Below are 57671 nucleotides of genomic sequence, written 5' to 3'. Positions count from 1 at the left end.
CATCGGCGCCGAGATTCGCGGCATCGCGCTGTCGGCCGAGCTGGACGCCGCCAGCATCGATGCCATCCAGGCTGCCCTGGTGGAACACAAGGTGATCTTCTTCCGCGCCCAGCATCACCTCGACGATGCTGCCCAGGAAGCCTTTGCCAAGCGCCTCGGCGAACCAGTCGCACACCCGACCGTGCCGGTACTCGACGGCAGCCATTACCTGTTCCAGCTCGACGGCGCCGAAGGCCAGCGGGCCAATGCCTGGCACACCGACGTGACCTTCGTCGATGCCTACCCGAAAGCCTCGATCCTGCGCAGCGTGGTCGCTCCGGCCTCGGGCGGCGATACTGTCTGGGCCAATACCGCAGCCGCCTACCGCGAGCTGCCTGAGCCGCTAAGGGAGCTGGCCGACAAGCTCTGGACCGTGCACAGCAACGAATACGACTACGCCACGGCCAAACCGGATGTCAGCCCGGAGAAGCTCGAGCGCCACCGCAAGGTGTTCACCTCGACCGTTTACGAGACCGAACACCCGGTGGTGCGTGTGCACCCCATCAGTGGCGAGCGCGTGCTGCAACTGGGCCAGTTCGTCAAACGCATCAAAGGTTATTCACAGGCCGATTCGGCGCACCTGTTCGCTGTGTTGCAAGGGCATGTCACTCGCCTGGAAAACACTGTGCGCTGGCGTTGGCAGGTCGGCGATGTGGCGATCTGGGACAACCGCGCCACCCAGCACTACGCGCTGGACGACTACGGCACCCAGCCGCGCATCGTGCGCCGGGTGACCTTGGCCGGCGAAGTGCCGGTGGGGGTTGATGGCCAGTTGAGCCGGACTACTCGCAAGGGCTGATATGGCCGGGGGCCGCTTTGCGGCCCTTCGCGGGTGAACCCGCTCCCACAGGATTCTGCAGCGCCGCCGAAATCTGTGGGAGCGGGTTCACCCGCGAAGGCCGTGAAACGGCCCCAAGATCGACCTGAAACACTCAAGTCTCGCTATCACAGGCAAGCAACTGCCTGACCAACCCCTGCGCCAACGGCGACAAACCATACCCCACTCGGCTAACCACGCCATACCGTGTATAGCACTCATCTTCCTGCTCCTGGCTGAGGTCAACCAGCTCCAGCGCCACCAGCCCACCTTCCCCCTGATACGGCCGCAGATTGGCGCTGCAGGCGATGCCGATGGTGTCCGAGTGCGCGACCACATTGAGCAGCGCGTAACCATGCTCACACTCGACGCTGGGCAAAAAATCTTGCCGGCCACTGAGGTCGCTGAGGATCTTGCGGATGTTCGGCGGGCGGAAGGTGGTCGCCAGCGGATAGTCGAACAGGTCCCGTGCGCGCACCTCGGCTTTAGCCGTGAGCGGATGCCCGGCGCGGCAGCAGAAGTGCCAGCGCTGCGGCGTCAGCTTGTGCACGCGGTAGTCCGGGTCGGCTTCGAACTGACGCGTGTCGGCGACAAAGAACTCGATCTCTTCGGCCATCAACCGGCGGTTCAGCGCCTGCCAGTTATCCACCTGAAAACAGGTGCGCGCCGCCGGGTATTCGGCAACGAACCGCGCCACCGCCCGCGGTACCAACCCGCCGGCCGGCGCCGGCCCCGAGCCGAAGCGCACCAGGCCGGTCGTCGCGCCGTTGAACTGGTTGATCTCGTTGGCCAGGTTATGCGCGCCATGCACCAGCCGACGCGCGTGCTCCAGTACCAGCAAACCCTGCCGGGTCGGTGCCAGCTCCTTGCTGGCGCGGTCGATCAGGCGACAGCCGACGTTGTGCTCGAGGGTCTGAATGCTCCGGCTGAAGGCCGATTGCGACAGGCTTACGGCAACGGCCGCAGCAACGAAGCTGCGGTGCTCGACCAGGGCGATGAAGTGGCGCAGTTGGCGCAGATCTATATGCATTTTCTACATGGAAACTTTCGGTGAAATGCAATTGGCAGGAAGGGTTGTGAACCTTATAAAGGGTGTTACTTATTCCACAAAATATGAATTAAACATATTTATAGATCCAATAAGAATATAAGCCTGCCAGACCGCGATTCGGTTCCGCCAACGGAAATGCTCGCCAAGGCCCACGCCTCTAGGAGCACCCGTATGTCTCGACTTTCCCGCTGGCCCGCCCGGGCCACACTGTTTGCCCTGCAGCCGCTTGCCGCCGGGGTGTTGCTTGCGGCGGCCAACAGCAGTTTTGCTGACCAACCCGTCAGCGCCACGCCCGCGGTGGAGGCGGGTGCCCAACTCGGTACGGTCACGGTCAACGCCCGCCGCCGCGAAGAAACCGCGCAAAGCGTGCCGACCCCGATCAGTGTGCTCAGCAGCGAAACCCTCGAAACCCAGCGCATCTACCGTGTGCAGGATCTGCAACAGCTGGTGCCGAGCACCAACGTCTCCTACGTACATGCACGTCAGTCGAGCATTTCCATCCGTGGCCTGGGCAACAACCCGGCCAGCGATGGCCTCGAAGGCAGCGTCGGCATCTATCTGGACAACGTCTACCTCGGCCGCCCGGGCATGGCCGTATTCGACCTGCTCGACGTCGAGCAACTGGAAGTGCTGCGCGGCCCGCAAGGTACCTTGTTCGGCAAGAACACCACCGCTGGCGTGCTCAACATCACCACGCGCAAACCTACCTTCCATACAGAGGGCAGCGTGCAGACCTCGCTGGCCGAAGATGGCTACTGGCAGACCCAGGCCAGCTACTCCGGCCCGCTCAGCGACACCCTGGCCGGGCGCATCAGCGCTTACCGCACCGAAGACGACGGCTATGTGAAGAACGTCTACAACGGCGATGACCTCAATGGTGGCAAGCGTCAGGGCTTTCGTACCCAGTTGCTGTTCAAGCCCAACGAGGCGTTCAACCTGCGCTGGATCGGCGAGTACAACGAAGAGGACTCCAACAACGGCATCCTCAGCCTGTACAGCACCGGCCCGACCATCAATGGGGTCAACCGCTATGAAAGCCTGGCCAATCAGGCCGGTGCGACGCTGGTGTCGGGCAAGGACCGCAAGGTCAACTTCGACTCCGATCAGCAGGTAACGGTGTTCCAGGGCGGCACCTCGGTCGAGGCCAACTGGACCCTGCCCAACGACTTCACCCTGACCTCGATCAGCGCCTACCGCTGGTGGGACTTCACCCCGCGCAACGACGACGGCCTCAACGTGGCGGCCAGCTACAACGCCGGCGTGTCGGTGCGCGACAAGCAGTACTCGCAGGAAATTCGCCTGGCCTCGCCGACCGGCGGCTTCTTCGATTACGTGCTCGGTGCCTACTACTTCAAGCAGGACCTGGACAATAAATCGTTCAACTATTACGGCCCGCAGGCGGACATCTGGAACGCCACCCCGGCGGGCGCGCTGGCCAACGTCACCACGATCGGCAACGGCCACATCGATACCGACAGTTACGCGCTGTTCGCCCAGGGCACCTGGCACCTGACCGACCGCCTCGACTTCACCGCCGGCGTACGCGGCACCTATGAAGAGAAAAGCGCCTGGGTCGACCGCGCTGCGCCCAGCGGTGGCGCGGCGGTTACCGGTGCGGCCGCTGCGGCGCGCAATGGCCGGGTCGGCGCCTACGACTCGGGCGACCTCAACCAGTACAGCTTCAGCCCGACCGGCCTGCTCAGCCTGAGCTACCGCTTCAGCGATGCCGTGCTCGGCTACGCCAGCCTCACCCACGGCGAGAAATCCGGCGGGGTCAACCTTACCGTCGGCGCCGCGCCAAGGCTGGGCACCGACTCGTTGCTGGTCGGTACCGAGCGGGTCAACAACGCCGAAGTCGGGCTCAAGACCACCCTGTTCGACAACCGCCTGCAGCTCAACAGCAACCTGTTCTGGGCCCAAGTGCACGGCTACCAGGCCAACGTCTACGACCAGGTCAACCGCGTGCAGTACCTGGCCAACGCCGGCAGCGTGCGTTCGCGCGGGGTCGAGTTCGAAGCCACGGCGCTGCCGATCCAGGGCCTGACCCTGAATTTCAACGGCTCGTGGAACGACGTGCGCTACACCGACTACAAGGACGCGCCGTGCCCGCCGGAAGTGAGCCTGGCCAATGCCACCGCCACCTGCGACTTGTCTGGCCATCAAGTGGTCGGCGCCTCCAAGTACATCGCCAACTTCAACGGCCAATACAAATGGCAGCTGACGGATCGCATCGAACCCTACGTCACCGCCAGCTACGCCTTCCGCTCGCGGGCGGTGGGCACCATCGATGACTCCGACTTCGGCCAGATCCCCAGCTACGCGCTGGTCAACCTCTCTACCGGTGTGCGCCTGGACCAAGGTGACGGCGTCGTCGACCTGTCGCTGTGGGTGAAAAACGCCGGCGACAAAACCTACTTCACCAGCCTGTGGAACTCCGCCAACGGCGGTTATGCCGGCGTGCTCGGCACCCCACGCACCTTCGGTGCCACCGCCCGTTACGACTTCTAAGTACAAGGAGCTTTGCCATGAATGCCAAGACCGAAACCCTCGACCTGCCCGAAGGCGCTTGCCTGACTGCCAAGGTCCCCGACCGTGACGAAGCGCTGCTCGGCGACGTGGTGGTCAACCCGTACCGGCTGGCGCCGCTGACCGCGATCATCCGCGATGGCGGCCGCGCGATCAGCGCCGCCCATGTGCGCGTGCGCGGCCGTGGCGAGCGCGGGGTGGATATCAGCTACGACGTCAGCGACCGCTCGCTGTGGACCTACGGCGGCATCCCGGTGTTTGGCCTGTACCCGGACCACGTCAACCAGGTCGAGGTCAGTTACAAGCTCGATGGCGAGCGCATCCGCGAGCAGTACCAGATCTACGCCCCGGCCGTGCGCCTGCCGGTGGTGGCCAAGCAGACCGCCGCCCTGCCTGAAGTAGTACCGGTCAAGGTCGCGCCGGGCTTCGAGCAGCGCCTCTACCTGTTCAACCACCTGCTCGGCGATATCCCCGGTGGCCGTGCCCTGAAGTGGAATGCCCTGGGCGGCGCTGCCGAGTGGGATCAGGTCGGCAACAACTGGATCGCCGACAGCAATGGCGACGTGCGCTGGTATCTGGACATTGAACAGATCCACGACTCCAACCGCCGTGACGGCCTCGGCGGGACCATGGGCTTCCAGCAGACCCGCGACGGCAAACTGATCTGGGGCCAGGGCCAGACCTACTCCAAGTACGACCTGCTCGGCCGCCAGGTGTGGCAGCGCAACCTGCCGGACAAGTTCGCCGACTTCTCCCACGAGATTCGCGAAACACCCCATGGCACCTACCTGCTGCGGGTCGGCACCAGCGACTATCGCCGCCCTGACGGCAAGCGCGTGCGCTCGGTGCGCGACCACATCATCGAGGTCAACGAAGCCGGCGATGTGCTGGAGTTCTGGGACCTCAACCAGATCCTCGACCCGTATCGCGGCGACCTGCTGGAAACCCTCGGCAAGGCCGCCGTGCAATTACCCGCAGGCGTGGCTCGGCAGGACAGCAACCTGGCCAATGAACTGGCCGAGGGCGACCTGCCGTTCGGCGACATCCCCGGAGTCGGCACCGGGCGCAACTGGGCCCACGTCAATGCCATCGACTACGACGCAGATGACGACAGCATTATCATTTCAGCACGCCACCAAGGCGTGGTTAAGATCGGTCGCGACAAGCAGGTGAAGTGGATTCTGGCCTCACCGCAGGGCTGGCCGCAGCGCCTGCGCGACAAGGTGCTGACGCCGATCGCCAGCGCAGGCTTCGACTGGTCGTGGACCCAGCACACCGCCTGGCTCACCGGCAAAGGCACGCTGACTGTGTTCGATAATGGCTGGGGCCGCGACTTTGCCGCGACCAAGCTCAGCGGCAACTACAGCCGCGCCGTCGAATACCGTATCGATGAAGCCAAAGGCACTGTCGAGCAGGTCTGGGAATACGGCAAGGAGCGCGGAGACGAGTGGTACAGCCCGGTCACCTCGGTGGTCGCCTACCGCCCGGAAACCGACACCCAGTTCATCTATTCGGCCTCGGTCGGCTTCCTCACCAAAGACAAACTCACCACCACCACCCTCAACGAAGTGCGCCGCGGCACGCAAGAGGTGCTGGTCGAGCTGAAAGTGAATAGCCGCCAACCGGGCAGCGTCGGCTACCGCGCGCTGGTCATCGAACTCGACAAGGCATTCTAAAAGCGTACAAGTACCTGTGGGAGCGGGTTCACCCGCGAAGGGCTGCGCAGCGGCCCCACATTATCAACTCCGCCGCTGACATCGCCGGGCCCGCTTTGCGGGCCTTTCGCGACACAAGGCCGCTCCTACACCAAGACTGCGCCATTCCCCAAATATCCGCCGCGCCAGCGTCGCTGGCCTTTCACGACGCACGGGGCTACTGTTGTCGGGCCCTGCGCGGGCCACGCAACGCTGGCGAAAATCGGACGAGGTGTTCAACCACTCGTTCTTTTTTTCGAACAGCCTATTGTCCAAGACCCAACAGACCCTTACGATTCGTTTGAGATTTCAAACGCTCAAGCCCCGTAACGGCCGTTTTCCGTGGTGGGGTGCGTGTTCAACAATCAATAATTCGCTCCGTGCGCTCACGGTGCTCAAGGGAAGCCGACATGCAGCTCAAAGACGCTCAGTTGTTCCGCCAGCAAGCCTTCGTCAACGGTGAATGGCTGGATGCGGACAACGGCCAGACCATCCAGGTGACCAACCCGGCTACCGGTGAAGTCATCGGCACCGTGCCAAAGATGGGCGCCGCTGAAACCCGCCGCGCCATCGAAGCTGCCGACAAGGCCCTGCCGGCCTGGCGTGCCCTGACTGCCAAAGAGCGTTCGAACAAGCTGCGTCGCTGGTTCGAGCTGATGATCGAAAACCAGGACGACCTGGCTCGCCTGATGACCACCGAGCAAGGCAAGCCGCTGGCTGAAGCCAAGGGCGAAATCGCCTACGCCGCCTCGTTCATCGAGTGGTTCGCCGAAGAAGCCAAGCGCGTCTATGGCGACACCATCCCGGGCCATCAGCCAGACAAGCGCCTGATCGTCATCAAGCAGCCAATCGGCGTTACCGCGGCCATCACCCCGTGGAACTTCCCGGCCGCAATGATCACCCGTAAAGCCGGCCCGGCCCTGGCCGCTGGCTGCACCATGGTGCTCAAGCCTGCTTCGCAGACCCCGTATTCCGCTCTGGCCCTGGCCGAGCTGGCCACCCGCGCCGGCATCCCGGCTGGCGTGTTCAGCGTCGTCACCGGCAGCGCCGGCGACATCGGCACCGAGCTGACCGGCAACTCGATCGTGCGCAAGCTGTCCTTCACCGGCTCGACCGAAATCGGCCGTCAGCTGATGCAGGAATGCGCCAAGGACATCAAAAAGGTCTCGCTGGAGCTGGGTGGCAACGCTCCGTTCATCGTGTTCGACGACGCTGACCTGGACAAGGCAGTCGAAGGCGCGATCATCTCCAAGTACCGCAACAACGGCCAGACCTGCGTCTGCGCCAACCGTATCTACGTGCAGGACGGTGTCTACGACGCGTTCGCCGAGAAGCTCCAGGCCGCTGTGGCCAAGCTCAAGATCGGTAACGGCCTGGAAGACGGCACCACCACCGGCCCGCTGATCGACGGCAAGGCTGTAGCCAAGGTTCAGGAGCACATCCAGGACGCAGTCAGCAAAGGCGCCAAGATCCTTTCCGGCGGCAAGCTGATCGAAGGCAACTTCTTCGAACCGACCATCCTCGTCGACGTGCCGAAAACTGCGGCCGTAGCCAAGGAAGAGACCTTCGGCCCACTGGCGCCGCTGTTCCGCTTCAAAGACGAAGCAGAAGTCATCGCCATGTCCAACGACACCGAATTCGGCCTGGCCTCGTACTTCTACGCCCGCGACATGAGCCGTGTGTTCCGTGTTGCCGAAGCGCTGGAATACGGCATGGTCGGCATCAACACCGGCTTGATCTCCAACGAAGTTGCGCCATTCGGCGGCATCAAGGCCTCGGGCCTGGGCCGCGAAGGTTCCAAGTACGGTATCGAGGACTACCTCGAAATCAAGTACCTGTGCATCAGCGTCTGATCCAGTAGCAAGGTTTTTACCTCTGCCAGCGGGGCGCGAGAGCGACGTCTCGCTGGTCTTTTTATATTGCAGGACCTGGTGGCCCGGGCGCTCGCGCCAGTCGATCAACGAATACTGATCGCGAACAGACCCAGCCACCCCCAAGCGCCGCTATCAGTCGGCGCAATTGAGGGCACTATGAGCAAGACCAACGAATCCTTGATGCAACGTCGTGTCGCCGCCGTCCCACGTGGCGTTGGCCAGATCCACCCGATCTTCGTCGACACCGCGAAGAACGCTACCGTGATCGACGTTGAAGGCCGCGAACTGATCGACTTCGCCGGCGGCATCGCCGTACTCAACACCGGCCACCTGCACCCGAAAGTGGTTGCCGCTGTTCAGCACCAGCTGACCAAGGTCAGCCACACCTGCTTCCAGGTGCTGGCCTACGAGCCTTACGTTGAGCTGTGCGAAAAAATCAACGAGCTGGTCCCAGGCGACTTCGACAAGAAGACCCTGCTGGTCACCACCGGCTCCGAAGCGGTTGAAAACGCCGTCAAGATCGCCCGCGCTGCCACTGGCCGTGCTGGCGTTATCGCCTTCACCGGCGGCTACCACGGCCGTACCATGATGACCCTGGGTCTGACCGGTAAAGTCGTACCGTACTCGGCCGGCATGGGCCTGATGCCAGGCGGCATCTTCCGCGCGATCTTCCCGAACGAGCTGCACGGCGTGAGCATCGACGACTCGATCGCTTCCATCGAACGCATCTTCAAGAACGACGCCGAGCCAAAAGACATCGCTGCAATCATCATCGAGCCAGTTCAGGGCGAAGGTGGTTTCATCCCGGTGACCAAGCCGTTCATGCAGCGCCTGCGCGCCCTGTGCGACCAGCACGGCATCCTGCTGATCGCCGACGAAGTGCAGACCGGCGCTGGCCGTACTGGCACCTTCTTCGCCATGGAACAGATGGGCGTTGCGCCTGACCTGACCACCTTCGCCAAATCCATCGCTGGCGGCTTCCCGCTGGCCGGTGTGTGCGGCAAGGCTGAGTACATGGACGCCATCGCTCCAGGCGGCCTGGGCGGCACCTACGCCGGTTCGCCGATCGCCTGCGCCGCGGCCCTGGCCGTGATCCAGGTGTTCGAAGAAGAAAAACTGCTCGACCGCAGCAAGGCTGTTGGCGAGCACCTGGTCGCTGGCCTGCGCCAGATCCAGGCCAAGCACCCGATCATCGGTGATGTGCGTGCACTGGGTTCGATGATTGCAGTTGAAGTGTTCGACGCCGCTGGCTCGCACACGCCAAACGCTGCAGCAGTCAACCAGGTCGTGGCCAAGGCGCGCGACAAGGGCCTGATCCTGCTGTCGTGCGGTACTTACGGCAACGTCCTGCGCATCCTGGTGCCGCTGACTGCCGAAGACGCGCTGCTCGACAAGGGCCTGGCGATCATCGAAGAGTGCTTCGCTGAACTCGCGTAATGTGACCCGCGTCAGAAAAAAACCCGCCTAGGCGGGTTTTTTTATGCCTGTCGAGCGGGCTAGACGCTATGGTTAGCCCAAGGACCTGTTTTGGAAGCTGCAACGGATTGCGTGACACGATTACTCAGGAGTAGCCCATGAGCGTTGCAAACCCCACCGCGCCTTGCGTTTTGATTGCCGAAGGCGACCCATGGGTGCGCGACATGCTGCGCGAAACCCTGCTAAGCGTGCGCTGCGACGCCCGCCTGCAGATCTGCGCCGACGGTGCCCAGGCGCTGGCGGCACTGGCCAGCAAGCCTGACCTGATCATCGCCGACCGTGAGTTGGTGGGTGACATTGACGGCCTCGACCTGCTGCGCAGAGTGCGTGGCAAGAGCCAGACGCCGAGCCTGCCGTTCATTTTGCTGAGCAACCGCAGCGACAGCGCCAGCGTGCGTGAAGTGCTGCCGTTGCAACCCACCGAATACCTGAGCAAACCGCTCAACATCGACAAACTGCGCAAGCGCCTCGAAGTGCTGCTGACCAGCGCCGGCGAGGAGATCGCCTGCCCGGTGCCGCCGCTCAGCCCCGGAGCCAAGCTGCCGGCGTATCTTGAGCAGCGCCGCGCCAGTGCCGACGGTGGGCCGCTGCTGGCCGACGTCGAGCAAGCCATCAAGCGCGCGCTCAATCCGCAAGGGCTGGACCTGCGCGTGCTTGAAGAAGAGGTGCGCAGCGACCCGCAGATCACCGCAGTATTGATCGCCGCCGCCAACAGCGCGGCGATGCATAGCGATGCCCCGGCGCAGACTTTGCTGCAGGCGCTGAACAAACTCGGCAGCACCCAGAGCATGAACCTGGTGCTCGGCCTGACTCTCAAGCGCAGCGCGCGGCTGAGCGACCCGCTGCTGGCCCGGCATGCCGCGCACTACTGGGACTTGTCGCTGCACACCGCAGAGTACGGCCGCACCCTGGCGCGCATGCTTGAAGTTGATGAAGGCCGCTGCTACTGCGCCGGCCTGCTGCATTGTCTGGGCGACCTAGCGGTGCTGCGTTGCCTGCAGGAGTGGCGCCTGGCCGGCGGTGAGCTGGATGAAGATCAGGTGCAACTGTCGCTCAACGAATTCGGCGCCCCATTCGGCTCGGCGCTGCGCACCCGCTGGCGCTTGCCACTGCCGCTGCGCGAGCTGATTGCGGCGGTGTATGCCCTGGGTGGCGGGGTCTACTCGCGGGAGATTCTGGCCATGAGTCTGGCCGGGCAGCTGGCGCGGGTGCCGGCAGATCAAGGCCTGGAAAAGGTCGCCAGCAACAAGACTGCACGGTTGTTGAAACTCGGCCTGCCAGAGCTGAATCGGCTGCGCAGAGTCGACGCCGCGCCAGGCCAGGAGGCTGCCGCCAGCGAGGCGCCTTCGACCGATGAATCAGCCACGGTCAGCAAAGAGTAACTACAGGGCCGCGCGACAAAACCCGACGCTCAGAGTGCGATTTGTTTCACAAATCGCTCTGCTGTGCTGATTTTTCCTACTTCATCACGCAACTTTTCTGCGAATGACACGTCAGACCGTTCGATTTCAGGCCTGCAGGACATCCCCTGTCCCAAGCCTTTACCCGTTTCCGGTTCACAAGGACGTGTCATGCCTCCACTCGCGCAACGCGGCGCGGTGACTGTTGCTGTCGCCCGCTCATTCGCCTCGCTTGTTCCTCCACTATGCCTGCTGCTGGCAGGTCTGGTGGTCAGCCAGTCAGCTTCGGCAGCCGTTGCCGATGAAGAATTGCGCCAACGCGAGCGCGAGCGAATCCTGCGCGAGCAACTCGACACCCGCCCCGACGTGCGCCTGGAAGCTGCACCTGTGGCCGAGGCCCAGGCACGCCTGCCGCGGGATGAAAAACCCTGCTTCAAGATCAACGATATCCGCCTGATCGGCGAGGCTGCCGAGCAGTTCCAGTGGGCGCTGCAGGCCGCCAACCCCAGCGACGACCCAGCGCTGGGTCAGTGCCTGGGCGGTGCCGGCATCAACCTGACGATGAAGCGCATGCAGAACGCGATCATCGCCAAGGGCTACGTCACCACCCGTGTCCTGGCCGAAGCGCAAGACCTCAACAGCGGCATTCTGGTGCTGACCCTGCTGCCCGGCCGCATCGGCCAGGTGCGCTTTGCCGAGGGCACCAGCGGGCGCGCCAACGCCTGGAACGCGATGCCGGCCAAGCCTGGCGATCTGCTCAACCTGCGCGACATCGAACAAGCGCTGGAAAACTTCAAACGGGTGCCCACTGCCGAAGCCGATATCCGCATCGCGCCTGCCGCCAGCAGCACCGCCAAGCCGGGCGAGAGCGACGTGATCATCGCCTGGCGCCAGCGCTTCCCGGCGCGCCTGAGCCTGTCGGTGGACAACAGCGGCAGCAAGACCACCGGCAAATACCAGGGCGCCGTGGCGCTGTCGTTGGACAACCCGCTGTCGCTCAATGACCTGTTCTACGCCAGCTTCAACCACGACCTGGGCGGCGGCACCTCCGGCGACAAAGGCTCGAAAGGGCACACCCTGCATTACTCGCTGCCGTTCGGGTACTGGCAACTGGCGTTCACCAGCAGCGAGTACGACTACCACCAGACGGTGGCCGGGGTTAACCAGGACTTCCTCTACCGCGGCGAAAGCCGCAACAACGAGCTGCGCCTGTCGCGCCTGGTGTACCGCGATGCGGTGCGCAAGACGACGATGTGGGGCAGCCTGTGGACGCGCTCTTCGGAAAACTTCATCGACGACACCGAACTGCTCCAGCAACACCGGCGCATGGCCGGTTGGCAGGCGGGCATTGGCCATCGTGAGTTCATCGGCGCTTCAACCCTTGATCTTGGCCTGAGCTACCGCCGTGGCACCGGCGCCCACAGCGCCTTGGAGGCGCCGGAAGAAGCCTTCGGCGACGGCACCGCCCGCTCGAAAATCATCCAGGCCGACGCCCAGCTGCAAGTGCCGTTCGACGCCTATGGCCAGCGCCTGCGCTACATCGGCGGCTGGCGCGCGCAGTGGAACCGCACCGAACTGGTCCCGCAAGACCGCTTCAGCATCGGCACGCGCTACTCGGTGCGTGGTTTCGATGGCGAGAACATCCTCTCGGCCGACCGCGGCTGGACCTTGAGCAACGAACTCGGCCTGGCCCTGGGCAGCAGCGGCCAGGAGCTGTACGCCGGGGTCGACTACGGCGAAGTCGGCGGCAACTCCGCCGACTACCTGATCGGCCGGCGCCTGGCCGGTGCCGTGGTCGGTGTGCGCGGCGGTTATCGCAACCTCTCCTACGACTGGTCGTGGGGTACGCCGTTGAAAAAGCCCGATGGCTTCGAAACCGCCAACTTCACCAGCGCGTTTACCGTCGCGCTGTCGTTCTGAGGAGGCTGCCATGCGCATCGACACCTTCGACATCACCGCCCCAGGCCTGATCGACGAACCGTGGAACGAAGCCACCGCGCTGGGCGCTGCGACCTGGCTGTGGATGCACTCCACGGCCCACCGCGACGCCCCGTTGCACAGCCTCGCCAGCCTGCTGTTGCCGGCGCTCAAACACCGCCAGTTCGTGCTGGGCAGCGAGGGCGGTCGCCCGGTGTTTTTCGTCTCCTGGCTGAACCTCAGCGAGGCCGCCGAACAGCGCTACCTGACCCGCTCACCGATCGAGCTGGACGAAGCCGACTGGTGCAGCGGCGAGCGCATGTGGATCAACGACTGGGTCACCCCGTTCGGCCACAGCGTCGCCCTCAGCCGCCTGCTGGCGCGGCGCCTGTTCACTGACCGTTGCGCGCGCGCGTTGCACCACCGCGGCGAAGAGCAAGGGCTCAGGGTCAACACTTTTCATGGCATCGGGGTGATCCCGGAGCAGGCGCGCGCCTGGTTTGCCGCTCACCCATTGGCCACCGACGCCTGACGCAAAGGGATTTGCAATGAACAAGCATCTGTATCGCATCATCTTCAACAAGGCGCGCGGCCTGCTCATGGTCGTCGCCGAAACCGTCAGCAGCGCCGGCAAGGCGCCCGGCGTCAGCAGTGGCAGCGGCGTGGTGGCCAAGCCCTGCGTCGCCAGCCTCAACGGCCTGCGCTACGCCCTGATGGGCGCGCTTGGGCTGATCAGCCTCAGCGTGGCCCCGGCCTGGGCCGCTGGCATCGTCGCCGACCGTGGCGCGCCCAGCGGGCAGCAGCCGATGGTGATCAACAGCGCCAACGGCACGCCGCAGGTCAACATCCGCGCGCCGAGCGCCGGCGGGGTGTCGCGCAACAACTACAGCCAGTTCGACGTCGACGGCCGTGGCGCGATCCTCAACAACGCGGTCGGCAACAGCAAAACCCAGCTGGGCGGCTGGATCGAGGGCAACCCGTACCTTGGCCGGGGCAGTGCCAAGGTCATCCTCAACGAAGTCAATTCGAGCAACCCGAGCCAGTTGCGTGGCTACGTCGAAGTCGCCGGCCAGCGCGCCGAAGTGGTCATCGCCAACCCGGCCGGGATCACCTGTGACGGCTGCGGCTTCATCAATGCCGACCGCTCGACCCTGACCACCGGCCGCGCGCAGATGGAGAACGGGCGCATCACCGGCTACCGCGTCGAAGGCGGCACCCTGAGCATTACCGGCAAGGGCCTGGATGCCCGCGACAGCGACTACACCGACCTGATCGCGCGCAGCGTCGAGGTCAACGCCGGGATCTGGGCCAACGACCTCAAGGTCACCACCGGGCGTAATCAGGTCAACGCCGACAATACCCAGGCCACCGCCCTGGCCAAGGACGACAGCGCCCAGCCCGAGGTGGCCATCGACGTCGCCGAGCTGGGCGGCATGTACGCCGGCAAGATCAAGCTGGTCGGCACCGAGGCCGGGGTTGGCGTACGCAACGCCGGGCAGATCGGCGCCATGGCCGGTGACGTGGTGATCAGCGCCGACGGCAAGCTGCTCAACCAGGGCGCCATCAGCAGTGCTGGGGCGACCCGCGTAGCCAGTGCCACGGCAGTGGACAACAGCGGCAGCCTGTACGCCAAAGGCGACCTGCACGCCAGCAGCCAGGGCACTGTCACCAACACCGGCGAGCTGGCCGCTCAGGGCAATCTGAACATCGACGCGGCCAAACTCGACAGCAGCCGCGACTCGCTGCTGGCAGCCGGCGTTGACGCCCAAGGTACTTCCAGCGGCAACGCCACGCTCACGGTCAAGGCTAAGCAGATTGCCGCCCACGGCCAGAACCACGCCAGCGGCACCCTTGATCTGCAAGGCGACACGGTCGACCTCAGCCACAGCCGCAGCTACGCCGGCAACCTCAACCTGACCGCCAACAACGGCGACCTTGACCTCAGCTCGAGCACCATCGACAGCGCTGGCCGCCTCGACGCCAAAGCCAGCGCAACCGTGCGCAGCGACAGCGCCAAGGTCAATGTCGGCAACCTGCAGGTCAACGCCGACAAGCTCTCGAACAACGGCGGCGAACTGGTCCAGACCGGCACCGCAGCAAGCCTCATCAAAGTCGCCGGCCAGCTCGACAACAGCGACGGCCGCATCGCCAGCAACGCCCGCGAGCTCAGCCTCGACGCAGGCACCCTGGCCAACCGCAAAGGCAAGGTCGAGCACGCCGGTAGCGGCAAACTCGACGTCCGCGCCAGCGAAATCGACGGTAACGGCGGCACCCTGGCCAGTAATGGCGCCCTGCAGATCAGCGCGCAAAAGGCCCAGCTTGCCAACGGCCAGACCCAAGGCCGGCAAGTGCTGCTAGACAGCCGTGACCTGGATACCAGCGGCGGCACCGTGATCGCCACCCACGGCGGCACTTTGCAAGTGCGCGACGCGCAGCGCCTGGACAACCGTGGCGGCACCCTGGCTGCTGGCGGCGCCATGACCGTCACTGCCGGCGAAGTGCTCAACGACGGCGGCACGCTCAGCGCCGGCAATACCCTCAACCTGAACGCCGACAGCCTCAGCAACATCGCCGGCACCCTCGCCGCGACCCAGGCCATGCAAGTGATTGCCGGCCAGCTCGACAACAGCGGCGGCACCCTCGGCTCGGTCGAGGCCGGGCTGTTCGTGGAAGTCAGCAAGGGTCAGCTGCAGAACCAGGGCGGGCGCCTCGAAGCGGCTGGCGATATTCAACTCGGCGCGCTTGGCCTGAACAACAGCCAGGGCGTGATCAGTGGCCGCGAGCTGCTGCTCGACAGCCGTGGGCAAAGCGTCAACAACGACGGCGGCACCCTCGATGCACAGGCCAGGCTCGACCTGCGCAGCGGCGAGCTGCACAACAGCGGCGGGCTGATCCAGGCCGGTGGCCGGCTGTTCGTCGACACCGGCAGCGCCGCCCTGCACAACAGCGCCTCAGGCGCTGACAGAGGCATCGTCGGCCAGGCCGAAGTCGAGCTGCGCAGCGCGCAACTGGATAACCAGCAGGGCTTTATCGGCGCCAAGGGCAACCTGCTGCTGGCAGCCACCACCCTCAACAATCAGGGCCAGATCGCCGGCGAAAGCCAGGTGCAGTTGCTCGGTAACCGCCTCGACAACCAGGGCGGCAAGGTGCAGGCCAAAGGTGCGTTGATCGTTGAACAGAACGAGCGCATCGACAACCGCGGCGGCCTGCTGCGCAGCGCTGGGCAAACCCGGCTGACCACCGCGCAGCTCGACAACCGCACCAGCCAGGGCAACGAGCAAGGCATCGAAGGCCAGTCGCTGCTGCTGCGCGCTGACACTCTGGAAAACCAGCAAGGCGCCCTGCGCTCTGACGCCGGCATCGACCTCGGCCTGGCCCAGGCGCTGTACAACGACGCCGGCCTGGTCTCGGCTGGCAGCGAATTGCGCCTGGCCGATCGCGACCCGGCGCAGAACCGCCTGGCCGTCGACAATGGTAGTGGCACCTTGCTCGGCGGCAGCCTGCTGTCGCTCAATGCGGCGTACTTCAGCGGCAGTGGCCGCCTGCTCAGCCTCGGTGACCTGATCCTGCGCCAGCAGGGCAACCTCAGCCTCGGCGGCCAGGTGCAAGCCAACGGCAAGGTCGATATCGATATCGGTGGGGCCCTGTACAACAGCGGCAAGCTGCTCGCCGGGCAAGCGCTGATCGTGCGCGGTCAGGCGCTGGACAACGCCGCCAGCGGCGAAATGGCCGCCACCCAGGTCGACCTGCGGGTCAACGGCCAACTGCACAACCGCGGCCTGATCGACGGTCAGCAGGTGCGCCTGCAAGCCGATGAGCTATTCAACCTTGGCACCGGGCGCATTTACGGCGACCGTCTGGCCATCGCCAGCCGCACCCTGGCCAACCTCGACGAAGCAGGCCCGGCGGCGGTCATCGCCGCCCGTGAGCGGCTGGACATCGGCAGCCAGCGTATCGACAACCGCGAGCAGGCGCTGATCTTCAGTGCCGGCGACCTCGCCATCGGTGGCACGCTGGATGGCAACGATCAGGCCAGCGGCCGCGCCGACCTGCTGGCCAACGCCAGCGCCACGGTCGAATCGCTGGGCGCCATGAGCCTGAACATCCGCGAGCTGCGCAACACCAACGAACACTTCAGCACCGTCGACGTAGAAGTCAGCCGCGAGCAGTTGCAGGAATTCCAGATCACCGGCTCGCCCAACCGCTACCGCCCTGATCAGGTCTCGGTCTACCGCGACGAAGTCGATCATCTGGTCGCCCCGGATGGCGTGCGCGACAACTTCAATCGCTACGACTACACCCGCAGCGTGGTCGAAACCCGTATCGCCAGCTCAGCGCCTGGGCAGATTCTGGCCGGCGGCAACCTGACCTTCAGCGGCGACAGCGTACTCAACGACAAGAGCCGGATTCTGGCCGGTGGCTTGCTCCAGGCCGGCGCCGCGCAAGTGATCAACACCGAGGTGGACGGCCAGCGGGTGACCACCGATGCCGGCACCGCGACCAACTTCTACCGCATCCAGCGCAAGGGCCGTGACAGCCAGGGCCGCAGAATCACCGATTACCGCCCGGCGCCGCTGATCCAGGACATCGACCTGACCCCCACCGAGTACGGCCAGTACGCCGTGGTCAACGGCAGCGGCACTCAGCTGAGCGGTCGCGAGCTGCTCCAGGTCGGCCAGCAGGTGGCTACGGTTGGTGCAGTCAACGCCGAGGTTGGCGAGCAGTACCGAGTCGGCGCCGTAGTCGAGGTCAAGCTCAACGACGGCCAGGGCATTGCCGACCAGGTGCGCACCGGCGGCCTGAACCTGGCGCTGCCCAACAACAGCCTGTTCCAGACCAACCCCGCAGGCACCAGTAACTACCTGATCGAGACCGACGCGCGCTTTACCAGCTACCGCAAATGGCTGTCGTCGGACTACATGCTCGAGCGCCTGCAGTTCGACCCGGCGCAGACTCAGCAACGCCTTGGCGACGGCTTCTACGAGCAGAAGCTGATCCGCGAACAGATCGCCCAGCTCACCGGCCGGCGCTTCCTCGACGGCTTTGCCAACGACGAAGCGCAGTACCGCGCCCTGATCGACAACGCCGTGACCCTGGCCAGCGACTGGAACCTGGTGCCGGGTGTTGCTTTGAGCGCCGAGCAGATGGCCCAGCTGACCAGCGACATCGTCTGGCTGGTCGAGCGCAACGTCACCCTGGCCAACGGCGAATCGCGCAAGGTGCTGGTGCCGCAGGTCTACGTGCGCGTGCAAGAGGGCGACATCAACGGCAATGGCGCGCTGATCGCCGGCCAGCAGCTCAAGCTCGACCTGTCTGGCGACCTGATCAACAGCGGCAGCCTCGGCGGGCGCAGCGTGGTCGCGCTGACCGCACAGAACATCGACAACCTCGGTGGCCGCATCCAGGGCAACAACGTCGCCCTGCAGACCCGCGACAACCTGAACAACCTCGGCGGCCTGATCGGCGCCACCGACAGCCTCGCCATCGACGCCGGGCAGGACATCAACAGCCGCTCGCTGATCCGCGACAGCAGCAGCGAGCAAGGCACCCGCAGCAACCTGTCGCGGGTCGCCGGGCTGTTTGTCAGCGGTGATGGCGGCAGCATGAAAGTCGCCGCCGGCAATGACCTCAACCTGCAAGGCAGCCAGGTGGTCAACGCCGGCCAGGGCGGCGCTACCCAGTTGCAGGCCGGGCGCGACGTCAACCTCGGCACCGTCAGCGAAAGTTCGCAGCAGGCGATCCGCTGGGATGCCAGCAACTGGCGCAACGAAGCCAGCCGCGGCGAAGTCGGCAGCACCGTGCAAACCAACGGTGACCTGCGCATCACCGCCGGCCAGGACCTCAACGCCCGCGGCGCCACGGTCACCAGCGACCAAGGCATGGTCCTTGCCGAAGCGCGCCGCGACATCAACCTGACGGCCGCCGAGCAGTACCAGTTCGCCGACGAAGCGCATAAGTTCAAGGGCAGCAACGGCATGCTGTCGAGCAAGACCACCACCTTGCGCGACACCGTCAGCCAGACCCAGGCCAGCGGCACCACCTTGAGCGGCGAGCAGACCTACCTGCAGGCCGGCCGCGATATCAGCGTGCGCGGCAGCGACGTGGTCTCGACCAAGCAAACGGTGCTGGTCGCTGAGCGCGATGTGAACATCGAAGCGGCCACCGAAAGCAGCAGCGAACGCCACGACAAGTCGGAGAAAAAGAGCGGCCTGTTCAGCGGCGGCGGCATCGCCCTGACCATGGGCACCCAGCAGCAGAGCGTCAAAGACCTCACCACCCGTGAAACCGCCCGCGCCAGCACCATCGGCAGCACCGAAGGCGATGTCATGATCGAAGCCGGGCGCCAGTACCGCCAGGTCGGCAGCGATGTGGTTGCGCCGAAAGGCGACGTCGACATCCTCGCTCAACAGATCGCCATCACCGAAGCCCGCGAGACCAGCGAGCGCACCCGCGAGACGCTGTTCAAGCAGACCGGCTTCACCGTGACCATCACCAACCCGGTGATCAGCGCGATCCAGACCACCCAGCAGATGCAGCAGGCGTCGAGCAAGACCGAAGACGGCCGCATGCAGGCGCTGGCTGCGGCCACCACCGCACTGGCGGTCAACAACGCCGCCACTGCGGTCGCCCAGGACCCGGGCGCTGCCGGCGGCATCAACATCAGCCTGTCGCTGGGCACCAAGCAGCAACAGAGCACCACCGTGCAGCAAAGCGACGCCGCTGCCGGCTCGACCATCATTGCCGGCAACGACGTGCGTCTGCGCGCCACCGGTGCGGGCAGCGACAGCAACATTCTCGTCCAGGGCAGCGAGGTGCGCGCCGGCAACAACGCCACCCTCGCCGCCGACGGCAACATCGACCTGCTCGCCGCGCAGAACACCAGCAAGCAGGACAGCGACAGCAAAGGCATGAGCGCCAGCGTCGGCATCGGCCTGTCGCTGGGCGGCTCGCGCAACGGCTTCACCCTCGACCTGGGCGTCAGCGGCAACCGCGGCGACGCCGATGGCGACACCCTGACCCACACCAACACCCAGATCGCCGCAGGCAACACCACCACGCTGGTCTCCGGCGGTGACACCAACCTGCGCGGCGCCGTGGTCAGTGGCCGTCAGGTGCTGGCAGACGTTGGCGGCGACCTCAACATCGAGAGCCTGCAAGACACCGATACCTTCAAGGTCGATGAGAAGAGCATGGGTGTCGGCATCAGCCTGTGCATCCCGCCGTTCTGCTACGGCATGAGCACGGTCAGCGGCGGCAGCGCCAACCTCGGCGGCACCGACATGGACTCGGACTTTGCCAGCGTTACCGAGCAGTCCGGGATCAAGGCCGGCGACGGCGGCTTCGACATCCGCGTCGGCGGCAACACCGACCTCAAAGGCGCGGTCATCGCCAGCAGCGACAAGGCTGTGGCTGACGGCAAGAACCGCCTCGAAACCGCCAGCCTGACCACCAGCGACATCCGCAACAAAGCCGAGTACGACGCCAGCACCTTCAGCATCGGCGGCGGCTACAGCGAGATCGGCAAGTCCCAGGACGGCAAGGTGCAGACCGGCGGCGCGATTACCCCCGGCACCGAGATCCCCACCAACGACAAACAGATCGGCGCCAGCCTGCCGATTGCCATCAGTGCCAGCGACAGCGCCAGCAGCGTGACCCGCAGCGGCATCAGTGGCGGCAGCATCCTCATCACCGACGCCGCTGCCCAGCGCGAGCGCACCGGCCAGAGCGTCGACGAGACCCTCGCCGGGCTCAATCGCGATGTCTCCAGTGACCGCGACAACACCAACGCGCTCAAGCCGATCTTCGACGAAGAGCAGATCCGCGCCGGCTTCGAGATCGTCAACGCCTTTGCCAACGAGGCCGGCACCCTGCTCGCCAACAAGGCCAAGGAAGTCGACGCCAAGCGCAACGCGGCCGATGCAGCCGATGCCAAGGCCCTCGAAACCAGCGACGCCGAGCTCAGCCAGGCCCTGCGCGACCAGGCCATCAGGCTGCGCAACGAAGCGGATGGCGTGGCCGGCAACTGGGGCGCCGGCGGCACCTACCGGCAGATCACCACCGCACTGGTTGCCGCAGCAAGCGGCAACATCAGTGCCGGCAACGGCGCGTTCATGCAAGGCATGGTCGTCAACTACGTGCAGCAGCAAGGCGCCGGTTACCTCGGTGACCTGGTCGCCGACGGCACCCTGGTCGAAGGCACGCCGATGCACGCTGCCCTGCACGGCATCCTCGCCTGCGCCGGTGCGGCCGCCAGCAGCCAGAGCTGCGGCAGTGGCGCGGCCGGCGCGGCGGCGTCGAGCCTGCTCACCGGGCTGTTCTCCGAAGCCAGCCCGACCGAAACTGAAAGCCAGCGCGAAGCCAAGCGCAACCTCATCGTCAGCCTGGTCACCGGCATCGCCGCCACCACCAGCCTCGATGCCGCCACCGCTACCGCGGCGGCCTCGGGGGCTGTGGATAACAACTGGCTGGCGACCCAGCAGTACGTGCAGGCACGCAAAGAGCTGAAGGAAGCCGAAGGCCGCCTGGATGAACTCAAGGTGCTGGCCAAGTGGGCCTATATCAGCAAGAAGCAGGACCTGCTGACGCAAAGCGGGGTTGGCCAGGGCTTGATCAAGGCCGGCTTTGATGACATCTCGGGGCTGGCGCAGATGCTTCTGCACCCGATCGAGACGGTGAAGGCCATCGGCGGCCTGATTGACGACCCGAGCGCCTTGGCCGGCTACCCGGAAGAGGTCAAACAAAACCTCAAGGCCAAGGTCGCTCGCATCGAAGAAGCGCTAACAGTCGGTGGTGATGAGCACGCCGAACAGTTGGGCCGCGACATGGGCGAACTGGTATGGGATGTTGGTGGGCTTCTCACCGGAGTAGGCGGGGTTGCCAAAGGCGGCGTCAAACTGGCCAGTGTGGGCATCAAGCTGGGCCGCGATAGTCTCGAAAAAATGGCTGTAGACGGTGCCAAACTGGTCAAGACCGAAGGGGCCGGAGCCGGTAAGGTTGTGCCTGCACGGCCGGCCGTCGATGTCCCAGAGGCACCGGTGACTCGCGTGCCGGATGAGCTGGCGGGCACTGGCAAGCCGTCAACCAGTGGCGGCGACCCACACGTCAAACCGGATGCGCCGATAGATCCCGCAAAAGCCGTGCCGCTGATGGATGAGTTCACGGTCAAGCCGTTCAACCCTTACAACAGCGACAAGTTCAAGGCGATGACGCCAGAACAGCAGAAGAGTTTCCTCAAGGAGTACAACAAGCAACTGCTGGCCCAGGAAAAGGCTATCAACCAGATGAGCGTCGACGAGTTCAAGATTGCTCGCGATGCCTATGATAAACACGGGCGAAATCCCGACTCGGTTGCAGCGCAAACCAAGTTTGGTAAAGACTTCGAAAATGACGTGCGTGACAGCATCACCGAGTCGTTGATGGCCAAGGACAAGAATCTGGACTTCAAGACCGCATCTGCGCAGGCGTCGGTACGGGCCAAACAGATTCGCTCGGACCTTGCGGCATTACATGATCCGGATATGGTCGCCGGTGGTTGGTTCAGCCCTGAACCTGTCAGAATGGGCGATTCGCTGGTCAACTCCTCAATTGGCGGCAGTTGGCCGAGCCGATTGAAGGCGCTTGACGAATCAGTGGCCTCGGCCATCGCCAATGGGGCTGGGCAGGCGAAGATGAATGTCAGGCTGGAGCTACTGCGAGGAGCGGCAAAGTGAGAGACGAATTTTTCCAGTCGATGATCGACAACCTCGGTGAAGCCACCTCGCGTCGTGAGGTACCTGAAGCGAGTTTCGACAAATACCAGTCAAAACTGCCCGCTGCATTGCTGGGCTACTGGCGCGAAGAAGGCTGGTGTTCTTACGCCGATGGATTGTTCTGGATCGTGGACCCAGATGCGTACAAGGCCACGCTGGATATGTGGTTGCAAGGCAGCGGCCTGACCGAAATCGATAATTACCACGTGATCGCCAGGGACGCGTTCGGCTCACTGTATGCCTGGGGCGAGCGTTATCAGCGCAAGATCACAGTGTCTAGTTTGGCTGGCGGTATCGTTGCGCTGAAGAATCAGCTGCAAAAATCCAACCCGCAACCAGACCGCAGCCTCGGCATTTTCCTCGGCTCTACCAGTCGTGACAGCCTGGACTTTGACGATAACCAAGGCAGACCGCTGTTCCAGCGTGCACTTGCCAAGCTGGGGCCGGTTGCCGAGGACGAAATGTATGCCTTCGAGCCGGCGCTCTGCATCGGCGGCAAGGCCGACCTTGAGCATATGGTGAAGTTGAACCTGGAAGTGCACCTGATGATTCTGGATCAGTTGCGTCGGTGAGGTGATGGCTGGAAGCGTAAGGATCACGGCCACTTCCAAGTTATTAAGGAGCAAGTGATAAACAAGCGCGCCCCGTTGGGTGATCCAGTCTATTGGTCAGAATGGGTCGCCTTTGGGGACGAGTCCATCACCCTCGGCTGGGACACTGCAAGTCGGCCATTCGGCGACCCGAGTTATGCGCCTCAGTATCTGTTCGAGTTAGCTCAGGATCATTGGCATCAGATGTTGCGTCGGTATTCTGCGGGCCTGCCGGTGGCAGACCTGGCAGGGTACTTCCCCGGTTTGCTTGATGCCTGGGAGCGGTCACAGCGCTTAGGCGCGGAGCAGTGGACTGCGCAGCAGGTGACAAGCCGCACCCTATGGGCTGTCAACTACGATCACTACATTCTGTGTTTCTGGCTCGTCGGCTTGGCGTTGACGCTCGATATCCCCGACGAGCAGTGGCTGCGTCTGTTGGCGCTGATCGACAACGAGGGCGAGGACATTTTGCTCGACCGCGTTATCGCTACCCGGTCCCCGCAACGTCGGATCGGTACTGTGCTGCTTTACCCCAAATCGTATGCTCGGTTGCTTGCAGCTGTCGATGCGCCTCCTGGGGAGCAAGGCGTGCTGCTTCAGGGATTCGTCGCGCATTGGTATGCCGAAGTTGGCAGCGGTGCCCGTTCGGGCAGTCAGGAGCAAGCAGCGCCCTTCAAGCATCCTTATTGGTACCGTTATGGCGACGAGAATTTCGCAGGTGGTGCTTACTTTGGCCGCTGGTGCATTGAGGCGGTTGCTGCCGTCAAGGCGTTCGATTTGGACGATTCGCTGTGCCGTGGCCACGAGCATTATCCGCGCGACCTGCTGGAGCCCGCTGCAGAGGTGATGGTAGTGGCCAAGGATAGCAGCGAAAAGCGCGGGTTTTGGGCCAGGCTTTTCGGCGCTGAGGATGGGTAGGGACCGGAAAATTGAGCCTGTCTATTCTGGTAAAAGTGTTCGGCCAGATAGCTTTAATGTGGAGTATTCAATAGGCGACGCTCGTCCAAAAGAGATTGTATTTAAAAACTCACCGGGTGGAAATTGATGCGTAGTGATGATGATATCTACAATGACATTGGGGGCATTTTATTTGAAATTGCTCCCAGCGGAGCCTGTAAAATTATAATGCGCGCACAGTTATCCCAAGAGCTAGATAGCTGTGAGTATGAGTATGACTACATTGATGAACAAGGTGATGTTGCCTGGTTCACGGCAGGCGGGCGAGCCAATACAGATATGTTAGACCTTTTAACAGAGTTGCGCAGTTGGTATGTTGAGAATAAACTTACAGCGGGCCTGTCAGCGTGGTGTGGCTGTGAGGTGACCTTGGATTTAGTTAAAGCTAAAATAAGTATAGACTTTATTTATCCTTGAAAATTAAGCAGCAGGTTTACATGTAGAAGCTTAGGCTGAATATAGGGTATTTTTGCACCCTATTTGCACCCTATTTGCACCCTATTTGCACCCTATTTGCACCCTTTCTGCAGGCAAGTTGCACCCCTTATGCGCCCCCCTGACGACCTACAGTCTATCTGCCCAATACGCCATTTTTCAGCATGATTTTTCGCGCCTTAACTCAAGGTGCTGGCCAAGTGGGCCTATATCAGCAAGAAGCAGGACCTGTTGACCCAGAGTGGCGTTGGCCAAAGCTTGGGCAAGGCCGGCTTTGACGACATCACGGGGCTGGCCCAGATGCTTTTGCAGCCGGTCGAGACGGTCAAGGCTATCGGTGGCTTGATCGACGATCCGAGCGTGCTGGCCGGGTATCCGGAAGAGTTCAAACAGAACATCAAAGCCAAGGTCGCCCGCATCGAGAACGCGCTTACTGTCGGCGGTGAAGCCAATGCCGAGCAGTTGGGATACGACATTGGCGAACTGGTGTGGGACGTTGGCGGCCTTGTCACCGGGGTTGGCGGGGTTGCCAAAGGCAGCGTCAAGCTGGCTACGGTCGGGATCAAGCTGAGTACTGAAAAGCTTGAGCAGATGGCTGAACGGCAGGTTGTGAAGAATCTCGAGTGGAAGGCGGGTAAAGGCGATTACAGCGTGAAACCTGGCGGGGGTTATGACTCGCCATCGACCGTGACCCATAATGGTCACGCGGTCGAAAATGCAGGAGACTTCTCAGCTTCGCTGTCTAAGCCTGCGGGTAAGACGGAAGGTGCTGTCGACGCAAAAGCGCAAGGTTCCCAAGCGCCCTACAACTCGCAAACCACCAGGGCGGAGCTAGAGTCCATTTATGGCCGTGATAACGTTGTCTCCACTACAGTTCCTCCCATCGATGGTCGTAACGTACATCTTGCAGGGCAGCGCCATCCGGTGACGGGCGTCGTATTCGATAACAAGGGTTTTCCTATATTTGATGATATGACAGCATTTGACACACGTCTCCCGATTGACGCGTTTAAATCGGCGAGTTACGAGGGGCAAATGAAGCTTGCAAGTAAAGATTTAGCAAGTGCAATACGGCAAGGCCAAGTTAACCCATCAGGCTTTACTGTTAAGCAGCTAGAGCAAATTAATGCTGGGGCGAAGAAAATTGATGGATATACGTGGCATCATCATCAGGATAGTGGGCGAATGCAACTAGTTCCCGAGCTAATTCATCAGAAAACTGGACATATTGGTGGCGAAGCCATGGGGGGTGGGAAGTGAACGGTATTGATCCGCATAGTTTTAATGACGAGTTGTTGGGTTTTGTGATTACATGTCTATTTTGCACTGCTATCAGCAGGGATGAGCTAAATGTCTGGAGCGCTCAAGCCTTGGCGCTAAATAATGCCCCAAGTTATTTATATGATTTGATGGATTTTCAAGATGAGATCTTTAAGATTTATAAGGTGATTGGCTACGTACCTCATTGGGAGCATGCAGAAGGTGACGAGTATGCACTATACGGTATCGCCGCCCGTCGAGGTTTCAAACCTTATGATATGCCTGTGACCACCAACGAAGCGCTTATCCACCTTGAGGCCTCTCCGCGCATTGAAAATTTATTCAGAGAGGTTTTTCCCTTCATCAAATTTTAGGCTGGATTGAGAAAACCTCTACGTGAGTTAGTCAAAGCTGGTTGTGGGGCCGGATGGTGGCAAGCACGATAGCGATAATTCTGCGAAGTCGTGCTATCCGGTCGATGGCCGATCAGTCTGGGGATGTTGGTGGGTAGCTCAAGGACTAGGTCAGACAGTAGACCTCTGCTTCGGGTACGAAGTATTGCGGGTCTCACCTTGGGCGCGTAATCGACTGATGGGGCGTACCAGAATGAAAAAAATAGAAAGAAATCTTGAGCAGCACCGCCACTGGCTGTCTCAATCGGATGGGATGGCGGCTTAAGAGCTTAGGTACCTTGAAGAAGATCTTGCCTGTGAATCCTTGGAGGGTTTGGCCAATGTGTCTGATGCCTTGGGGATGCTTGCCGTTTGTCACGGTATACAGGGAGAGGTTTCTATTTATGCCAGTGATGTTTCTGGCTGGATGAAGTATCCCGCGCGATGGTGTACCGCTATTGGGTGCTCATGCTCAGAGCCAAGAACTTTTCTAATACGAGATTTCTTCAAGGTATTAGAAGCGCCCCGAATCTGACCAATCAGTTGAGCAATGCAGGTTGCTTACTTGCAGGTTTCATTGCTGCGGATATGCATGATCTAGCGGAGTCGGTTGCCGATGTGCTTGTCGGCATGTCAACTGTTGATGGAGCTGTTGCTGGCGGGGGCTACGTCTCGCCGTCGACCGTGACCCACAATGGTCAGGCGGTCGAGAATGCAGGAGACTTCTCAGCTTCGCTGCCCAAGCCTGCTGGCAAGGTGGAAGGGGGGGCTGATCCCAAGGTGATCAACCCTCACGGCGAGCTTCCTGTAGTCAAGGTAAACTCAGCTGGCGCCGTAAAAGGTACGCCGGAGTTCGAGATTCTAAACAATCCAAGCGCTAGGGCAGCGAGTACTCGCTATGAACTCGATAATGGTAACTCCTTTACAACCAATAGCGCGGGTCAGGTCGACGAGCTTACGTTTACCCCAGTCGACGTCAAGGTAAAGCGTGATTCAAGGCAAGCGGAGGCAGGAAAGCAGGGGCGCGATACCGACGTCGGTGGCCATGCGCAAGCATGTAGCCAAGGTGGCACATGTGACGGATACAATCTTTTTCCAGAGGACAAAAATTTCAATGTATCTGCTTATCGGAAATTCTACGAAAACGTTATTAAAAAGGCGCTTGATGATCCCAATCAAATAGTAGGGCCGATCACTATCAAATTCGTCAGGTCTAGTCCAGACTCGCCACGACCTGATATGCTACGTGTTACGTATACAATCGACGGAGCTCCTAGGCGTAGGGAGTTCAAAAATGAAGCCCATAGTATACCAGAGCACATTTGATGATTGCTGATGACTTTGAGTTAATTAAACAGATTTTTTCGAATATTAGTTCCAATATATTTGAGGAGTATGATTCGTTTGGCTTTGATGTAGAGGTTGGTGATGGTTATGTTGATTACGGGGTGGTCTTGCATAAAGATGGCGCCACTATCAAAAACGCCAAAATGGAAGTTGATGAAGATTTATTGTCTGATCTAATAAGGAGGCTTCGGGCAAACGCCGATTCCAGAGGTGAACCTTGGAAATCCTTTGTGTTGTCTTACAAAAAGGGTGAGCAAGTAAAAACAAAGTTCACGTATGGCGAGAAATAATTGGCGGAATACTACTAGCTCAGTAGGCATTGGGCAGTTGTTTTTTTGGGCGGGGCAATTTGACGGTTTGGCTAAAGCCGTAGGTAATGACAGATGCCAACAAAATTACAGCATCCAAACCGATACTAACATGATGGGCGCAATGGCGATTTTGGGTTGGAAGCCTGCCGTCATCCATCAGGGCTATCTCACCCATGCGGCGCTTATTCGCAGGCATCAGTTAGTAATCGAGTACGAAGAGCGGCACCGCCGCGCTCAGCCTTTCATGCTGCGTGTATTTGCCGATTGGGTGGGCGATGCCTCGCATCAATGGCCTGCTTACGCTTATGACGAATCCATCTACGAAGCCTTGTTGGCCAAGTGGCGCGCGTCTAGCTCCGACGACCTGATGCCCTGCCTGCTGGCCGCGTGTGACCGCCACACTTGGCAAACCGGTAAAGAGAACCAGAAGAATTGCTATGACTTCAATTGGGACTGGCACCTGGAACGCGTGCCGGCGGAAATTCTCTATATTGCTACAGCAGATTACGTGCGATGAAGGTGGGCTATATGAAGTTCGAAGTCGAAAATAGTCCCGCAATCATTGACGTCAATCAGTCCCAGCTTGTAAACATATTAAAGAAATTAAAAAGCTATGGTCCTGGCTCATACGCCTGCTTAACTGACGAGGACGGTAACTACGTGCAAGTGGCGGGAGGTAGATTCACTTGCTTTATCGAGGCGTATGACGCAAAAATTAAAGCTCTATTTAGGGGGTATCATTCGGATTCCAGTACGAATTTTGAAGATGGGAGTTGGCTGTCTTTTGGGGCAGGGCGAGTTCAATTAAAAAAGATGAGTGGTTTAATATTGACGATGTAATCGAGGTTTTCTCACGATTCCATCAGAGTCGGCCTTTACCAGAAAGTGCTTATTGGCGCGAGGTGAAGGTTTTGGATCAGAACGATAGTTGATGGGTTGGTGAAAAAGATCACAAGCCTCCTTAAGAAAAAAGCAATGCGGTACGCTCAGTTCAAATCTGTCTGTGCCCATCGCTGGCGCGGATTCCATACCAGTAACGGTAGGACTGCGGGAATACCTTGCCGCGCAGGGCTGAATCTCTCGACATATGGTGGAAGCTCTGGCGAATGTTTGGGGAAATCCACAGATGATATTGAACAGTCGTTCAAAATGGATGGTGCCGCGCTGACATATACGCCGCCGAAAGCTGGATCGTCTGGCAATGCGCATGTGTACAAAGTTGGATGTGGCACAACTTGCATTAGAGAGGTTCAATATAGCCCGGGTGTTGTTGGTGCCACGGTTAAATAGACATATTTGAGTAAGTGCTATAAAATTACGTGCGTTGATAGTGGTAAGGCTAAGGTTATTGAACCTGCGAGCTACAGATCGAAATTTCAGGGGCCCTCTCAGTCCATGTGTGATGCAAATACGACATACTTTAATCCGTAGGGTCAGGAAGTGAAATTTAACCCTGCCACCAATGCATGGATTTCCAAATGATATCGCTCGATAGTTTTTCTGTAGTTTGGGATGCTCCCATTATTCCTGGTGTATCACTTGCAGGAATACCGTTGCATGCCAGTGTTGTTGGTTTGGAGGCGATGCTTTCGAGATATTTGACTGATGAGAACTCTTCGCGGTATAGCTTTGAAGGGTCGCCAGATCTTCGTTTGAGCGGGTATGGTTTGGATGAGTGCGGTAATGGTGGTTATTCTTTTTCAGTTTTTGAGGGTGAAGTCGTCGGCGAGTTAAGGCAAGGGGTTCCAGCATTATCTATTCTTATACGTAACGACAGGATTTGCGCAATTAAGGTTTATGATTTTAGCTTTCCATGCGAGCCTGCACACAAATTTGTTTACAAGGGGCTTTTGTCAGGGTATATAGGCCTAGGAAGTCATGTGTCTGACATTTTGCCATTCACTAGCCTGGAGTTTGATGAGGCCGAGGAGTGGTTTTATACCGGCCCTGATTATGGAGTCATTGAAGTTACGGGGTGGGGGACACCTCTGGAGGACCAGCCGAACCAGCTCATTACAGCTATTTGTGTAATTCAGGAATGAGGCCTGCAGGTACATAATGTAAAAGTCTCAGACCTGATCTGGCACCCTCTACACCGGCCTGTAAGACTCAAGATATCTGCTAACTCAGCCAACGCCAGGAAAAGAGTAGAGAGCGCATATCAACTTTCTGATGTTCAGCACGGGTTCAATGACAAGCCGACGGCACCTTGGTCGAAGACACGCCAGTGCCCGCCCTACACGGCTTCCTCGCCTGCGCCGGTGCGGCCGCCAGCAGCCAGAGCTGCGGCAGGGTGAAGTATTGCGGGTCTCACCTTGGGCGCGTAATTGACTGATAGAGCGTGCCAGAATGAAAAAAATAGGAAGAATCCTTGAGCAGCATCGCCACTGGCTGTCTCAGTCTGATGGGATGGTGGCTCAAGAGCTTGAGTACCTTGAAGAAGATCTTGCCCGTGACTCCTTGGAGGGTTTGGGCAATGTGTCTGATTCATTGGGGATGCTTGCAGTTTGTCACGGTATACAGGGAGAGGTTTCCATTTATGCCGGTGATATTTCTGGCTGGGAGGAAGTATCCCGCGCGATGGTGTACCGCTATTGGGTGCTCATGCTCAGAGCCAAGACCTTTTCTAATACGAGCTTTCTTCAAGGCATTAGAAACGCCCCGAATCTGACCAATCAGTTGAGCAATGCAGGTTGCTTACTTGCAGGTTTCATTGCTGCGGATAGGCATGATCTAGCGGAGTCGGTTGCCGACGTGCTTGTCGGCATGTTAACTGTTGATGGAGCTGTTGATCCCGCCTATCTGAAAGAGCGTCGATTCGAGCCTTTCATGCTGTGGCTCTATTCCGTCTATTCGGGTGGGGGTGCGCCTGCCCTGATTGAGTCTATGGATCTCGGCATTTATCAGGAAGTGATAGACAGTTGGGCAGATGAGCAAAGGCTTGCCGGTGTACTGGACGCGGTGTGCCAATATCACTTGGCTAACGCCGAAGATAAGGGCGGGGCTTGGGACCCTGAGTTCAAAAACCCACCATTTGATTTGCTGCCTTTGGAGGTTTTTGCAATTTTTAAGGTTCGCCAACAGTGCGGGTTGAAGTCACCCACAGTTGCTCATCCCTTGTTATCTGTTGAAGTGGCTGCATCGGAGAATCTTACTTTCAAGCCTGATGAAGTCTCTGTAAAGGTTGAGGCGGCCTACCGGCCTTTGGACCAGGTTTTTCGGCGCTGAGGATAGGTAAGGACCGGTCCACGCCTGGTTGCAAGGTGCGCTCAAACGCGCAAGGGAAGACCGGACTACGGTGAGGTGCCGTCTTTGTCAGAGTCGAATTGGTGACTAGGGAGAAGAGTCATCCGGACTTTGCCAGCAGGCAGTGGGTCGAAACGTAGCGAACACTCTGGGGGCTTATGAGTACAGATCAGGGAATTTACCAGGGCTTGGGTGAAATACTTTCGGCGATCGCGCCCCAGCAGGCTCAGTGGGTTTCTGTTGAGGTAGAGCTGTCGCCGACCGGCGACCACGCCAAGCTGTTTTATGACTATCAGGCCGAGGGGAGTGAGCCGCAGTGGTTCGTGCCTGAACCTGCGCGGGTTGATCACGACATCCGCCTCTTGTTGATAAAGTTGCGGGCGTATTTCGCTGGCAACAATTTGTTCGAGCAAGGCAAACCGTGGACACGCTGCATGATCAAGCTGGATCTGCAGACCGGCAAGTTTGCGGCAGACTTCAAATACGAATGACGGGTGGCGGCCGGTACGTCACCTGCAAACGGATCAAGGGGCTTAATCGGTGCGGGATGAATTTTTCCAGTCAATGATCGACAACCTTGATGAAGCCACTTCACGTCGTGAGGTGCCTGCAGCGAGCATCGACAAATACCAGTCAAAACTGCCGCCTGCATTGCTGGGCTACTGGCGCGAAGAAGGCTGGTGTTCTTTCGCTGATTGCTTGTTCTGGATCGTAGACCCGGATGCGTACAAGGCCACGCTGGATATGTGGTTGCAAGGCAGCGGCCTGGCGGAGATCGACAATTACCACGTGATTGCCAGGGATGCCTTCGGCTCGCTGTATGCCTGGGGCGAGCGTTATCAGCGCAAGATCACGGTGTCTAGTTTGGCTGGCGGTATCGTTGCGCTGAAGAATCAGCTGCGAAAACCTAACCCGCAACCAGACCGCAGCCTCGGCATTTTCCTCGGTTCTACCAGTCGTGACAGCCTGGACTTTGATGATAACCAAGGCAAGCCGCTGTTCCAGCGTGCACTTGCCAAGTTGGGGACGGTTGCCGAGGACGAAATGTATGCCTTCGAGCCGGCGCTGTGCATCGGCGGCAAGGCTGACCTTGAGCATATGGTGAAGGTGAAGATGGTTGAGCAGCTGATGATTCTGGATCAGTTGCGTCGGTGAGGTGATGGCTGGGAATACTGATACCAGATGATGCGCGGCCCCTGTAGAAGCGACCTTGCCGGGGCGTCGGACCGGTCGGAAAGGGTCGCGTAGCGGCCCCAGATCTCAGCTTCGCCGCTGATATCGCTGGGCCCGCTCTGCGGGCCTTTCGCGACACAAGGCCGCTCCTACACAGACCGCGCAAGAGCGTAGTACGCGGGGTGCAAACGTCTAGAATGCGATTTTGGATGGTAAGGCCAAGGACGCTTACATCATGAGAGACGAATACCTCGAGCTGTTCATCGACAATATGGGCGAGGCCACCTCGCGGCGTGAGGTGCCGGCTTCGAGCATCGACAAGTATCGCGGCGTTTTGCCTGATCGTTTGCTGGCCTATTGGCAGCAGGAAGGTTGGGCGGGTTATGCCGGCGGTCGTTTCTGGACGGTTGATCCGGATGAGTACACGCCGCTGCTGCGCGAGTGGATCAAACGTAGCGAGCTGGCAGATATCGATGATTATCACGTTATCGGCCGCACGGGCTTTGGCACGTTCTACCTGTGGGGCCAGCGCTATCACCGCAAGGTCACCGTCTCTTGCGCGGACAATTGGGTACTGGCCATGAAAGGTGAGGTTCACACGCTGAATCCCGATCCAGATCGGAGTTTGGGTGTTTTCTTTGCCATGGCCGAGCCTGATGATTTTGATTTCGAAGATATCGAAGAAAACTATCTTTTCGAGCGTGCGGTGCAAAGGCTAGGGCCGCTCAGCGAATCCGAGATGTACGGGTTCGTGCCAGCGCTGGTTGCGGGTGGTCAAGCGCGGATCGAGAGCCTTCAAAAAATGGACATGAGTGTTCATCTGATGATTTTGCATCAGCTTAGTCATGGCTGAGTTGGTGGCATGCAGCCTAGTGTTGATACCGGGTAGTGTGCGGTCTCTGTAGGAGCGGCCTTGCCGGGGCGCCGGACCGGTCGGAAAGGGCTGCGCAGCGGCCCCAGATCTCAGCTTCACCGCTGATATCGCTGGGCCCGCTTCGCGGGCCTTTCGCGACACAAGGCCGCTCCTACACGATAGATTTGCGGGTGTTTGCGTAAGACGTTTCCGAACTTGAAACCAAATGCTTCTAATCGGGGTAGCTTGGGAATTATCCTACGCGACTTGCGGAAGCAGCTCTGTTGTCGGGGAAATGCCTCAGGGATAACGTCACGGGGTCGCCAGGTTTGGTGACCGGGTGTGAGAAACCCGACCAGTACTGTTAGGCAATGCTTCACGGCAGCCGTGCGCGGGCAGACTTCGGTCTGGCCGGGTTTCCAGTACCTCGGTTTTCTCACCCCGTGTACGGCTGCCACCCAAATCCGTGAGAAAGGTTCGAGTGGTCGCTTCCGTTTACGTACTGGAAATCGACTATGAAAAAGATCGTCCCCGACCCCCCAATTTCCTACTTCTCAGTCATCAGCGACCTGAGCCGCGAAGAGGCTCTCACCCAGGTTTCCAAGTTGATGGACTGCATGAACCGCACCCTCGAAGCTTACCTCGGCACCGAGCCCATCGGCGTTGACAGTTACCTGCTGGAAAACGTCGAGATACTTAACCAGCTGATGCGCGCCTTGATCGCCCACGCCGTGGCCGGGGAGGCGGCGCCATGACCGACGAATCCATTCAATCCACCCACGCTGATAGCGGGTACTGCGATCTGTGTAGGAGCGGCCTTGTGTCGCGAAAGGGTCGCGTAGCGGCCCCAGATTTCAGCTCCGCCGCTGATATCGCCGGGCCCGCTTCGCGGGCCTTTCTCGACGCAAGGCCGCTCCTACAGGAGGGCGCGCAAGATCAATGTCTGGCGTTGTTTGCCGTGCAGGGCGATGTGCCGTTCGAGCATGCGTTCTCGGAGTTGTCGGTCATGCTCGGTTGCATCCGCCATCTGACCACCGAGGCAGAGATGGAAAATGACCGGCAGGCGGGGAGTGCGGCGCGCATTCTCAGCGGTTTGGCCAAAGCACTGATCGACGACATGGAGTTGGGACTGCGCAAGGCTCTGGTCAGCCGCAAATAATCTGATTCTTGCCCAGGCGCTTGGCCTGATACATCGCCGCGTCCGCGCGGGCGAACAGGCTGTCCAGGCTGAGGTCGTCGTCGTGCAGGCTGGTCAGGCCCTGGCTGATGGTCACGCCGAAACGTTCCTGACCATGGCTGAAGCTCAGGCGCTGGATCTCGCGCTGCAAGCGTTCGGCGATCTGCTCGGCGACCTCGGCCTCGCAGCCGGGGAACACCGCAGCAAACTCTTCACCACCAATCCGCCCGAACACATCGCCGCGGCGCAGTACGGCCTTGCCGCTGTCGGCGATGTGCTGCAGCACCTCGTCACCTTGCTGGTGGCCGTAGGTGTCATTGATCAGCTTGAAGTCATCGATGTCGAGCAGCAGAAACGACAACGGCGTGCCGTCTTCGCGGGCGGCGGTAAAGGCTTGGTTGGCGCACTCGAAGAAGTGCCGGCGGTTGCTGCTTTGGGTCAGCACGTCGGTGGTGGCCAGACGCTGCAGTTCGCCTTCGAGCTGCTTCTTTTCGGTGATGTCTTCGGCGATGCCGACCACGATCACGCGGTCGCCGTTCTGCTGCTGGTTGATATAGCACTTGTCGCTCAACCAGCGGATTTCGCCGGCGGCGTTGATGATGCGGTACTCGCGGTCTTCTACAGCGCCCTGCAGCAGCACCTGGGCCAGGCTGCGCTCGGCGTACTCGAGGTCGTCGGGGTAGATGCTGTCGCGCCATTCGTTGAAGTCAGCCAGCACCCGGCTGACCTGGCGGCCGAAGATGCGCTCGAAGGCGGGGCTGACATAGAGCACCTGGCGGGTTTTCCAGTCGAACGCCCAGAGCACTGCGTTGACGGTTTCGAGCAGGGAACTGAACAGCTGCTCGCGCTCGCTCAGGCGCGCCACTTCACCTTGCGCATGAAACAGCGCGAGCAGGGTTTGCGCAGCGGCAGGTGGCGGGTCGCGGGGCTGTATGTGTTTGGCCATGTGCACGGAGCGATTCTCGGCTGAGGGCGTGCGGCCACGATCCGGCCCGCCACGCGGGCGATGTGCCGGATTTGAGTAAGGAGGTGGGGTGAAGTTCCGCTCGGCATGCCCCAGAACAGGGCATGCCGATCAACGGAGATCAGGCGGTTGGGCGCAGCGAGTAGGTTTTCAGCTGGCTGGCGAAATCGCGCAGCGATTGGATGCCGCTGGCCTCGGCTTCGTGGACCCAGTCTTTCATGGCGGCGAGCATGTCGTGGCCATTGGCGCTGGTGCGGGCCCAGATCTGCTGCAGCGCCAGGCGCTTCTCGTAGATGGTCTTGAGCGCCTGGCTGTGGGCGAGCATCGACTCGATCCGCACGTGGTGGCGGTCCTGCAGCAGGCTGGTTTCCCGCGAGAGCAGGCGCTTGGCGCGGCGGAAGCGGTGGCGCAGCGAGGCGTCGACCACATCCAGCTCCTGCTTGACCAGCGGCGCGATGACCAGCTTGCGGTACTGGGCCATGATCTGGAAGCGGTTGTTGAGGATCGCCATGGCGGTGTCCATGTCCAGGCTGGCCTTGCCCTCGACGCGGTGGGCGATTGGCGCGACCCGTTGCACCTTGGCCAGGCGCAGCAGGCTCAGCACCCGTATCCAGGCCCAGCCCATGTCGAACTCCCAGCGCTTGACCGACAGCTTGGCCGAGTTGGGGTAGGTGTGGTGATTGTTGTGCAGCTCTTCGCCGCCAATGATGATGCCCCACGGCACCAGGTTGGTGGCGGCGTCGCGGCACTCGAAGTTGCGGTAGCCAACGGCATGGCCAAGGCCGTTGACCACGCCTGCGGCCCAGAACGGGATCCACATCATCTGGATCGCCCAGATGGTGATACCGATGGTGCCGAACAGCAGCAGGTCGAGCACTGCCATCAAGGCAATGCCGCCCAGCTTGTAGCGCGAGTAGAGGTTGCGCTCGATCCAGTCATCCGGGCAGTTCTTGCCGTAGATGCGCAGGGTTTCGGGGTTTTGCGCCTCTTCGCGGTAGAGCTCGGCGCCTTTGCGCAGCACGGTGCTCAGGCCTTTGATGACCGGGCTGTGCGGGTCATCGACGGTTTCGCACTTGGCGTGGTGTTTGCGGTGGATGGCGGTCCACTCGCGGGTGTTCTGCGCCGTGGTCAACCACAGCCAGAAGCGGAAGAAGTGTTTGAGGCCGGCGTTCAGCTCAAGCGAGCGGTGCGCCGAATAGCGATGCAGGTAGATCGTGACGCTGATGATGGTCACGTGGGTCATCAGCAGGGTGACCGCGACCAGTTGCCAGGCCGACAGGTCGAGTAAGCCGTAGTACCACATAAATGTAAAAGCCCTCGGAAACGCGGGGGGGAACTGCGCTTTGCATTATCCATTGACCGGGAAATAAAACCAGAGCGGGAATGCATCAAGACATGTTTCGGGCCCTATAATGCCCCAATTTTTTTTAAGGGCATTAGTACCCGACATGACTGGTTCTGTTCGCGACGCCTTGCGCATGGCCGCGCTGTACGTGGTGTTATCGATCCTGTGGCTGGTGCTCAGTGAGCAGCTGTTGCAACAGTTGTCCGAGGATCCGCTGGCGCTGTACCTGGGGCGCTGCATCAATGTGCTGGTATGGGTGTTGCTCAGTGCGTTGGTGATTTTTATCTCACGGGCGCGCCTGCTCAACTTCATCGGTATCGGCGCGCGCCTGCGCAGTGAGGACCGCGAGCGGCTGCGCATGGCGGCGGCGGTGTTCGACAGCACCCTGGAGGGCGTGCTGGTGACGGACCGGCAGGGCCTGATCGTGCACGTTAACCGCGCGTTCATGCGTATTACCGGCTATCAGCAGGACGAAGTGCTCGGCCAGCGCCCGAGCAAGTTCAAGTCGGGGCGGCATGGGGCGGACTTCTATCAGCAGATTTACGCCACCTTGCGCGAGCAGGGGCAGTGGAGCGGCGAGATCTGGAACCGGCGCAAAAGCGGCGAAATCTACCCGCAATGGCAGACGATTTGCGCCGTACGCGACGACAGCGGCGAGCTCAGCCATTACGTGGCGGTATTCAGCGACATCAGTGCGATCAAGCATTCCGAGCAGGAGCTGGCTTACCTCGCCCACCACGACCCGCTGACCGGCTTGCCCAACCGGCTGCTGTTCAATGATCGCGCCGAGCAGGCCCTGGCCGCAGCGCAGAGCCACAAGCGCGGCTGTGCGCTGTTGCTGCTCGACCTGGATCACTTTCAAAGCATCAACGATGGCCTTGGCCACCCGGTTGGCGACCAATTGCTCAAACTGGTTGGCGAACGCCTGCGTGCGGCCTTGGACAAGGGCTTGACCTTAGCCCGGCTCGGCGGCGACGAATTCGCCGTGCTGCTGGAGAACTGCCAGCAGGTCGGCCAGGCGGCAACCCTGGCGCAGACGCTGATCGAGCAGATGCGCGAGCCGTTCAGTTGCGAGGGGCACAGCCTGTTCATCGGGGTCAGTGTCGGCATCAGCCTGTTCCCCAGCGATGCCCTCAGCGCCGCGCAGCTGCTGCGCAATGCCGATGCCGCGCTGTTCAAGGCCAAGAGCAACGGTCGCGGTGGTTATGCGTTGTACACCGAAGAGCTGACTGCGCATGCCCAGCAGCGGGTGGAAATTGCCACCGAGCTGCGCCGGGCACTGGAGCAGGAGGAACTGCGGCTGTTCTTCCAGCCGGTGCATGACCTGGCCAGCGGCAACATGGTTGGGGTTGAAGCGCTGGTGCGCTGGCAGCACCCCGAGCGCGGGCTGGTGCCGCCGGGTGAGTTCATCCCGATTGCCGAGGCCAGCGGGCTGATTGCCGAGATCGATGGCTGGGTGCTGCGCCAGGCGTGTCGGCAGATGGTCGAATGGCAGGCCGCGGGGCAGTTGCTGGACTTCATTGCGGTGAATATCTCCAGCCGGCTGTTTGCTCAGCGGGATTTGTATCTGCAGGTGGCCAAGGTGCTGCACGACACCGGCCTGAACCCGGCGCTGCTGGAGTTGGAAGTGACCGAAAGCGCGGTGATGGAAGACCCCGAGGTGGCGCTGGAGCAGCTGCATCGCTTGCGCGAGCTGGGCTTGCGCCTGGCCATCGATGATTTCGGTACGGGCTATTCGTCGCTGCTGCGGCTCAAGCGCTTGCCGGTGCAGAAGCTGAAGATCGACAAGGGGTTCGTTTCGGGGTTGCCGCAGGATGAGGATGATGTGGCGATTGTACGGGTGATCATCGCCCTGGCTCGGAGCATGGGCATGCAGGTGCATGCCGAAGGTGTCGAACAGGCGGAGCAGGCGCTGTTCTTGTTGGCGCAGGAGTGTCAGTTAGGGCAGGGCTACTGGTTTGGGCGGCCGGTGCCCGCTGCGGATCTGGGGTGGGGGTGAGATTTTTGGGGCGGCTTTGCAGCCCTATCGCGACACAAGGCCGCTCCTACAGGTTGACCGCGTTCGACCCGGATACGCGGTCCCTGTAGGAGCGGCCTTGTGTCGCGAAAGGCGCGCGCAGCGGGCCCAATCCGGTCACCGCTTGTTCAGCCCGCGGGCCAACCGATCCCCACCCAGCTGGATCACCGCCACCAACACCACCAGCATGGCAATCACTGTCAACATCACCTGGCTGTCAAACCGCTGATAGCCATAGCGGTAGGCAATATCGCCCAAGCCGCCAGCACCAATCGCGCCTGCCATGGCCGATGAGTTGATCAGCGCCACCACGGTAATAGTGAACCCGCCAACAATCCCCGGCAGCGCTTCGGGCAGCAACACATGCCAAACGATATGCCAGCGCCGGCACCCCATCGCCTGCGCCGCTTCGATCAAGCCATGGTCAACCTCGCGCAAACTGACCTCGGCTATCCGCGCAAAAAACGGTGTGGCGGCGATGGTCAGCGGCACCACGGCAGCCCACACGCCATAGGTGGTGCCGACCACCAGCCGGGTGAAGGGGATCAGCGCCACCATCAGAATCAGAAACGGGATCGAGCGGAACAGGTTAACGAAAGCGCCCACCACCCGGTTGAGCAACGGCGCCTGGTAAATCCCGCCTTTGTCGCTGGTGACCAGCAGCACCGCCATCGGAATGCCCAGCAGCAACGCCACCAGCGACGATACGCCGACCATCAGCAAGGTATCCCACAAGCCTTGCAGCAATCGCTCAGTCCACATAGCCCAACACCTCCACATCATCTGCCCAACGCCGTGCACGTTCGAGCACGCCATGGGTGTCATGCGCTGAACCCCGCACTGACACGATCAACCGCCCCAGCGCATGTTCACCGATGGTTTCAACGCCGCCCTGGAGCAGGCTGACCTGACCGCCAAGGTCGGCGAACAAGGCAGACAACTGCGGCTCGCCAAAGACCACCAGCTTGAGCACCAGGGCCGCATCGCGGTTGCTTGCAGTCGGCAGCAAACTGCTCTGCAACCCTGCCGGCAACTTACCCTGCAACGGCGCGAGCAAGGTGCGGGTCACTGCATGCTGCGGGCTGCCGAACACCTGCCAGACTTCGCCTTGCTCGACTACCTGACCGCGCTCCAGCACCACCACGCGCTGGCAGATATCGCGGATCACCGCCATTTCATGGGTGATCAGCACCACGGTCAGGCCGAGGCGCTGGTTGATGTCGCGCAGTAGTTCGAGGATCGACGCGGTGGTTTCCGGGTCGAGGGCCGAGGTGGCTTCATCACAGAGCAGAATTTCCGGGTCATGCACCAGCGCCCGGGCGATGCCGACGCGCTGCTTCTGCCCGCCGGAGAGTTGCGCCGGGTACACCTGATGCTTGTCGGCCAGGCCGACCAGATCAAGCAGTGCGCGAACCTTTTGCTGGCGCTCGGCCTTGGCTACGCCGGCAACCCTGAGCGGCAGCTCGACGTTGTCCCACACGGTCTTCGCCGACATCAGGTTGAAGTGCTGGAAGATCATGCCGATGCGCCGACGCAGGGCCACCAAGCGGTCTTCGTCGAACGGGGCGATGTCGACCTGATCGATCAGCACCCGGCCCTGGCTCGGCTGTTCCAGGCGGTTGATGGTACGCAGCAGCGACGACTTGCCGGCGCCGCTGCGGCCAATGATGCCAAAGATCTCGCCCCGGCGGATGTTCAGGTCGATACCTTGCAGGGCAGGCTGGGCCTGGCCGGGGTAGGTCTTGCCCAGGCCGATGAAGCGCACATGGGCCTGATTGACCTCGGGCCGCAACGCCTGCTCTCTGGTGGGCGCCGGGACGGCTGGGGCAGTGGGCACCCTGAGGGCGCTGGCGCTGCTCATGTCAGCCTTCCCAGCCGGCCTGGTAGAGGCTGCCGTGTGCCTTGTCCAACGCAGCCTTTACCGCAGGCGAGTGCTGGTAGATGTCGACGAACTTGGCCAGGCGTGGATCGTCCTTTTCCTGCGGGCGGATAACGAACTGGATCACGTATTCCTTGTTTTCCAGGCCGTCGAACAGCAGTGCTGATTTCGCATCGAAGGTGTTCGCCAGGCGGATATAGGCCGGGTAGCCCTGGACCAGATCGGCATCGTCGTAGGCGCGCACCAGCTGCACTGCTTCAACCTGCAGAATCTTCAGTTTTTTCGGGTTGGCGACGATGTCGTCTTCGGTGGCCTTGTAGCCAACGCCGGGTTTGAGCGTGATCAGCCCGGCCTTGGCCAGCAGCTGCAAACCACGGCCGCTGTTGATCGGGTCGTTGGCGATGGCCACGCTGGCGCCGGTCGGCAGCTCGGCAAAGCTTTTGTACTTTTTCGAGTACAGGCCAACGTTGTTGATGATCCCCGGCTTGTACGGCACCAGGTCAAAGCCGGCAGCGGCCTTGGCGTTTTCCAGGAACGGGATGTGCTGGAAGTAATTGACGTCGATATCGCCGCTGTTGAGGCTGACGTTCGGCGCGATCCAGTCGCTGAACTCGATCAGCTTCACTTCCAGGCCCTGCTTGTGCGCCTCTTCGACAGCGGCTTCAAGGGGAATGGCAAAGGCTGCGGTGGTGCCGACTTTAAGCGGCTCGGCAGCGAACACGTTGGCGCTGATGGCCAGTGACAGTACGGCGGCCGCGACGGGCCGGAACAGTTTATCAAGCATGGTGCAGGGCTCCAGTCGGGGCAGGGATTGGGGTGTTGGTGCGGTAGCGGGCACCGGGATGGTCGGCAGGCAGGTGCGGCAGGTCGCTGGCGAACAGCTTTTCGCGCAGGCTGCCGTCCTGGTAAGCGGTCTTGTAGCGGCCGCGGCGTTGCAGTTCGGGGACGACCAGGTCGATGAAGTCTTCGAAGCTTTCCGGGGTTACGGTGCGGGTCAGGTTGAAGCCGTCGAGCCCGGTTTCGTCGATCCAGCCGATCAGCTCATCGGCGACCTGCGCGGCGGTGCCGATCAAGGTCACGTAGCGGCCGCCAAGGCTGTGCTGGTCGAGCAGGCGGCGGCGGGTCCAGGCGCTGTCCTGCAACTGGCGGGTCGCGGACTGGATGGCGTTGCCTTTGGCGAAGCCGATCGGCTCGTCCAGCTCGAAGGCGGCGAAGTCGATCCCGGTCGAGCTGGCGAAGTGGGCGACGCCGGCCTCAGGGCTGGCGTAGCGCACATATTCGGCATGCTTGGCCTGGGCTTCGGCTTCGCTGGCGGCGACGATCACGGTAATGCCCATGAATACCTTGATTGCCTGCGGATCACGCCCGGCCGCCTTGGCTGCGGCACGCACCTTGTCGACTTGAATACGGGTGGAGGCTTTGTCCTGGCCGCTGATGAATACGCATTCGGCGTGGTTGCCGGCAAAGCTCAGGCCGCGTGGCGAGCTGCCAGCCTGGAATAGCACCGGCGTGCGCTGCGGCGAGGGTTCGCAGAGGTGGTAGCCCTCGACCTTGTAGAACTCGCCGTGGTGCTCGACCTTGCGCACTTTGTCGGGGCGGGCGTAGACCCGCTGCTCGCGGTCGGCGACCACTGCGTCGTCATCCCAGCTGCCTTCGAGCAGCTTGTACAGCACTTGCAGGTATTCGTCGGCCTGGTCGTAACGGCGGTCGTGCTCGGGCTGTTGCTCCAGGCCCATGGCGCGGGCGGCGCTGTCGAGGTAGCCGGTGACGATGTTCCAGCCGACCCGGCCGTTGCTCAGGTGGTCAAGGGTCGACAGCCGGCGGGCGAACAGATACGGCGCCTCGTAGGTGAGGTTGGCGGTCAGGCCAAAACCCAGGTGGCGGGTGACGGCAGCCATGGCCGAGACGAGCAGCAGCGGGTCGTTGACCGGCAGCTGGATCGACTCCTTCAGCGTTACATCGACCGACTGGCCATAGACGTCGTAGGTGCCGACGATATCGGCGATGAACAGGCCATCGAACAACCCGCGCTCAAGCAGCTTGGCCAGGTCGGTCCAGTAGTCCAGCGTCTTGTACTGGGTCGAGGTGTCGCGTGGGTGGGTCCACAGGCCATGGTTGATGTGGCCGACGCAGTTCATGTTGAAGGCGTTGAGGAGGATTTGCTTGCTCATCAGATCGTCCCCCGCCGCGGTGGGTTGACGTCGTTGAGGTAGTAGTTGCCGATGGCGTGATACTTCCAGCGCACCGGGTCGTGCAGGGTGTGCACACGGGCGTTGCGCCAGTGGCGGTCGAGGTTGTGCTCGGCCAGGGTGGCCTGGCTGCCGGCCAACTCGAAGAGCGTGGTGCCGGCGGCGAGGGCGATTTCGGTGCTGATGGCGCGAGCCTCGGCGACCGCAATCGAGGCCGCGGCGACCTGCTCGGCGGCAGTCTCCGGCGTGGCTGCCGCGGCTTGGTCGAGGAACTCGCCGGCGCGTTCCAGCAGTGCTTCGCTGGCATGCAGGCGGATCGACAGCTGGCCGAAGCTCTTCAGGGTCAGCGGGTCGTCGACGGCCTTGTCGTGGCCCGAGTCGACCCATGGCCGGCTGCGGGTACGCACGAAGTGCAGCGCGTCTTCGAAAGCAGCGCGGGCGATGCCGGTATCGATTGCAGCGTGGAGGATCTGCGCCAGTGGGCCGACCGGTGTCGGCCGCTCGAATGCGCTCTGGAACGCCACCACGTCGGCAGCGGCTACCCAGACGTTATCGAACACCACCGAGCCGCTACCGGTGGTGCGCTGGCCAAAGCCGCTCCAGTCGTCGATCACTTGCAGGCCCGGCGCATCGGCCGGCACGAAGGCCAGCCGCTGAACGCCGTCGTCATCGATCACCGAAGTGGGGATGCGCTGCGCATACAGCGCGCCGGTGGAGTAGAACTTGCGGCCATTGATGCGATAACCGTCGCCCTCGCGGCTGAGCCGGGTGGTGCGGTCGTGGGCGGTCTTGGTACCGAGTTCGGCCAGGGCGTTGCCGAAGCGCCGCCCGGCCAGCACTTCGGCGTACAGCCGCTGCTGTTGCTCGGGCGTGCCATTTACCCGCAGCACTTCCAGGGCGTAGAAGTGGTTCTGCGGGATCTGCCCCAGCGAGCCGTCGGCCTGGGCAATCCGGGCGATGATCTTGGCCAGGGTGACATACGACACGCCTGCACCACCAAAGGCCTTGGGCACGCTGATGGCCCACAGCCCGGAGCGGCTGAACAGCTCCAGCTCGGCGTGCGGCAGGCGCCGCTCGCGGTCGCGCAGGGCGCTGTCGCGGCGCAGTTGCCTGGCGAGTTCGTCAGCGACGGCCAGGGCCTCGCCGTCAGTGCGGATGACAGTTGCGTTCATTGTGTTCTCCGGGGCCTTGGGGCCGCTTCGCGCCCCTTCGCGGGTAAACCCGCTCCCACAGGTGACTGAGCTGAACCTTGTGGGAGCGGGTTTACCCGCGAAGGGCTGCAAACAGCCCCAGAGGCCCTCAAATCCAGGAATGTCGGGCAGGCCGGGTGCCGTTCAGGTGCCAGGCGCCCACAGCGTGGTATTTCCAGCGCACCGGGTCGTGCAGGGTGTGCACGCGGGCATTGCGCCAGTGCCGGTCGAGGTTGAACTCGGCGAGGGTGGCGCGGCTGCCGGCCAGTTCGAACAGCTTCTCGCCGGCCTGCAGGGCGATCTCGGTGGTGAGCACCTTGGCTTCGGCCACGGCAATCGAAGCGCGCGCGGCGGCGTCAGCATCGATGGCCCCAGCGTTGACCTCGTCCAGCACCCGCGCTGCCTTGCGCAGCAGCGCCTCGGCGGCGTGCAGCTCGAGCTTGAGCCGGCCGATGTCGGCGATCACGTAAGGGTCATCGCTGGCGCGCTCGACGTTGGCGTCGATAAACGGCCGGGACTTCTCGCGCACAAAGCTGATCGCGTCATCGATGGCTGCTTCGGCGATACCGGCGTCGATGGCTGCCTGAATCAACTGCGACGCCGCGCCCTGGATGTTGGGCAGGTCGCGCTGGCGCCAGTTGTCGATCACCAGCTCAGCCTCCACCGGTACTTGGTCGAGCAGCACGGTGCCGCTGGCGGTGGTGCGCTGGCCAAAGCCTGACCAGTCGTCAACGATGCGCAGGCCCGGGCTGCCACGGCGGACAAAAGCCAGGCGTTGGCGGCCTTCGTCATCCAGCGCCTTGACCGCAACCCAGTGGGCGAACAGTGCGCCAGTGGAATAGAACTTCTCGCCGCTGATGCGATAGGCGTCGCCGTCACGGCTGATCCGCGCCTTCAGGGTGAGGGTGTCTTTGCTGCCGCGCTCGGGGCCGGCATTGCCGATCCGCCAGCCGTTCAGCACCGAGCCGAAAATCAGCGCCTGCTGGGCTTCGCTGGCGGTCAGGCGCAGCAGTTGCAGCATGCCGAACTGGTTCTGCGGGATCTGCCCCAGCGCCGGGTCGGCAGCGCTGATGACGCGAAACACCTCGGCGACCGTGACAAAGGACACGTCGGCACCACCGAAGGCTTTGGGGATGCTGATGCTGCCCAGCCCGCTGCGGGTGAACAGCTCGATCTCGGCCCACGGCAGCTTGCGCTGCTGGTCGCGTTTGGAGGCGTTTGCGCGAGCGACTGCGGCCAGCTCATGGGCGGCTTGCAGGGCTTCGGCGTCGTTGCGCAGGACCTTGGCCGGCAGCAGTGCTGGCGGGCTGTCGAGGTCGCTGGCGTGAAGGGTTTGTGCCTGGCTGGACATTAGTACCGCTCCTTGGCTGTACTCAATGCCCTGGCGTTATGCACTGGGGTGATTGCATTCCTGACCATTCCTGACCTCACAAAAAAGTGGCGGCGGCGCTTGGTGGTTGCGCTGCGCATGTGCTGGTCCGGTGGTCCGGTGTATATACCCTAAATGCTTATCAAATAATTTAAAACGATCATTTAGGAATATGGATAGAAGTGCTTAGGCGGGCGGCGGGGGTTTGAATACTGCGGCTGGTTTTAGTACATCGGGGCTGCTTTGCAGCCCTTTCGCGACACAAGGCCGCTCCTACAGGGGCCGCGTATCATCGACATGCGCGGTCACTGTAGGAGCGGCCTTGCCGGGGCGGGGGTGCGCAGCGCCCCCAGCAATTCTGACCAGTGCCGCGAAAGGCAGGGCGCTAGGAGGCGGCAGTCCCAAGAAACTTGCGCAAAAACTGCCGAGTCCGCTCTTCCTTCGGATTGGCAAACAACGCCTTGGCCTCACCCTGCTCAACAATCACCCCTTTGTCGAAGAAGATCACCCGATTGGCGACATCCCGGGCAAAGCTCATTTCGTGGGTAACGATGATCATGGTGCGCTGCTCTTCGGCCAGGCCACGAATGGTCTCCAGCACTTCACCCACCAGTTCCGGGTCCAGCGCTGAGGTTGGCTCGTCGAACAGGATCACATCCGGCTCCATGGCCAACGCCCGAGCAATCGCCACGCGCTGTTGCTGGCCACCGGACAAGCGTCGTGGGTAGGCGTCTTCTTTGCCGGCCAGGCCGACCTTGGCCAGCAAACGTCGGCCCAGCTCCAGGGCTGTGGCGCGCGGGGTCTTCTTGACCACCAGCGGCCCTTCGATGACGTTATCCAACGCCGTGCGATGGGGGAACAGGTTGAAGTTCTGGAAGACAAACCCGGCCTGCTGGCGCAAGCGGCGGATGGCGCTCTGCTGGTTACCCAGCGAGCGGTTGGCGTCGATGCTGATGTCGCCGATCTGGATGCGTCCGGCGTCGGGGGTCTCGAGCAGGTTGAGGCAGCGCAGAAAGGTAGTCTTGCCCGAGCCGCTGGGGCCGATGATGGCGATCACTTCACCGGGCTGGACGGTCAGGTTGATGCCGTCGAGTACGGTCTGGCCGTTGAACCGCTTGGTCAGGCCTTCAACTACGATCATGCTCAACGCTCCTGGTCATGCTGGTTGACCCGTGCTTCCAGGCGGTTCTGGAAGTGGGCGAGGATGCTCGCCAGGATCCAGTAGATAACCGCAACGGCCAGGTACATGGTGAACACTTCGAAGGTCCGCGCGGTGACCAGCTGCGCCTGGCGGAACAGCTCCGGCACCTGAATGGTGGCCGCCAGCGCGGTGTCCTTGACCAGCGAGATAAAACTGTTGCCCAGCGGCGGCAGGGCGGTGCGCATGGCTTGCGGCAGGATCGCCCGGCGCATGGCCTGGGCGCGGGTCATGCCGATGCTGGCGCAGGCTTCCCACTGGCCGCGCTCGATCGACGAGATCGCCGCCCGCAGGATTTCGCAGACGTAGGCTGCCATGTTCAGCGACAGGCCAATCAGCGCTGCCGGGATCGGGTCAAGCTCAAGGCCGATCTGCGGCAGGCCGAAGTAGATCACGAACAGTTGCACCAACAGCGGCGTGCCGCGGAAGAACGACACGTAAATACGCGCCAGCCAGTCCAGCGGCAGCACCTTGGACAAGCGCATCAACGCCAGGGCAAAGCCCAGCAGCAAGCCAAAGAACATACCGCCGACACTGAGCAGGATGGTGTAGCCAGCGCCCTTGAGCAGAAAGGGCGCGGAGTCGGCTACCAGTTGCAGGCTTTCTTCAATCATTTAGTCACGTCAGCGCCGAAGTACTTCTCGGACAGCTTGGCCAGGCTGCCGTCGGCGCGCAGCTTGTCCAGGGCCTGATTGATGGCCGCGAGCAGTTCCGGTTCACCCTTGCGCAGGGCAATGCCCGACTCGAGACGCGAGAAAGCGTCGCCAGCGGCAACGGTATCCTGGGCTTTTTTGGCGTACTCAAGCGCAGCCAGGCGGTCGATCAGGATAGCGTCGGTGCGGCCCACGCGCAGGTCCTGGAACTTGGTCGGGTCGTCTTCATAGGTGCGTACGTCGGCGGTCGGCACGTTGGCTTTGACCCATTGCTCGTAGTTGGTGCCCAGACCGACACCGACCTTCTTGCCGGCCAGGTCAGCTGCAGACTTGATGTTCAGATCTTTTTCTTTCTTCTTCAGCACCAGTGCCTGAATGCCGGAGACGGTGTACGGCTCGGAGAAGTCGTACTTCTTCTTGCGCTCGTCGGAGATGGTCACCTGGTTGACGACCACGTCCAGGCGCTTGGACTCCAGCGCCGCGAGGATGCCGTCCCATTTGGTCGGCTGGACCTTGGCCTTGACCCCAAGCTCCTTGGCGATCAGCTCCGACAGCTCTACCTCAAAGCCCGACAGCTTGCCGCTGTCATCGACAAAGCTGAACGGCGGGTAAGTGCCTTCGACGCCGACGTTGAGCACGCCCTTGTCCTTGATAGTCTGCAGCTGCTCGCCGGCAAACGCCTGGCTGAACAGACCGGTGCCAAGCACGATGGCAAGGCTGGCATTGAGTAGCGGTTTGGCAAAGATCGACATGGCAGGGCCCCGCGCTTTTGGTGGAAGTAGTGGGTGGCGACTATAAGGGTGGGCTGTTTAGCTCATGAAATAATAAAAAAGTATTTTGTTATTCCATTTGTGTGCATTGAGCCGTTGGAAGGCTGCGTTGAGGGTAGCCCGTCAGCGTGGCTTATGCCCGACTTAGCGCAGGATGGAATAAAGCGTTGTTTTTTCCAAGGGCTGGATTTGACGTAGAGTGGATCTATACGACAGTCAGGAGCACATCGTGAGCGAACAATCATCCCCCGGCAAATGGCAGTTGCAGTCGATCGTGACCGGCCTGCGCGGCGCCCGTGAGCAATGGCGCACGCAAAATGGCCGCAGCAGCGGCGAGAAGGGCGGCCGCGAGCTGCCGTCGCGTGAAGCAATGCAGCGCATTCTCGAGCAACTGTGTGGGGCTTTGTTCCCGATGCGCCTGGGCCCGGTCGACCTGCGTGAAGAGAGCGAGGATTTCTACGTCGGCCACACCCTCGACACCGCCCTCACTGCACTGCTCGCGCAAGCACGGCTGGAGCTGCGCTACGCCGCACGGCAGAGCCAGACTGACCAGGCCAACGCCGACAGCGAGGCCTTGCGCCTGATCCAGGGCTTCGCTGCGGCCCTGCCAGAGATGCGCGTGCTGCTCGACACCGACGTGCTCGCCGCCTACCACGGCGACCCGGCCGCGCGCAGCGTGGATGAAGTGCTGCTGTGCTACCCAGGAATTCTGGCGATCATCCACCACCGCCTGGCTCACCACCTGTACCTGGCCGGCCTGCCATTGCTGGCGCGGATCAGCTCGGAGCTGGCGCATTCGGCCACCGGCATCGATATCCACCCCGGCGCACGGATTGGCCCGAGCTTCTTCATCGACCACGGTACCGGCGTGGTGATCGGCGAAACCGCGATCATCGGCGAGCGCGTGCGTATCTATCAGGCCGTGACGCTGGGCGCCAAACGCTTCACCGCCGACGAAACCGGCAGCCTGCACAAGGGCCAGCCGCGCCACCCGATCGTCGAAGACGATGTGGTGATCTATGCCGGCGCAACCATCCTCGGCCGGATCACCATCGGCAAGGGCTCGACCATCGGCGGCAACGTCTGGCTGACCCGCAGCGTGCCGGCCGACAGCAACATCACCCAGGCCAATCTGCAGCTCGACTGCCAGGCAAAAAAATAGCAAAAGCGCCGAGCAAAAGCCGTTGTCAGCTCCTCTATATACCTGCCCCGCTCAGCGGGGCAGGTCGCATCGAAGGCCGATCCATGTTTAACTTGAACGCTTGTTCAACATAAAAACGCTGGTCGCTGCCGGTGTTCAACAGGAGGATATGCCTTTGCTGAACCCGTTAAATCCTATGCCTGATTCCCACAGCGGGGTGCAGGTTGCATGAGTACTCCCACCCCTGAACTTGCTGACAGCAAGATGCGCATGAACGCCCCGGTGTTCTACTTCGCCGCCAGTTTTATCCTGCTCTTCGGGCTGGTGGTGATCGTCAACCCCGAGGCCTCCGGTGCCTGGTTGCTGGCCGCGCAAAACTGGGCTGCCAACACGGTGGGCTGGTACTACATGCTGGCCATGACCCTGTACCTGGTGTTCGTGGTGGTCACCGCCTTGTCGGGCTACGGCAAGATCAAACTCGGTGCCGATCATGACGAACCCGAGTTCAGTTACCTGTCCTGGGCCGGCATGCTGTTCGCCGCCGGTATCAGCATCACGTTGTTCTTCTTCTGCGTCTCCGAGCCGCTGACGCACATGCTGCAACCGCCCCAGGGCGAGGGCGGCACCGCCGAGGCCGGGCGCGAGGCGATGAAGCTGCTGTTTCTGCACTGGGGCCTGCATGGCTGGGGCGTGTTTGCCTTTGTCGGCATGGCGCTGGCCTACTTCGCTTACCGGCACAACCTGCCGCTGGCGCTGCGTTCGGCGCTGTACCCGCTGATCGGCAAGCGTATCAACGGCCCGATCGGTTACGCGGTGGATGGCTTCGGCATCATTGCCACTGTGTTCGGCCTGGGCGCCGACATGGGCTTTGGCGTGCTGCACCTCAACTCAGGCCTCGATTACCTGTTCGGCATCCCGCACAGCCAATGGGTGCAGGTCGCGCTGATCACGCTGATGATGGGCGCCGCAGTCGCGGTAGCCGTGGCCGGGGTCGAGAAGGGCGTGCGGGTGATGTCCGACATCAACCTCTTCCTGGCCTGTGCGCTGCTGCTGTTCGTGCTGTTTGCCGGGCCGACCCAGCACTTGTTCAATACCCTGATCCAGAACCTCGGTGACTACCTTGGCGCCTTGCCAGGCAAGAGCTTCGACGTCTATGCCTACGGCGAGAACCGCGACTGGCTGGGTGGCTGGACAGTGTTCTACTGGGCCTGGTGGATTGCCTGGGCGCCGTTCGTGGGCCTGTTCATCGCGCGGATTTCCCGTGGCCGGACCATTCGTGAATTCGTCTTCGGCGTGCTGTTGATCCCGCTTGGTTTCACCCTCGCGTGGATGTCGATCTTCGCCAACAGCGCGATGGACCAGGTGCTCAACCACGGCCTGGTCGCGCTCGGCCAGTCGGCGCTGGAAAACCCGTCGATGAGCCTGTACCTGCTGCTCGAAACCTATCCGTGGAGCAAGGCGGTAATCGCTGTGACGGTGTTCATCAGCTTCGTCTTCTTCGTCACCTCGGCCGACTCCGGCACCGTGGTGCTGTCGACCTTGTCGGCGAAGGGCGGCAGCCCTGACGAAGACGGCCCGAACTGGCTGCGGATCTTCTGGGGAGCGATGACTGCGTTGATCACCAGTGCCTTGCTGTTCGCTGGCAGCATCGACTCGCTGAAGTCGGCGGTGGTGCTGACCTCATTGCCGTTCTCGCTGATCCTGCTGTGCATGATGTGGGGCCTGCACAAGGCGTTCTACCTAGAGTCGCAGCGGCGTATTGCGCAGTTGCACTCGCTGGCACCGGTCGCCCAGAGCCGCCGTGGTCGCGGCGGCTGGCGTCAGCGCTTGAGCCAGGCTGTGCACTTCCCATCGCGCGATGAGGTGTACCGCTTCATGGATGACGTGGTGCGCCCGGCGATCAATGACGTGCGCGAGGTGTTCGAGCAGAAAGGCCTGGTGCTGATCACCCAGGACGACCCGAGCCACGACAACGTCAGCTTGAAAGTCGGCCATGGTGAAGAGCAGCCGTTCATCTACCAGGTGCAGATGCGCGGTTATTTCACGCCGTCCTTCGCCTTGGGTGGGTTGGGTGCGCAAGAGCTGAAAAACCGTCGCTATTACCGCGCCGAGGTGCATCTGTCAGAAGGTAGCCAGGATTACGATCTGGTCGGCTACAGCAAGGAGCAGATCATCAACGACATCCTCGACCAGTACGAACGGCACATGCAGTTCCTGCACATGGTCAGGTAGTTGCGTGAGGGGCTGCCGGGCAGCCCCTTGCCTGCGCTAGAACGGCGCGTCGCCAAGGATGGTTGCGCGGTGCATGACCCGCCGCTGCGGGCGGTAGTCATCGACGGCGTAATGCTGGGTCACGCGGTTGTCCCAAAAGGCCACGTCGTTTTCCTGCCAGCGCCAGCGGATGCTGTACTCCGGCCGCGTCGCATGGGCAAACAGCAGCTTGAGCAGGGCCTCGCTTTCCTGCTCGTTGAGCTCGTTGATGCGCGTGGTAAACCCTTCATTGACGAACAACGCCTTGCGCCCGCTGACCGGATGCGTACGCACCACCGGGTGCGTCAGCGGCGGGTTGTTGCGCCGGGTCGCTTCCCAGCGGGCGAGGTCTTCGGCGGTGGTGCCGAAGCGCTCCAGCGGGAATGACTTGGTGAAGTCATGGGTGGCGGTGAGGCCGTCGAGCATCGTCCGCAGGGGCGCCGACAAGCCTTCGAATGCCGCTACGCCACTGGCCCACAAGGTATCGCCGCCGTAGGCCGGCAACTGCTTGGCACTCAGTACCGCGCCCAGCGCCGGGGTCGGCAGGAAGGTCACGTCGGTGTGCCACACGGCATTGTCGCGCACGTCGGTGACGGCGGTATCGAGGATCAGCACTTGTGGCGTTTGCGGCACATTGGGGTAGATCGGGTGGATATGCAGATCGCCAAAACGCGCAGCGAAGCGGGCTTGCTGCTGCGGGTTGAGCGGCTGCTCGCGGAAGAACAGCACTTGATGCTTGAGCAGCGCCTGCTCGATGGCGTCGCGTTGTTCGGCTGTGATTTCACGGCTGATGTCGACGCCAGTGATCTGCGCGCCGAGGGCCGGGCTTAACGGAGTGATGGTCAGGCTCATGGCAGTCTCTTTGTCGGGCGCCGAAGTGCCGGCGTGGTCAGTCGTGGTCAGTGGGCCTGGCCGTGCCAAGGCACCAGCTTGCGTTGCAGGGCGCGCAGGCCCATTTCCAGGGCGAAGGCGATCAGGGCAATCAGCAGGATCCCCAGCACCACCACGTCAGTGACCAGAAACTGCGCCGCTGACTGGACCATGAAGCCGAGGCCGCTGGTGGCGGCGATCAATTCCGCTGCAACCAGGGTCGACCAGCCGACACCCAGGCCGATACGCACGCCGGTGAGGATGTCGGGCAGGGCGCTGGGCAATACCACATGGCGAATCAGCTGGGCCTTGGTGGCGCCCAGCGACTGCGCGGCGCGCAGTTTGGCCGGGTCGACGGTGCGCACGCCGGTTGCTGTGGCGATGGCAATCGGGGCGAAGATCGCCAGGTAGATCAGCAGCACCTTGGACAGCTCACCGATGCCGCACCAGATCACGATCAGCGGCAGGTAGGCGAGCGGCGGAATTGGCCGGTAGAACTCGATCAGTGGGTCGAAAATGCCCCGGGCAATGCGGTTGGAGCCGATGGCAATGCCGATCGGGATCGCCGTGAGGATGGCTGCGCCGAGCGCCAGGCCAATCCGCCCAAGGCTTGCGCCCAGGTGCTGCCACAGGCTGGCGTCCATGTAGCCCTGGGTCAGCAGCACCCAGGCCTTGCCGAGGATGTCTGCCGGTGGTGGCAGAAACAGCGGTTCGACCAGCTCGGCGGCGGTGACCGCCCACCACAGCAGTAACAGGCTGGCCAGGGTCAGGGCGCTGATCCAGCGGGTCGACAGTGGTTTGCGCGGCAGCGGTTTGAGGTTGGCCAATTTGGCGGCCAGCGGCAGTTCGACAGTGCTCATGCTGAGTGCTCCCGGCGGGCGTCTTCGCGTTGCGAGAAGACTCTCGCCAGCACGTGTTCGCGGGTTTCGATAAAGCGCGGGTCGGACTTGATCGCCCGCGCCGATTCGCCGGCGGCGTAGCGTTGGCCGAAGTCCAGTTGCAGCCGTTCGACGACACGCCCTGGGTTGGGCGCAAGCAGCACCAGTTCGCTGGCGAGAAACACCGCTTCTTCGATGTCATGGGTAATCAGGAATACCGGTTTGGCTGTGCGTTGCCACACCTGCAGCAACAACTCCTGCATCTGCTCGCGGGTAAACGCATCGAGGGCGCCGAACGGCTCGTCCATCAATAGCACACGCGGGTTGGCGGCCAGGGCGCGGGCCAGGCCGACGCGCTGCTTCTGGCCGCCCGAAAGCTGCCAGATGCGCCGCTCGGCGAAACCTGCGAGGTCGACCAGTGCGAGCATTTCGCGCGCTTTGGCTTCGCGCTCGGCACGGCTTACGCCGGCCAGCTCCAGGCCGAAGGCGACGTTGCCGAGCACGTTTTGCCAGGGCAGCAGGGCGTCGTCCTGAAACACCACGCCGCGCTCGGCACTCGGGCCTTGCACCGGCACGCCGTCGAGGCTGATACGGCCAGCACTGGCAGGCACGAAGCCGGCGATCAGGTTGAGCAGCGAGGTCTTGCCGCTGCCCGATGGCCCAAGGGCCACCAGCAGCTGGCGCGGGCCCAGGCTCAGGTTGATATCGGCCAGCACCGGGGTGTCGGCACCGGGGTACTGTGCGCTGATGCGCTCCAGCTCGAGCAAGGCCATGACGGGCTCCGGATCAGTTGGGCAGGTATTTGGCGGTGACGTATGGGGCGTAGTCAGGCAGCACGGCGTCGACCTTGCCTTGCTCCTTGAGGAAGGCTGCGGTGTTGCTCAGGGCCTGGGTGGTCGGCGTGCCGAGGGCGCTGGCCTGGTCGGCGGCCAGCGGGTAGACGTTGCCTTGCAGCAGCACCGGGATATCGCTGCTCTTGGCGCCCGAGAGCTTGGCCAGTTTGGCGACGTTGTCCGGGTTGGCCAGCCAGGCTGCCGGGTCCTTGCGGTAGTCGGCGTAGGCATCCAGGGTGACCTTGGCGAAGGCCTTGACCACGTCCGGGTGCTTGGCGGCAAAGTCTTTGCGCACGATCCAGGCGTCGAAGGTCGGCGCGCCTTTTTGTGCCAGCTCACCGGAGGTGATCAGCACCTTGCCGTTCTCCTTGGCGACGCCCAGCGCTGGGTCCCAGACATAGGTGGCGTCGATATCGCCACGCTTCCAGGCGGCGATGATGGCCGGCGGGGCGAGGTTGAGGATCTGCACCTTGGACGCATCGATGTTCCACGCTTTGAGCGCAGCGAGCAGGCTGTAGTGGCCGGTCGAAACGAACGGTACGGCGACCTTTTTGCCGATCAGGTCCTGCGGGGTCTTGATGCTGTCGCGGGCAACCAGCGCTTCACCGGCGCCGATCTGGGTGGCGATCAAAAAGGTTTCGACCGGCAGCTTGCGGGTCGCGGCTGCGGCCAGCGGGCTGGAGCCGAGGTAGCCGATCTGTACATCGCCCGAGGCCACGGCCGTGATCACGTCGGCGCCGTTATCGAATTTGCGCCAGTCGATATCGGCCTTGCTGGCTTTTTCGTAGGCGCCATCGACTTGGGCAACCTTGGCTGGGTCGACGGTGGTCTGGTAGGCCACGGTAAGGTCAGCGGCCTGGGCCAGCCAGCTGCTGCTGGCGAGGGTCAGGGCGGCGAACAGGCGCAGCGGAGCGTGCGGGATCATGGGTTTGCCTCTCGTCAGCAATCTGGGTAGTTGATGGCGAGAGACTAAATGATCTAAGAATCCTAAAATAAATAACTTTTCGGTATTAGCTTAGGTGCCTTTTGGGGGCGCTGCGCGCCCCTTTCGCGACACAAGGCCGCTCCTACAGGGACCGCGTTGCCTGCACGTTGCGCGGTCGGCGTAGTAGCGGCCTTTTGTCGCGAAAGGCCCGCAAAGCGGGCTGGCGTAATGACTGTTCACTGCTACGCTCCCCCGGCCTAGAGCAAAAGGAAATAAGGTTATGAGCAAACGTTTGCAAATAACCTAAAGCTCTTAAGGGGCCCTGCCGATACCGCAAATGGTAGTAAAGGTTCCTATGATATGCCGCAATAGTCTTAGCAATTCATAAAACAGTCATTTTGGATTTATAGGATTGTCATTATCCTGTAGCCCAGGGTGGCGGCTTAGACCTTAGTCGTGAAACGTTCGGAAATGATTGACTGGACGGTCACGCTCTGCGACTAAATCGCCAGTCCATGGTGAGTGAGGCAATAGACCTCGCCGCCACTGATATACAAAAATTAGAACGTAGAGGAGCAAAACATGTACAAGTCAAGCCTGGCTCTGGCCGTGGCACTGGGGGTTCTCGCCCAACAAGCAGGTGCTGCTGGCTTCGTCGAGGACAGCAAGCTGTCCGTAAGCTCGCGTACCATGTACTTCAACAACGATAACCGTGAAGCCGGCGGCAACAAGCCACGTCCTGACAACCGCGAGTCGGGTCAGGGCTTCAAGCTTGACTTCATTTCCGGCTTCACCGAAGGCACCGTTGGTTTTGGTGTAGATGCTCAGGCGCTGTGGGGCATCCACCTTGACGGCGGCAAGGGCTACCACCCTGATGGCAGCAGCTTCTTCCCAAGCGACTCCGACGGTTCGTCCGAGAAGCAATGGGCACGCTTTGGCGCCAACGCCAAGGCTCGTTTCTCCAAGACCGAAGCTCACTTCGGTAGCGCGCTGTCGCCAGCCTTGCCGATCCTGGTTGCCAACGATGGCCGTCTGCTGCCGCAGACCTTCGAAGGTGCCACCATTTCCTCCAAGGAAATCGACAACCTGACCATCAACGCCGGTCAGATGACTCACGCCATGGGCCGTGCGTCCAGCAACCGGACTGGTCTGTCGGTCAACGGTGCTACCGCTGACAGCAACAAGTTCCGCTACGGTGGTCTGGACTACAAGCTCACCCCAGACCTGACCCTGCAGTACTACTACTCGAACCTGGAAGACTTCTACAAGCAGCACTTCCTGGGCGCGACTCACGTCTTCAAGATCGCTGACGACCAGTCGTTCAAAACCGACCTGCGCTACTTCGACAGCAGCAGCGACGGCAAAAACGGCAACGGCGGTGGTTACAACTTCAACAACAACGGTGGCTACGCCAAGAACGTAGGCGAGGTCGACAACAAGACCTGGTCTGCCATGTTCACCTACTCCCTGGGTGGTCATGCCTTCTTGCTCGGTCATCAACGCGTCAGCGATGACGGCGGTTTCGTCTGGTTGAACCAAGGTTCGGTACGTGATGGCAATGGCCGTCCGGAAGGCGCAGGCGGCGCGAGCTTCTACCTGTTCACCGACAGCATGATCAACCAGTTCGCCAAGGCCGGTGAAAACACCACCTTCGGTCAGTACTCCTATGACTTCGCGCGCGTTGGCGTGCCGGGTCTGAAAGCGGCTGTTTCGTACCTGCGCGGTGAAGATGGCCGCAACGCCAACGGCAACGGCACCTTCTCTGAATGGGAACGCGACGCCCGGATCGACTACGTGATCCAGCAAGGCACCCTGAAAGGCCTGGGCGCGACCCTGCGCCATGGTATGTACCGCGGCACTGGCACCAGCTCGCTGGCTGACCAGGACCAGACCCGCTTCATCGTCAACTACACTTACGCTTTCAAGTAAGTCGTAGCTGCACGCCAAAAAGCCTCGCCTAGTGCGAGGCTTTTTTATGCCTGCAATTCGTAATGCATTCTGGTTATAAATAAATCGATATTTATTCTTTTTAATCTATTTCGATTGCAGGCACATTGGACCCATAACGCAGACACAGGAGCCGCACCATGAGCCTCAAACTCGGCGACATCGCCCCCGATTTCGAACAGGATTCCAGCGAAGGCAAGATTCGCTTCCACGAGTGGTTGGGCAATAGCTGGGGCGTGCTGTTCTCGCACCCTGCCGACTTCACCCCGGTGTGCACCACCGAGCTGGGCCTGACCGCCAAGCTCAAGGACGAGTTCGCCAAGCGCGGGGTCAAGGCCATCGCCCTGTCGGTCGACCCGGTCGATTCGCACCACAAGTGGATCGATGACATCAATGAAACCCAGAACACCGTGGTCAACTTCCCGATCATTGCCGATGCTGATCGCAAGGTCTCCGACCTGTACGACCTGATCCACCCCAACGCCAACGACACCCTCACCGTGCGCTCGCTGTTCGTCATCGACCCGAACAAGAAGGTGCGTCTGACCATTACCTATCCGGCCAGCACCGGGCGCAACTTCAACGAAATCCTGCGGGTGATCGACTCGCTGCAACTGACCGACAACTACAAGGTCGCCACGCCAGGCAACTGGCAGGACGGCGACGAGGTAGTGATCGTGCCCTCGCTCAAGGATGAAGCCGAGATCAAGGAACGCTTCCCCAAAGGCTACCGCGCCGTGAAGCCCTACCTGCGCCTGACACCGCAGCCCAACCGCTGAATACAGAATCCTCGTTGCACATGCTCTTAGCCAAGCAGGGATATTCGGGCCGCTCATGCGGCCCTTTTTTATTCGCCCCCCGCACGGCCCCTGTAGGAGCGGCCTTGTGTCGCGAAAGGGTCGCGTAGCGGCCCCGAGATTTATGCAGCAGCACAGATTGCTGGGGCCGCTACGCGACCCTTTCGCGACA

The 57671-nt window shown here is 61.6% G+C and carries 46 protein-coding genes (1 of these 46 running past the window's edge); 30 read left to right on the top strand and 16 right to left on the bottom strand.

Annotation, left to right across the window (positions count from 1 at the left end; genetic code table 11):
• Positions 1-838: the 3' portion of a TauD/TfdA dioxygenase family protein gene (locus IDM28_RS21770; RefSeq protein ID WP_188036859.1), read on the top strand. Its footprint begins 68 nt before the window's first position; the window shows 838 of its 906 coding nt (coding positions 69-906); its start codon lies beyond the left edge, outside the window; the stop codon is at positions 836-838.
• A 133-nt stretch (positions 839-971) separates the two neighbouring features.
• Here the strand turns inward: IDM28_RS21770 and IDM28_RS21765 are convergent, their stop codons facing one another.
• Entirely contained in the window at positions 972-1886 is a 915-nt protein-coding gene (locus tag IDM28_RS21765) for a LysR family transcriptional regulator (RefSeq protein ID WP_188036858.1), read from the bottom strand.
• Positions 1887-2078: 192 nt separating this feature from the next.
• Here IDM28_RS21765 and IDM28_RS21760 point away from each other — a divergent pair, with 192 nt between their 5' ends.
• The 24 genes from IDM28_RS21760 to IDM28_RS21645 all read left to right on the top strand — a co-directional run bounded on the left by IDM28_RS21760 (position 2079) and on the right by IDM28_RS21645 (position 34266).
• Positions 2079-4415, top strand: coding sequence for a TonB-dependent receptor (locus IDM28_RS21760; protein WP_188036857.1), 2337 nt, complete (start codon positions 2079-2081; stop codon positions 4413-4415).
• 17 nt (positions 4416-4432) lie between these two features.
• The gene (locus IDM28_RS21755; protein WP_188036856.1) at positions 4433-6109 is read left to right on the top strand and encodes an aryl-sulfate sulfotransferase; all 1677 of its coding nucleotides are present in this window, start codon (positions 4433-4435) and stop codon (positions 6107-6109) included.
• Between the two features lie 428 nt (positions 6110-6537).
• Positions 6538-7980, top strand: coding sequence for an NADP-dependent succinate-semialdehyde dehydrogenase (gabD, locus tag IDM28_RS21750; RefSeq protein ID WP_188036855.1), 1443 nt, complete (start codon positions 6538-6540; stop codon positions 7978-7980).
• A 177-nt stretch (positions 7981-8157) separates the two neighbouring features.
• Entirely contained in the window at positions 8158-9438 is a 1281-nt protein-coding gene (gabT, locus tag IDM28_RS21745) for a 4-aminobutyrate--2-oxoglutarate transaminase (RefSeq protein ID WP_101322592.1), read from the top strand.
• 137 nt (positions 9439-9575) lie between these two features.
• Positions 9576-10859, top strand: coding sequence for a response regulator (locus IDM28_RS21740; protein ID WP_188036854.1), 1284 nt, complete (start codon positions 9576-9578; stop codon positions 10857-10859).
• Positions 10860-11048: 189 nt separating this feature from the next.
• On the top strand, positions 11049-12797 hold the full coding sequence (locus tag IDM28_RS21735) for a ShlB/FhaC/HecB family hemolysin secretion/activation protein (RefSeq protein ID WP_181089001.1): 1749 nt from the start codon (positions 11049-11051) through the stop codon (positions 12795-12797).
• 10 nt (positions 12798-12807) lie between these two features.
• Positions 12808-13326, top strand: coding sequence for a toxin-activating lysine-acyltransferase (locus IDM28_RS21730; RefSeq protein ID WP_101322589.1), 519 nt, complete (start codon positions 12808-12810; stop codon positions 13324-13326).
• 16 nt (positions 13327-13342) lie between these two features.
• Positions 13343-22504: a hemagglutinin repeat-containing protein gene (locus IDM28_RS21725; protein WP_188036853.1), complete on the top strand. Its 9162-nt coding sequence runs from the start codon at positions 13343-13345 to the stop codon at positions 22502-22504.
• Positions 22501-23115: a GAD-like domain-containing protein gene (locus tag IDM28_RS21720; RefSeq protein WP_224786435.1), complete on the top strand. Its 615-nt coding sequence runs from the start codon at positions 22501-22503 to the stop codon at positions 23113-23115. The genes IDM28_RS21725 and IDM28_RS21720 overlap by 4 nt, the downstream gene beginning before the upstream one ends.
• Before the next feature lie 57 nt (positions 23116-23172).
• Positions 23173-24051 carry a PoNe immunity protein domain-containing protein gene (locus IDM28_RS21715; RefSeq protein WP_188036892.1) on the top strand — a complete coding sequence of 293 codons (879 nt, stop codon included), beginning with the start codon at positions 23173-23175 and terminating at the stop codon, positions 24049-24051.
• Positions 24052-24177: 126 nt separating this feature from the next.
• Positions 24178-24507 (top strand): hypothetical protein, encoded by a 330-nt coding sequence (locus IDM28_RS21710; protein ID WP_188036852.1) that lies wholly within the window; start codon positions 24178-24180, stop codon positions 24505-24507.
• A 207-nt stretch (positions 24508-24714) separates the two neighbouring features.
• Entirely contained in the window at positions 24715-25785 is a 1071-nt protein-coding gene (locus tag IDM28_RS23765; RefSeq protein WP_223176017.1) for an HNH endonuclease, read from the top strand.
• On the top strand, positions 25782-26159 hold the full coding sequence (locus IDM28_RS21700) for a hypothetical protein (protein ID WP_308813523.1): 378 nt from the start codon (positions 25782-25784) through the stop codon (positions 26157-26159). Before IDM28_RS23765 ends, IDM28_RS21700 begins: the two co-directional genes overlap by 4 nt.
• A gap of 462 nt (positions 26160-26621) precedes the next feature.
• A complete protein-coding gene (locus IDM28_RS21695; RefSeq protein ID WP_188036851.1) occupies positions 26622-27503 on the top strand; it encodes a DNA/RNA non-specific endonuclease in 882 nt (293 codons plus the stop codon).
• Positions 27503-27814 carry a hypothetical protein gene (locus IDM28_RS21690; protein ID WP_188036850.1) on the top strand — a complete coding sequence of 104 codons (312 nt, stop codon included), beginning with the start codon at positions 27503-27505 and terminating at the stop codon, positions 27812-27814. The genes IDM28_RS21695 and IDM28_RS21690 overlap by 1 nt, the downstream gene beginning before the upstream one ends.
• 130 nt (positions 27815-27944) lie before the next feature.
• Positions 27945-28352 (top strand): hypothetical protein, encoded by a 408-nt coding sequence (locus IDM28_RS21685; protein WP_262500182.1) that lies wholly within the window; start codon positions 27945-27947, stop codon positions 28350-28352.
• 11 nt (positions 28353-28363) lie between these two features.
• On the top strand, positions 28364-28675 hold the full coding sequence (locus tag IDM28_RS21680) for a hypothetical protein (RefSeq protein WP_188036849.1): 312 nt from the start codon (positions 28364-28366) through the stop codon (positions 28673-28675).
• A gap of 638 nt (positions 28676-29313) precedes the next feature.
• Positions 29314-29877 (top strand): hypothetical protein, encoded by a 564-nt coding sequence (locus tag IDM28_RS21675; protein WP_262500181.1) that lies wholly within the window; start codon positions 29314-29316, stop codon positions 29875-29877.
• Between the two features lie 307 nt (positions 29878-30184).
• Positions 30185-31063 carry a hypothetical protein gene (locus IDM28_RS21670; protein WP_223176015.1) on the top strand — a complete coding sequence of 293 codons (879 nt, stop codon included), beginning with the start codon at positions 30185-30187 and terminating at the stop codon, positions 31061-31063.
• A 176-nt stretch (positions 31064-31239) separates the two neighbouring features.
• The gene (locus tag IDM28_RS21665; RefSeq protein WP_150573681.1) at positions 31240-31572 is read left to right on the top strand and encodes a hypothetical protein; all 333 of its coding nucleotides are present in this window, start codon (positions 31240-31242) and stop codon (positions 31570-31572) included.
• A gap of 49 nt (positions 31573-31621) precedes the next feature.
• Positions 31622-32236, top strand: a complete 615-nt coding sequence (locus IDM28_RS21660; RefSeq protein ID WP_316937021.1) for a GAD-like domain-containing protein — start codon at positions 31622-31624, stop codon at positions 32234-32236.
• Between the two features lie 253 nt (positions 32237-32489).
• The gene (locus IDM28_RS21655) at positions 32490-33107 is read left to right on the top strand and encodes a GAD-like domain-containing protein (protein ID WP_188036847.1); all 618 of its coding nucleotides are present in this window, start codon (positions 32490-32492) and stop codon (positions 33105-33107) included.
• A gap of 515 nt (positions 33108-33622) precedes the next feature.
• The gene (locus tag IDM28_RS21650) at positions 33623-33862 is read left to right on the top strand and encodes a hypothetical protein (protein ID WP_188036846.1); all 240 of its coding nucleotides are present in this window, start codon (positions 33623-33625) and stop codon (positions 33860-33862) included.
• Positions 33863-34050: 188 nt separating this feature from the next.
• Positions 34051-34266 carry a DUF3077 domain-containing protein gene (locus tag IDM28_RS21645; RefSeq protein WP_150573685.1) on the top strand — a complete coding sequence of 72 codons (216 nt, stop codon included), beginning with the start codon at positions 34051-34053 and terminating at the stop codon, positions 34264-34266.
• Here the strand turns inward: IDM28_RS21645 and IDM28_RS21640 are convergent.
• Together IDM28_RS21640 and desA are read right to left on the bottom strand one after the other, a co-directional pair.
• Positions 34253-35230 (bottom strand): GGDEF domain-containing protein, encoded by a 978-nt coding sequence (locus tag IDM28_RS21640; protein WP_101322581.1) that lies wholly within the window; start codon positions 35228-35230, stop codon positions 34253-34255. The two genes, IDM28_RS21645 and IDM28_RS21640, sit on opposite strands and share 14 nt — an antisense overlap.
• A 139-nt stretch (positions 35231-35369) precedes the next feature.
• On the bottom strand, positions 35370-36551 hold the full coding sequence (gene desA / locus IDM28_RS21635; RefSeq protein ID WP_101322580.1) for a delta-9 fatty acid desaturase DesA: 1182 nt from the start codon (positions 36549-36551) through the stop codon (positions 35370-35372).
• Between the two features lie 145 nt (positions 36552-36696).
• Between desA and dibA the strand changes: the two genes are divergently transcribed.
• Positions 36697-38592 (top strand): phosphodiesterase DibA, encoded by a 1896-nt coding sequence (dibA, locus tag IDM28_RS21630; protein WP_188036845.1) that lies wholly within the window; start codon positions 36697-36699, stop codon positions 38590-38592.
• A 135-nt stretch (positions 38593-38727) separates the two neighbouring features.
• On the opposite strand, the gene IDM28_RS21625 is transcribed toward dibA, so the two are convergent.
• From IDM28_RS21625 to tcyJ, 9 genes are all read right to left on the bottom strand, one after another.
• Positions 38728-39372: a methionine ABC transporter permease gene (locus tag IDM28_RS21625; protein WP_101322578.1), complete on the bottom strand. Its 645-nt coding sequence runs from the start codon at positions 39370-39372 to the stop codon at positions 38728-38730.
• Entirely contained in the window at positions 39362-40471 is a 1110-nt protein-coding gene (locus IDM28_RS21620) for a methionine ABC transporter ATP-binding protein (RefSeq protein ID WP_188036844.1), read from the bottom strand. Before IDM28_RS21620 ends, IDM28_RS21625 begins: the two co-directional genes overlap by 11 nt.
• A gap of 1 nt (position 40472) precedes the next feature.
• Positions 40473-41273, bottom strand: a complete 801-nt coding sequence (locus IDM28_RS21615; protein ID WP_150570526.1) for a MetQ/NlpA family ABC transporter substrate-binding protein — start codon at positions 41271-41273, stop codon at positions 40473-40475.
• Positions 41266-42660: an LLM class flavin-dependent oxidoreductase gene (locus IDM28_RS21610; RefSeq protein ID WP_188036843.1), complete on the bottom strand. Its 1395-nt coding sequence runs from the start codon at positions 42658-42660 to the stop codon at positions 41266-41268. Before IDM28_RS21610 ends, IDM28_RS21615 begins: the two co-directional genes overlap by 8 nt.
• Positions 42660-43850: an SfnB family sulfur acquisition oxidoreductase gene (locus tag IDM28_RS21605; RefSeq protein ID WP_188036842.1), complete on the bottom strand. Its 1191-nt coding sequence runs from the start codon at positions 43848-43850 to the stop codon at positions 42660-42662. The genes IDM28_RS21610 and IDM28_RS21605 overlap by 1 nt, the downstream gene beginning before the upstream one ends.
• 127 nt (positions 43851-43977) lie before the next feature.
• The gene (locus IDM28_RS21600) at positions 43978-45219 is read right to left on the bottom strand and encodes an SfnB family sulfur acquisition oxidoreductase (RefSeq protein WP_188036841.1); all 1242 of its coding nucleotides are present in this window, start codon (positions 45217-45219) and stop codon (positions 43978-43980) included.
• A 403-nt stretch (positions 45220-45622) separates the two neighbouring features.
• Positions 45623-46378 carry an L-cystine ABC transporter ATP-binding protein TcyN gene (gene tcyN / locus IDM28_RS21595; protein ID WP_101322572.1) on the bottom strand — a complete coding sequence of 252 codons (756 nt, stop codon included), beginning with the start codon at positions 46376-46378 and terminating at the stop codon, positions 45623-45625.
• A 2-nt stretch (positions 46379-46380) separates the two neighbouring features.
• Positions 46381-47049: a cystine ABC transporter permease gene (tcyL, locus tag IDM28_RS21590; protein WP_101322571.1), complete on the bottom strand. Its 669-nt coding sequence runs from the start codon at positions 47047-47049 to the stop codon at positions 46381-46383.
• Positions 47046-47840: a cystine ABC transporter substrate-binding protein gene (gene tcyJ / locus IDM28_RS21585; RefSeq protein WP_101322570.1), complete on the bottom strand. Its 795-nt coding sequence runs from the start codon at positions 47838-47840 to the stop codon at positions 47046-47048. The genes tcyL and tcyJ overlap by 4 nt, the downstream gene beginning before the upstream one ends.
• 247 nt (positions 47841-48087) lie before the next feature.
• On the opposite strand from tcyJ, the gene epsC reads away from it, so the two are divergent.
• Positions 48088-49020, top strand: a complete 933-nt coding sequence (gene epsC, locus IDM28_RS21580; protein ID WP_101322569.1) for a serine O-acetyltransferase EpsC — start codon at positions 48088-48090, stop codon at positions 49018-49020.
• A 207-nt stretch (positions 49021-49227) separates the two neighbouring features.
• The gene (gene betT, locus IDM28_RS21575) at positions 49228-51231 is read left to right on the top strand and encodes a choline transporter BetT (RefSeq protein ID WP_150570521.1); all 2004 of its coding nucleotides are present in this window, start codon (positions 49228-49230) and stop codon (positions 51229-51231) included.
• 36 nt (positions 51232-51267) lie between these two features.
• Here the strand turns inward: betT and tauD are convergent, their stop codons facing one another.
• From tauD to tauA, 4 genes are read right to left on the bottom strand one after another with little or no spacing between them, the layout of a single operon-like run.
• Positions 51268-52101 (bottom strand): taurine dioxygenase, encoded by an 834-nt coding sequence (gene tauD / locus IDM28_RS21570; protein ID WP_101322567.1) that lies wholly within the window; start codon positions 52099-52101, stop codon positions 51268-51270.
• A 47-nt stretch (positions 52102-52148) separates the two neighbouring features.
• Positions 52149-52979 (bottom strand): taurine ABC transporter permease TauC, encoded by an 831-nt coding sequence (gene tauC / locus IDM28_RS21565; protein ID WP_188036840.1) that lies wholly within the window; start codon positions 52977-52979, stop codon positions 52149-52151.
• Positions 52976-53770 (bottom strand): taurine ABC transporter ATP-binding subunit, encoded by a 795-nt coding sequence (tauB, locus tag IDM28_RS21560; RefSeq protein WP_181108095.1) that lies wholly within the window; start codon positions 53768-53770, stop codon positions 52976-52978. Before tauB ends, tauC begins: the two co-directional genes overlap by 4 nt.
• Before the next feature lie 13 nt (positions 53771-53783).
• Positions 53784-54755 (bottom strand): taurine ABC transporter substrate-binding protein, encoded by a 972-nt coding sequence (tauA, locus tag IDM28_RS21555; RefSeq protein WP_188036839.1) that lies wholly within the window; start codon positions 54753-54755, stop codon positions 53784-53786.
• Between the two features lie 582 nt (positions 54756-55337).
• On the opposite strand from tauA, the gene IDM28_RS21550 reads away from it, so the two are divergent.
• Together IDM28_RS21550 and IDM28_RS21545 are read left to right on the top strand one after the other, a co-directional pair.
• A complete protein-coding gene (locus IDM28_RS21550; protein ID WP_150570517.1) occupies positions 55338-56684 on the top strand; it encodes an OprD family porin in 1347 nt (448 codons plus the stop codon).
• Between the two features lie 158 nt (positions 56685-56842).
• Positions 56843-57481 (top strand): peroxiredoxin, encoded by a 639-nt coding sequence (locus IDM28_RS21545; RefSeq protein WP_188036838.1) that lies wholly within the window; start codon positions 56843-56845, stop codon positions 57479-57481.
• Positions 57482-57671: the final 190 nt, after the last annotated feature.

Origin of the sequence: Pseudomonas sp. EZ-C24 (genome assembly GCF_014525325.1) — a bacterium.
In the GTDB taxonomy this organism is placed as follows: domain Bacteria; phylum Pseudomonadota; class Gammaproteobacteria; order Pseudomonadales; family Pseudomonadaceae; genus Aquipseudomonas; species Aquipseudomonas shirazensis.
Note: the sequence above shows the minus strand (reverse complement) of the source record. Positions and strands in the feature narration are given on the sequence as shown.

What these genes read in the sequence shown, in the direction of transcription:
- IDM28_RS21765 (WP_188036858.1), bottom strand. Translation starts at nt 1,886, where the DNA reads ATGCATATAGATCTGCGCCAACTGCGCCACTTCATCGCCCTGGTCGAG.
- IDM28_RS21760 (WP_188036857.1), top strand. Translation starts at nt 2,079, where the DNA reads ATGTCTCGACTTTCCCGCTGGCCCGCCCGGGCCACACTGTTTGCCCTG.
- IDM28_RS21755 (WP_188036856.1), top strand. Translation starts at nt 4,433, where the DNA reads ATGAATGCCAAGACCGAAACCCTCGACCTGCCCGAAGGCGCTTGCCTG.
- gabD (WP_188036855.1), top strand. Translation starts at nt 6,538, where the DNA reads ATGCAGCTCAAAGACGCTCAGTTGTTCCGCCAGCAAGCCTTCGTCAAC.
- gabT (WP_101322592.1), top strand. Translation starts at nt 8,158, where the DNA reads ATGAGCAAGACCAACGAATCCTTGATGCAACGTCGTGTCGCCGCCGTC.
- IDM28_RS21740 (WP_188036854.1), top strand. Translation starts at nt 9,576, where the DNA reads ATGAGCGTTGCAAACCCCACCGCGCCTTGCGTTTTGATTGCCGAAGGC.
- IDM28_RS21735 (WP_181089001.1), top strand. Translation starts at nt 11,049, where the DNA reads ATGCCTCCACTCGCGCAACGCGGCGCGGTGACTGTTGCTGTCGCCCGC.
- IDM28_RS21730 (WP_101322589.1), top strand. Translation starts at nt 12,808, where the DNA reads ATGCGCATCGACACCTTCGACATCACCGCCCCAGGCCTGATCGACGAA.
- IDM28_RS21725 (WP_188036853.1), top strand. Translation starts at nt 13,343, where the DNA reads ATGAACAAGCATCTGTATCGCATCATCTTCAACAAGGCGCGCGGCCTG.
- IDM28_RS21710 (WP_188036852.1), top strand. Translation starts at nt 24,178, where the DNA reads ATGCGTAGTGATGATGATATCTACAATGACATTGGGGGCATTTTATTT.
- IDM28_RS21695 (WP_188036851.1), top strand. Translation starts at nt 26,622, where the DNA reads ATGGTGTACCGCTATTGGGTGCTCATGCTCAGAGCCAAGAACTTTTCT.
- IDM28_RS21690 (WP_188036850.1), top strand. Translation starts at nt 27,503, where the DNA reads ATGATTGCTGATGACTTTGAGTTAATTAAACAGATTTTTTCGAATATT.
- IDM28_RS21685 (WP_262500182.1), top strand. Translation starts at nt 27,945, where the DNA reads ATGATGGGCGCAATGGCGATTTTGGGTTGGAAGCCTGCCGTCATCCAT.
- IDM28_RS21680 (WP_188036849.1), top strand. Translation starts at nt 28,364, where the DNA reads ATGAAGTTCGAAGTCGAAAATAGTCCCGCAATCATTGACGTCAATCAG.
- IDM28_RS21675 (WP_262500181.1), top strand. Translation starts at nt 29,314, where the DNA reads ATGATATCGCTCGATAGTTTTTCTGTAGTTTGGGATGCTCCCATTATT.
- IDM28_RS21670 (WP_223176015.1), top strand. Translation starts at nt 30,185, where the DNA reads ATGAAAAAAATAGGAAGAATCCTTGAGCAGCATCGCCACTGGCTGTCT.
- IDM28_RS21665 (WP_150573681.1), top strand. Translation starts at nt 31,240, where the DNA reads ATGAGTACAGATCAGGGAATTTACCAGGGCTTGGGTGAAATACTTTCG.
- IDM28_RS21655 (WP_188036847.1), top strand. Translation starts at nt 32,490, where the DNA reads ATGAGAGACGAATACCTCGAGCTGTTCATCGACAATATGGGCGAGGCC.
- IDM28_RS21650 (WP_188036846.1), top strand. Translation starts at nt 33,623, where the DNA reads ATGAAAAAGATCGTCCCCGACCCCCCAATTTCCTACTTCTCAGTCATC.
- IDM28_RS21640 (WP_101322581.1), bottom strand. Translation starts at nt 35,230, where the DNA reads ATGGCCAAACACATACAGCCCCGCGACCCGCCACCTGCCGCTGCGCAA.
- desA (WP_101322580.1), bottom strand. Translation starts at nt 36,551, where the DNA reads ATGTGGTACTACGGCTTACTCGACCTGTCGGCCTGGCAACTGGTCGCG.
- dibA (WP_188036845.1), top strand. Translation starts at nt 36,697, where the DNA reads ATGACTGGTTCTGTTCGCGACGCCTTGCGCATGGCCGCGCTGTACGTG.
- IDM28_RS21625 (WP_101322578.1), bottom strand. Translation starts at nt 39,372, where the DNA reads ATGTGGACTGAGCGATTGCTGCAAGGCTTGTGGGATACCTTGCTGATG.
- IDM28_RS21620 (WP_188036844.1), bottom strand. Translation starts at nt 40,471, where the DNA reads ATGAGCAGCGCCAGCGCCCTCAGGGTGCCCACTGCCCCAGCCGTCCCG.
- IDM28_RS21615 (WP_150570526.1), bottom strand. Translation starts at nt 41,273, where the DNA reads ATGCTTGATAAACTGTTCCGGCCCGTCGCGGCCGCCGTACTGTCACTG.
- IDM28_RS21610 (WP_188036843.1), bottom strand. Translation starts at nt 42,660, where the DNA reads ATGAGCAAGCAAATCCTCCTCAACGCCTTCAACATGAACTGCGTCGGC.
- IDM28_RS21605 (WP_188036842.1), bottom strand. Translation starts at nt 43,850, where the DNA reads ATGAACGCAACTGTCATCCGCACTGACGGCGAGGCCCTGGCCGTCGCT.
- IDM28_RS21600 (WP_188036841.1), bottom strand. Translation starts at nt 45,219, where the DNA reads ATGTCCAGCCAGGCACAAACCCTTCACGCCAGCGACCTCGACAGCCCG.
- tcyN (WP_101322572.1), bottom strand. Translation starts at nt 46,378, where the DNA reads ATGATCGTAGTTGAAGGCCTGACCAAGCGGTTCAACGGCCAGACCGTA.
- tcyL (WP_101322571.1), bottom strand. Translation starts at nt 47,049, where the DNA reads ATGATTGAAGAAAGCCTGCAACTGGTAGCCGACTCCGCGCCCTTTCTG.
- tcyJ (WP_101322570.1), bottom strand. Translation starts at nt 47,840, where the DNA reads ATGTCGATCTTTGCCAAACCGCTACTCAATGCCAGCCTTGCCATCGTG.
- betT (WP_150570521.1), top strand. Translation starts at nt 49,228, where the DNA reads ATGAGTACTCCCACCCCTGAACTTGCTGACAGCAAGATGCGCATGAAC.
- tauD (WP_101322567.1), bottom strand. Translation starts at nt 52,101, where the DNA reads ATGAGCCTGACCATCACTCCGTTAAGCCCGGCCCTCGGCGCGCAGATC.
- tauC (WP_188036840.1), bottom strand. Translation starts at nt 52,979, where the DNA reads ATGAGCACTGTCGAACTGCCGCTGGCCGCCAAATTGGCCAACCTCAAA.
- tauB (WP_181108095.1), bottom strand. Translation starts at nt 53,770, where the DNA reads ATGGCCTTGCTCGAGCTGGAGCGCATCAGCGCACAGTACCCCGGTGCC.
- tauA (WP_188036839.1), bottom strand. Translation starts at nt 54,755, where the DNA reads ATGATCCCGCACGCTCCGCTGCGCCTGTTCGCCGCCCTGACCCTCGCC.
- IDM28_RS21550 (WP_150570517.1), top strand. Translation starts at nt 55,338, where the DNA reads ATGTACAAGTCAAGCCTGGCTCTGGCCGTGGCACTGGGGGTTCTCGCC.
- IDM28_RS21545 (WP_188036838.1), top strand. Translation starts at nt 56,843, where the DNA reads ATGAGCCTCAAACTCGGCGACATCGCCCCCGATTTCGAACAGGATTCC.